The 57,671-nt window shown below is 35.0% G+C and carries 52 protein-coding genes, 6 tRNA genes and 1 pseudogene (2 of these 59 cut by a window edge); 29 read left to right on the top strand and 30 right to left on the bottom strand.

All coding sequences use genetic code 11. The annotated features are described in order from the left end of the window. The 3 genes from ONG75_RS06140 to def form a co-directional block, all read right to left on the bottom strand. On the bottom strand, nt 1-178 hold the 5' portion of the coding sequence (locus ONG75_RS06140; protein WP_007302313.1) for a demethoxyubiquinone hydroxylase family protein. The gene continues 350 nt to the left of window position 1, outside the view; only the first 178 of its 528 coding nucleotides appear in the window; the start codon lies at nt 176-178; its stop codon lies off the left edge, out of view. A 446-nt stretch (nt 179-624) separates the two neighbouring features. Then, nucleotides 625-1,398 (bottom strand): uracil-DNA glycosylase, encoded by a 774-nt coding sequence (locus ONG75_RS06135; protein WP_264376021.1) that lies wholly within the window; start codon nt 1,396-1,398, stop codon nt 625-627. Next, a complete protein-coding gene (gene def / locus ONG75_RS06130; RefSeq protein ID WP_010403849.1) occupies nt 1,388-1,927 on the bottom strand; it encodes a peptide deformylase in 540 nt (179 codons plus the stop codon). The genes ONG75_RS06135 and def overlap by 11 nt, the downstream gene beginning before the upstream one ends. Nucleotides 1,928-2,064: 137 nt before the next feature. Here def and ftsA point away from each other — a divergent pair, with 137 nt between their 5' ends. Further along, entirely contained in the window at nt 2,065-3,303 is a 1,239-nt protein-coding gene (gene ftsA, locus ONG75_RS06125) for a cell division protein FtsA (RefSeq protein WP_264376020.1), read from the top strand. 296 nt (nt 3,304-3,599) lie between these two features. Here the strand turns inward: ftsA and ONG75_RS06120 are convergent. From ONG75_RS06120 to ONG75_RS06105, 4 genes and pseudogenes are all read right to left on the bottom strand, one after another. Further along, a pseudogene (locus ONG75_RS06120) lies at nt 3,600-4,410 on the bottom strand (IS630 family transposase). Nucleotides 4,411-4,439: 29 nt separating this feature from the next. Further along, complete coding sequence (locus tag ONG75_RS06115; RefSeq protein ID WP_264376019.1) at nt 4,440-4,808, bottom strand: hypothetical protein; 369 nt, start codon at nt 4,806-4,808, stop codon at nt 4,440-4,442. Nucleotides 4,809-5,065: 257 nt separating this feature from the next. Continuing rightward, nucleotides 5,066-5,130 (bottom strand) — tRNA-Val (locus ONG75_RS06110). Between the two features lie 17 nt (nt 5,131-5,147). After that, nucleotides 5,148-5,223, bottom strand: a tRNA-Ala gene (locus ONG75_RS06105). Between the two features lie 299 nt (nt 5,224-5,522). Between ONG75_RS06105 and ONG75_RS06100 the strand changes: the two genes are divergently transcribed. Further along, nucleotides 5,523-5,595 (top strand) — tRNA-Lys (locus ONG75_RS06100). 17 nt (nt 5,596-5,612) lie between these two features. Further along, complete coding sequence (nuoF, locus tag ONG75_RS06095) at nt 5,613-6,866, top strand: NADH-quinone oxidoreductase subunit NuoF (RefSeq protein ID WP_064085745.1); 1,254 nt, start codon at nt 5,613-5,615, stop codon at nt 6,864-6,866. Between the two features lie 22 nt (nt 6,867-6,888). Here nuoF and infC read toward each other — a convergent pair whose 3' ends face one another. The 3 genes from infC to nuoI form a co-directional block, all read right to left on the bottom strand. Beyond that, entirely contained in the window at nt 6,889-7,407 is a 519-nt protein-coding gene (gene infC, locus ONG75_RS06090; RefSeq protein ID WP_010404127.1) for a translation initiation factor IF-3, read from the bottom strand. An 11-nt stretch (nt 7,408-7,418) separates the two neighbouring features. Next, nucleotides 7,419-9,320 (bottom strand): threonine--tRNA ligase, encoded by a 1,902-nt coding sequence (gene thrS / locus ONG75_RS06085; RefSeq protein ID WP_264376018.1) that lies wholly within the window; start codon nt 9,318-9,320, stop codon nt 7,419-7,421. A 185-nt stretch (nt 9,321-9,505) separates the two neighbouring features. Further along, entirely contained in the window at nt 9,506-9,988 is a 483-nt protein-coding gene (gene nuoI / locus ONG75_RS06080; protein WP_264376017.1) for an NADH-quinone oxidoreductase subunit NuoI, read from the bottom strand. A gap of 131 nt (nt 9,989-10,119) precedes the next feature. On the opposite strand from nuoI, the gene mnmE reads away from it, so the two are divergent. The 5 genes from mnmE to ltrA all read left to right on the top strand — a co-directional run bounded on the left by mnmE (nt 10,120) and on the right by ltrA (nt 14,756). Next, complete coding sequence (gene mnmE / locus ONG75_RS06075; RefSeq protein WP_264376016.1) at nt 10,120-11,448, top strand: tRNA uridine-5-carboxymethylaminomethyl(34) synthesis GTPase MnmE; 1,329 nt, start codon at nt 10,120-10,122, stop codon at nt 11,446-11,448. A 47-nt stretch (nt 11,449-11,495) separates the two neighbouring features. Further along, nucleotides 11,496-11,580 (top strand) — tRNA-Ser (locus ONG75_RS06070). Between the two features lie 170 nt (nt 11,581-11,750). After that, on the top strand, nt 11,751-12,755 hold the full coding sequence (locus ONG75_RS06065) for an NAD(P)/FAD-dependent oxidoreductase (RefSeq protein ID WP_264376015.1): 1,005 nt from the start codon (nt 11,751-11,753) through the stop codon (nt 12,753-12,755). Between the two features lie 560 nt (nt 12,756-13,315). Continuing rightward, nucleotides 13,316-13,465, top strand: coding sequence for a hypothetical protein (locus ONG75_RS06060; RefSeq protein WP_264336130.1), 150 nt, complete (start codon nt 13,316-13,318; stop codon nt 13,463-13,465). A gap of 43 nt (nt 13,466-13,508) precedes the next feature. Next, on the top strand, nt 13,509-14,756 hold the full coding sequence (gene ltrA / locus ONG75_RS06055; RefSeq protein ID WP_264336129.1) for a group II intron reverse transcriptase/maturase: 1,248 nt from the start codon (nt 13,509-13,511) through the stop codon (nt 14,754-14,756). A gap of 489 nt (nt 14,757-15,245) precedes the next feature. Here the strand turns inward: ltrA and ONG75_RS06050 are convergent, their stop codons facing one another. Further along, on the bottom strand, nt 15,246-15,614 hold the full coding sequence (locus ONG75_RS06050; protein WP_007302310.1) for a TrbC/VirB2 family protein: 369 nt from the start codon (nt 15,612-15,614) through the stop codon (nt 15,246-15,248). A gap of 128 nt (nt 15,615-15,742) precedes the next feature. Here ONG75_RS06050 and ONG75_RS06045 point away from each other — a divergent pair, with 128 nt between their 5' ends. The 4 genes from ONG75_RS06045 to ONG75_RS06030 all read left to right on the top strand — a co-directional run bounded on the left by ONG75_RS06045 (nt 15,743) and on the right by ONG75_RS06030 (nt 21,653). Then, entirely contained in the window at nt 15,743-16,558 is an 816-nt protein-coding gene (locus ONG75_RS06045) for a YihY/virulence factor BrkB family protein (RefSeq protein WP_264376014.1), read from the top strand. Next, nucleotides 16,545-17,309 (top strand): SDR family oxidoreductase, encoded by a 765-nt coding sequence (locus ONG75_RS06040; RefSeq protein WP_007302308.1) that lies wholly within the window; start codon nt 16,545-16,547, stop codon nt 17,307-17,309. Before ONG75_RS06045 ends, ONG75_RS06040 begins: the two co-directional genes overlap by 14 nt. A 437-nt stretch (nt 17,310-17,746) precedes the next feature. Next, nucleotides 17,747-21,034 carry a carbamoyl-phosphate synthase large subunit gene (gene carB / locus ONG75_RS06035; protein WP_264376013.1) on the top strand — a complete coding sequence of 1,096 codons (3,288 nt, stop codon included), beginning with the start codon at nt 17,747-17,749 and terminating at the stop codon, nt 21,032-21,034. A gap of 271 nt (nt 21,035-21,305) precedes the next feature. After that, complete coding sequence (locus tag ONG75_RS06030) at nt 21,306-21,653, top strand: diacylglycerol kinase (protein WP_064085518.1); 348 nt, start codon at nt 21,306-21,308, stop codon at nt 21,651-21,653. A 6-nt stretch (nt 21,654-21,659) separates the two neighbouring features. On the opposite strand, the gene ONG75_RS06025 is transcribed toward ONG75_RS06030, so the two are convergent. Genes ONG75_RS06025 through ONG75_RS06015 form a run of 3 tightly spaced genes read right to left on the bottom strand, consistent with a single transcriptional unit; the run spans nt 21,660 to nt 26,482 of the window. Beyond that, nucleotides 21,660-22,613, bottom strand: coding sequence for an RluA family pseudouridine synthase (locus ONG75_RS06025; RefSeq protein WP_405197663.1), 954 nt, complete (start codon nt 22,611-22,613; stop codon nt 21,660-21,662). Beyond that, nucleotides 22,613-24,412 (bottom strand): coiled-coil domain-containing protein, encoded by a 1,800-nt coding sequence (locus tag ONG75_RS06020; RefSeq protein ID WP_264730094.1) that lies wholly within the window; start codon nt 24,410-24,412, stop codon nt 22,613-22,615. The genes ONG75_RS06025 and ONG75_RS06020 overlap by 1 nt, the downstream gene beginning before the upstream one ends. A gap of 45 nt (nt 24,413-24,457) precedes the next feature. After that, the gene (locus ONG75_RS06015; RefSeq protein WP_264376011.1) at nt 24,458-26,482 is read right to left on the bottom strand and encodes a ComEC/Rec2 family competence protein; all 2,025 of its coding nucleotides are present in this window, start codon (nt 26,480-26,482) and stop codon (nt 24,458-24,460) included. A gap of 96 nt (nt 26,483-26,578) precedes the next feature. Between ONG75_RS06015 and ONG75_RS06010 the strand changes: the two genes are divergently transcribed. Further along, nucleotides 26,579-26,655: transfer RNA gene (locus ONG75_RS06010), tRNA-Met, on the top strand. Between the two features lie 364 nt (nt 26,656-27,019). Beyond that, on the top strand, nt 27,020-27,283 hold the full coding sequence (locus tag ONG75_RS06005) for a hypothetical protein (RefSeq protein ID WP_264375198.1): 264 nt from the start codon (nt 27,020-27,022) through the stop codon (nt 27,281-27,283). 426 nt (nt 27,284-27,709) lie between these two features. On the opposite strand, the gene tmk is transcribed toward ONG75_RS06005, so the two are convergent. Continuing rightward, on the bottom strand, nt 27,710-28,303 hold the full coding sequence (tmk, locus tag ONG75_RS06000; protein ID WP_010403811.1) for a dTMP kinase: 594 nt from the start codon (nt 28,301-28,303) through the stop codon (nt 27,710-27,712). A gap of 102 nt (nt 28,304-28,405) precedes the next feature. Here tmk and ONG75_RS05995 point away from each other — a divergent pair, with 102 nt between their 5' ends. From ONG75_RS05995 to ONG75_RS05985, 3 genes are all read left to right on the top strand, one after another. Next, the gene (locus ONG75_RS05995; RefSeq protein ID WP_064085908.1) at nt 28,406-28,978 is read left to right on the top strand and encodes a thioredoxin family protein; all 573 of its coding nucleotides are present in this window, start codon (nt 28,406-28,408) and stop codon (nt 28,976-28,978) included. A gap of 5 nt (nt 28,979-28,983) precedes the next feature. After that, a complete protein-coding gene (locus ONG75_RS05990; RefSeq protein ID WP_010403808.1) occupies nt 28,984-30,702 on the top strand; it encodes a monovalent cation:proton antiporter-2 (CPA2) family protein in 1,719 nt (572 codons plus the stop codon). 92 nt (nt 30,703-30,794) lie between these two features. Beyond that, entirely contained in the window at nt 30,795-31,955 is a 1,161-nt protein-coding gene (locus tag ONG75_RS05985) for an aspartate kinase (protein ID WP_264376010.1), read from the top strand. A gap of 15 nt (nt 31,956-31,970) precedes the next feature. On the opposite strand, the gene recF is transcribed toward ONG75_RS05985, so the two are convergent. Then, the gene (recF, locus tag ONG75_RS05980; protein WP_007302298.1) at nt 31,971-33,050 is read right to left on the bottom strand and encodes a DNA replication/repair protein RecF; all 1,080 of its coding nucleotides are present in this window, start codon (nt 33,048-33,050) and stop codon (nt 31,971-31,973) included. An 8-nt stretch (nt 33,051-33,058) separates the two neighbouring features. Continuing rightward, a complete protein-coding gene (gene bcp / locus ONG75_RS05975; protein WP_010403789.1) occupies nt 33,059-33,526 on the bottom strand; it encodes a thioredoxin-dependent thiol peroxidase in 468 nt (155 codons plus the stop codon). A gap of 63 nt (nt 33,527-33,589) precedes the next feature. Between bcp and gshB the strand changes: the two genes are divergently transcribed. Further along, complete coding sequence (gene gshB / locus ONG75_RS05970) at nt 33,590-34,516, top strand: glutathione synthase (RefSeq protein WP_007302296.1); 927 nt, start codon at nt 33,590-33,592, stop codon at nt 34,514-34,516. Here gshB and ONG75_RS05965 read toward each other — a convergent pair. After that, a complete protein-coding gene (locus ONG75_RS05965) occupies nt 34,501-35,523 on the bottom strand; it encodes a UDP-N-acetylglucosamine--N-acetylmuramyl-(pentapeptide) pyrophosphoryl-undecaprenol N-acetylglucosamine transferase (protein ID WP_010403780.1) in 1,023 nt (340 codons plus the stop codon). The two genes, gshB and ONG75_RS05965, sit on opposite strands and share 16 nt — an antisense overlap. 73 nt (nt 35,524-35,596) lie before the next feature. Here ONG75_RS05965 and ONG75_RS05960 point away from each other — a divergent pair, with 73 nt between their 5' ends. Then, nucleotides 35,597-35,956, top strand: a complete 360-nt coding sequence (locus ONG75_RS05960) for a hypothetical protein (RefSeq protein ID WP_264376009.1) — start codon at nt 35,597-35,599, stop codon at nt 35,954-35,956. A gap of 1 nt (nt 35,957) precedes the next feature. On the opposite strand, the gene lpdA is transcribed toward ONG75_RS05960, so the two are convergent. The 5 genes from lpdA to der all read right to left on the bottom strand — a co-directional run bounded on the left by lpdA (nt 35,958) and on the right by der (nt 41,906). Next, complete coding sequence (lpdA, locus tag ONG75_RS05955) at nt 35,958-37,343, bottom strand: dihydrolipoyl dehydrogenase (protein WP_264376008.1); 1,386 nt, start codon at nt 37,341-37,343, stop codon at nt 35,958-35,960. A gap of 612 nt (nt 37,344-37,955) precedes the next feature. After that, nucleotides 37,956-38,834, bottom strand: coding sequence for an aminoglycoside phosphotransferase family protein (locus ONG75_RS05950; RefSeq protein ID WP_264376007.1), 879 nt, complete (start codon nt 38,832-38,834; stop codon nt 37,956-37,958). Further along, complete coding sequence (locus ONG75_RS05945; RefSeq protein ID WP_264376006.1) at nt 38,822-39,313, bottom strand: disulfide bond formation protein B; 492 nt, start codon at nt 39,311-39,313, stop codon at nt 38,822-38,824. Before ONG75_RS05945 ends, ONG75_RS05950 begins: the two co-directional genes overlap by 13 nt. A gap of 79 nt (nt 39,314-39,392) precedes the next feature. Continuing rightward, nucleotides 39,393-40,448, bottom strand: coding sequence for a hypothetical protein (locus ONG75_RS05940; protein WP_264376005.1), 1,056 nt, complete (start codon nt 40,446-40,448; stop codon nt 39,393-39,395). A gap of 132 nt (nt 40,449-40,580) precedes the next feature. Continuing rightward, nucleotides 40,581-41,906 (bottom strand): ribosome biogenesis GTPase Der, encoded by a 1,326-nt coding sequence (gene der, locus ONG75_RS05935; protein ID WP_264376004.1) that lies wholly within the window; start codon nt 41,904-41,906, stop codon nt 40,581-40,583. A 135-nt stretch (nt 41,907-42,041) separates the two neighbouring features. Between der and ONG75_RS05930 the strand changes: the two genes are divergently transcribed. Together ONG75_RS05930 and ONG75_RS05925 are read left to right on the top strand one after the other, a co-directional pair. Next, nucleotides 42,042-42,866, top strand: coding sequence for a hypothetical protein (locus ONG75_RS05930; protein WP_264376003.1), 825 nt, complete (start codon nt 42,042-42,044; stop codon nt 42,864-42,866). Between the two features lie 124 nt (nt 42,867-42,990). Then, a complete protein-coding gene (locus tag ONG75_RS05925) occupies nt 42,991-44,517 on the top strand; it encodes an acyl-CoA carboxylase subunit beta (RefSeq protein ID WP_264376002.1) in 1,527 nt (508 codons plus the stop codon). Nucleotides 44,518-44,783: 266 nt separating this feature from the next. On the opposite strand, the gene tnpC (ONG75_RS05920) is transcribed toward ONG75_RS05925, so the two are convergent. Then, entirely contained in the window at nt 44,784-46,166 is a 1,383-nt protein-coding gene (tnpC, locus tag ONG75_RS05920) for an IS66 family transposase (RefSeq protein ID WP_264375454.1), read from the bottom strand. 516 nt (nt 46,167-46,682) lie between these two features. Here tnpC (ONG75_RS05920) and ONG75_RS05915 point away from each other — a divergent pair. From ONG75_RS05915 to ONG75_RS05905, 3 genes are all read left to right on the top strand, one after another. Continuing rightward, nucleotides 46,683-47,909, top strand: coding sequence for a M61 family metallopeptidase (locus tag ONG75_RS05915; protein WP_264376001.1), 1,227 nt, complete (start codon nt 46,683-46,685; stop codon nt 47,907-47,909). 65 nt (nt 47,910-47,974) lie between these two features. Continuing rightward, nucleotides 47,975-48,229, top strand: coding sequence for a hypothetical protein (locus tag ONG75_RS05910; protein WP_264376000.1), 255 nt, complete (start codon nt 47,975-47,977; stop codon nt 48,227-48,229). 223 nt (nt 48,230-48,452) lie between these two features. Beyond that, on the top strand, nt 48,453-48,626 hold the full coding sequence (locus tag ONG75_RS05905; RefSeq protein ID WP_179943622.1) for a hypothetical protein: 174 nt from the start codon (nt 48,453-48,455) through the stop codon (nt 48,624-48,626). A 141-nt stretch (nt 48,627-48,767) separates the two neighbouring features. On the opposite strand, the gene ONG75_RS05900 is transcribed toward ONG75_RS05905, so the two are convergent. Beyond that, nucleotides 48,768-48,840, bottom strand: a tRNA-Thr gene (locus ONG75_RS05900). Nucleotides 48,841-48,859: 19 nt separating this feature from the next. Between ONG75_RS05900 and ONG75_RS05895 the strand changes: the two genes are divergently transcribed. The 4 genes from ONG75_RS05895 to tnpC (ONG75_RS05880) all read left to right on the top strand — a co-directional run bounded on the left by ONG75_RS05895 (nt 48,860) and on the right by tnpC (ONG75_RS05880) (nt 51,937). Further along, the gene (locus ONG75_RS05895; RefSeq protein ID WP_164819321.1) at nt 48,860-49,003 is read left to right on the top strand and encodes a hypothetical protein; all 144 of its coding nucleotides are present in this window, start codon (nt 48,860-48,862) and stop codon (nt 49,001-49,003) included. After that, nucleotides 48,969-49,784, top strand: a complete 816-nt coding sequence (gene mutM / locus ONG75_RS05890) for a bifunctional DNA-formamidopyrimidine glycosylase/DNA-(apurinic or apyrimidinic site) lyase (protein WP_029237631.1) — start codon at nt 48,969-48,971, stop codon at nt 49,782-49,784. Before ONG75_RS05895 ends, mutM begins: the two co-directional genes overlap by 35 nt. Before the next feature lie 15 nt (nt 49,785-49,799). Further along, nucleotides 49,800-50,393 (top strand): pyridoxamine 5'-phosphate oxidase, encoded by a 594-nt coding sequence (gene pdxH, locus ONG75_RS05885; RefSeq protein WP_264375999.1) that lies wholly within the window; start codon nt 49,800-49,802, stop codon nt 50,391-50,393. Between the two features lie 161 nt (nt 50,394-50,554). After that, the gene (gene tnpC, locus ONG75_RS05880) at nt 50,555-51,937 is read left to right on the top strand and encodes an IS66 family transposase (protein ID WP_264375454.1); all 1,383 of its coding nucleotides are present in this window, start codon (nt 50,555-50,557) and stop codon (nt 51,935-51,937) included. A gap of 293 nt (nt 51,938-52,230) precedes the next feature. On the opposite strand, the gene tnpC (ONG75_RS05875) is transcribed toward tnpC (ONG75_RS05880), so the two are convergent. From tnpC (ONG75_RS05875) to trmD, 5 genes are all read right to left on the bottom strand, one after another. Further along, nucleotides 52,231-53,613, bottom strand: a complete 1,383-nt coding sequence (gene tnpC / locus ONG75_RS05875) for an IS66 family transposase (RefSeq protein ID WP_264375454.1) — start codon at nt 53,611-53,613, stop codon at nt 52,231-52,233. 125 nt (nt 53,614-53,738) lie between these two features. After that, nucleotides 53,739-54,536 (bottom strand): phosphoribosylformylglycinamidine synthase subunit PurQ, encoded by a 798-nt coding sequence (locus tag ONG75_RS05870; protein ID WP_064085770.1) that lies wholly within the window; start codon nt 54,534-54,536, stop codon nt 53,739-53,741. Beyond that, a complete protein-coding gene (locus ONG75_RS05865; RefSeq protein ID WP_264375998.1) occupies nt 54,533-55,786 on the bottom strand; it encodes a PstA family ABC transporter permease in 1,254 nt (417 codons plus the stop codon). Before ONG75_RS05865 ends, ONG75_RS05870 begins: the two co-directional genes overlap by 4 nt. Before the next feature lie 253 nt (nt 55,787-56,039). Further along, nucleotides 56,040-56,417 (bottom strand): 50S ribosomal protein L19, encoded by a 378-nt coding sequence (rplS, locus tag ONG75_RS05860; RefSeq protein ID WP_007302278.1) that lies wholly within the window; start codon nt 56,415-56,417, stop codon nt 56,040-56,042. Beyond that, complete coding sequence (gene trmD / locus ONG75_RS05855; protein WP_010403659.1) at nt 56,414-57,112, bottom strand: tRNA (guanosine(37)-N1)-methyltransferase TrmD; 699 nt, start codon at nt 57,110-57,112, stop codon at nt 56,414-56,416. Before trmD ends, rplS begins: the two co-directional genes overlap by 4 nt. A 74-nt stretch (nt 57,113-57,186) precedes the next feature. On the opposite strand from trmD, the gene purC reads away from it, so the two are divergent. Then, nucleotides 57,187-57,671, top strand: partial view of a phosphoribosylaminoimidazolesuccinocarboxamide synthase gene (gene purC, locus ONG75_RS05850; protein ID WP_010403657.1) — the 5' portion only. It continues 238 nt past the right edge of the window; only the first 485 of its 723 coding nucleotides appear in the window; the start codon lies at nt 57,187-57,189; its stop codon lies beyond the right edge, outside the window.

Raw genomic sequence — 57,671 nt, 5'->3', positions numbered from 1 at the left:
AGTGGAAATGTTTTTTTTCCTGCTCCTCCATTTCAATTATTTTGTCAATTATGGAAGATTTTTTAAGAATAAATTTTTGACCGGAATAAATGCAAATGGCTCCATATTCGCCAGCATGATTTACTCTAATTGCTTGTTCTAAAAAATTTCCTTTCAATTTTTTTATATTGCTTTCCAATGTCTCCTCCCTTTATTTCTGCATTAGTACTACTATAAACCAACATATTATAGAGTAAATAAAATTCCATGCGTGCATTGCACCAACATTGTGATTACAGGAACTCAAGCAGCTATAGCAACGGCAAGAGTTACTTGACGGACTCCGCCATTCTCCTTAAAATAAGGGTGAAGATATATTATTTATCTTCAGTCTGTGCAGATAAAACGACAAAAAGCTCAATATACTTGATGTTTAATTTTTTGCACTATGTGCACTCTATGTCTTTATAAAACTTTTACCCACATAAGCTAAAATGCGCTTATCAAAGCATTTAATACAATGAAAAACGCCAATTAAAAAAATAGGTAGTAGCTGATAGATTTTCTTGTGCCTTTTTCTCTGTTTAGTAAATTTTTCAATATTTAATGCAATTAGCCGGTACTAAGATGATAACGAGTAGTAAGCTAAACATCCGTGTGGTTATTAGTATTATCAAGATATTCTCTAATCTTCTTTAAATCTTCCCAAGCTAAGCGTTTTTGTGCTGGTTGACGAAGTAGATAGGCTGGATGAAATATAGCGGCTGTGGTAATTGCATGAGATAAATATTGGTTAGTATAAGTATGAAATTTGCCACGCAAGTTCGATATAGTCTTTGTGTTATCAAGAAGGCTATAACATGCAATTCCTCCAACTAAAATTAGAATCTGCGGTAAAACAAGAGCAATATGCTTCTCAACAAATGGTCTGCACATATCAAGCTCTAGATCAGTTGGTTTTCTATTACCTGGTGGACGCCAAAACACGGTGTTGCTTATATATACCTTAGTGCGGTCCAGATTAATTGCACCGAGCATCTTATCGAGCAGCATTCCGCTTGCACCACAAAATGGTATGCCTTTCAGGTCTTCATTTGCTCCTGGTGCTTCACCAATAAGCATGATTTTTGCATTCGGATTACCATCAGAAAAAACAGTATTAGTTGCAGTTTTTTTTATTTCACAACCCTCAAATGACTTAACTGCACTTCTTAGTTCATCTACACTACCACATTCACTTGCAAGCTTCCTTGCTTTAATGATCCAGTCACTTGGGAACATGGCTTTTTTCTGCTCGATGACAGAAGACTGTGCAGCTCTCTCATTTTCCACTTTTTTTTCCTCTTCACCTTCAGTTAGCGTGCAGTCAACACCCACTTCATGATAGAACTTCAACAATTCTAGATCTTCATTGTTCATAGTGCCTCTTAACCTTTTGAGCTTTTTTCATAGCCATATCGTACTTCAATTTAGACAAATGTCTAACGTATAATATACCATTTAAATGATCTAACTCATGCTGAATACACCTTGCAAGCCAACCACTAGCTTTTAGCGTCTGTTCTTCGTTATTTAAATTTTTATATTTCACAGTTAAATATTTTGGACGCTTAATTTCATGGCTTTGCTCTGGAATTGAAAGGCACCCTTCTTTGAGAATTACTTGTTCACCCGATAATTCTGTAATTTCAGGATTAATCATGCAAAATTTGCCAGTTGATTCATATCCTGCTGGCCCATCTTCAGCCTTCTCTGGCTGAACGTCCATGACAAAAACTCTCTTCATCACTCCAATTTGCACTGCAGCAAGGCCAAGACCATCTTCATGGTACATAGTTTCGAACATGTCGTTTACTAATTCTTTAATTTTATCGTTTATATCTGTTACTTCACTGGCACGTGTAGTTAACCTTTCATCAGGGGCAATTACAATTGGCAATTTAGACATAAAATTAAAATTTTATGTTTTATTTTTTCCTTTGTACAGTATTTTGGGTATATTAAAATGTTGCTGTATTTTTAATAGAAATATAAATTATTAAAGGAAGCTACAATTTGAATGGAATTGTGTCATAAGGTCAACTAATGTACTCTGCAGTAATAATAAAACCAAAGCGAAATGTTTTTGCCGTTTTAGACGTAGGTACAACAAAAATTATCTGTCTCATTGTTAAGATCAATAGCAATTTCAGCTATAAAATAATAGGAACGGGTTATAAAAGTGCAGAAGGTATAAGCGGTGGATCAATAACTGATGCAAAGCATGCAAGTTACTCTATTTCATCAACTATAGGTTTAGCTGAGCAAGTATCAGAAGAGACTATAGACCAGATATATGTGAATGTAGCCGGATGTGGAGTCTCATCTTTTAACGTATATAACGAAATTATTGCAGCTAATCACGAAATTTCAGACCGAGATATAAAACGTGTAGTCTTTCAGACGTTTGAGAAATATATCGAAGAAAATGTTATCATTCACAATATACCACTGAAATATCACTTGGATGACATGACTGATATAAAAGAGGTTGGTGGATTGTACGGAAAAAGACTATCTGCTGATGTTAATGTCGTCACTGCTTCGCGTCCAGCGCTTACCAACATTGAAAATTGTATAACTAATAATAGCGGGATAAGTATGGCTGGTTGTATTGCTTCCGCATATTCTTCAGGCCTTGCCTGTCTAAGTGAAGATGAAAAAGAGCTAGGAACTGCCATTGTTGACATAGGGGGTGGGTGTACTGCAATTGGAATTTTTAAGAGAGGAAAGCTTATATACACAAGCAGCATTCCAATTGGTGGCATTCACATCACTCGAGATATAGCTTATGGACTATGCACAAGTATAGAGCATGCTGAACGCATAAAAATACTATACGGTAGCACTGTCGTAACTTCAATAGATGAGAACGAATATATTACACTGCAAAACAGTGAAAATGATGAACCGACTCGAGTACCCAAGTCCGAACTTATTGACATCATAAGACCTAGAGTTGAGGAGATATTTGAACTGGTAAGAGAACAATTTCAAGAACAAAAAGATCCAATCAATAAAGTAGTGCTCACAGGTGGAACCAGTCAACTCACAAGCATGAAAGAGATTGCAAGCTATATATTCAACAAACAAGTCCGCATTGGATGCCCTGAGTCTCTCAGTGGCCTTGATGGCGAGTATGATAAAAATCCCGTATTTTCTGCTGCCATAGGCTCTATCAAGCTAATAGTTGACACTTTTTATAAAAATAACTCTGGAATGCTCGGTCAAGATGGTAAAATGAGTAAATTGTATAATTGGGTTAAATCGAAAGTCACGGTTTGATTTTACCAAATAAAGTTTTGATATCCGTCAAAGGAAGTATAAAGAAAATTATTTCAAGATTGATAAATTGATTCGTGATCATACACCTGAAATTATGCGCTCCCATGGAATGATTGTTTATGATATGGTAATGGAAAAAGATGAATATGCTGAACGTCTCATTCTATGATAAAAGATAAAACAGGCTGGATCCCAGTGGGCTTTGTTGCATCGCTCAAGTGAAAAGAACTGGCAGTTACTGACAAAATTCATTATAAATAGCCATTTATAGCTCTTTTCATAATAGTCCGAAAAGCTTATAGAAAAGCGGAATCAACAGCATGACGAAAAGATGTGAATAGAGGACTAGCTCTGTTTTTTATAGCAAACCAATGATGCTCAATTTTGTTAAAATCGGGAGAATAAGGCGGTAGATATAAAATTTCTGCGCCAACTCCTTTAGCAAATCTTATTAGACTTATGAAAAGTAGCATTATCAAGGATAACAGTTTGTCCAGGTTTCAAAATCGGTGTCAGAAACTGCTCAAACCATTTATTAAAGATATCCATATTACAGTGGCCTTCAAATGTTAACGGAACAACTATTTTTCTGCCGTTTAAGGCTGCAATCATACTGATTCGTTGAATTTTTTTACCAGATTTTAGAGCATAAAACCTCTGTCCCTTCTGGCAATATCCATAACTCGGTGTCCAGACTCATCTATATAAACTAAGTTTTGAGGTTCTTTTGTTGCTATAATTTTCAAAAATTCAGCGCGTTTTTCTTCGTTTCTTTCTTTGTATCCATATGTCTTTTTTTGCGTGTGAGTCCAATTTTTTTAAGAGCTCGATGGATCGTTGGGATACTAACATTGCTCCAAAGCTTAGCCATTTCCGATACCACCATATTTTTTAGCAAATTCAGTAAATTTATTCCAGTCAGTAATTTTGTGATTATAACCTCCATTTCCAAGTTTTTTTGACTGAAAATCTCCTGTTTCTTTTCTTCTTTGCTGCCACTCCCATAACGTAGTTCTTCCAATTTTAAATCTTGCTGCCACCGTTTCCCTGCTCTCTCCTTCTTCTAGTGCTTCCATTGCTTTTTTTATAACTATATGCTGCTGGCATCCTTACCTTCACTACTATAAAACCTTATTTTACCTCGTTTGGACTATTATGAAAAGAGCTATACTTTTAGAGTTTATTTCTTGCTCGTTTACAATATAATGAGTTCTTATAAAATCTATGCATGTTTGATACCCTGACCGAGCATTTCTTCCTTCGTCGCCATCTTTAGGAGCTTCTAATAGACAAAGCAAATTATTGAGTGGAAGTTCTAAAATAATATTCTCATCAATATCACTGCTTTCATAAGCTGAATTAAGACTTGCTCTAGGTTCTGGAAGATTTTGCAGTTCTGATGCTAGAGTTTTTGATGAGTATTTTTCTTGTGTAATCCCTGTCACTACTAGTACCTTAGTGTTATTACAGTATACTGTTAAAAAAAGATTTTTGCAACTTAGCACTAATTTTTCTCAATCTAAAATATTTTTCAAAACAAACCTCTCTCTACTGTCAAATTAAATTCTTTTATTGACTTGTTTACTCTATCTAAATTGTTGAAAAATACCCTATATTGTAGAGAAATAGAGAGTATTCTTAATAGATTATGTAAAATATAGAGTTTTTATGGGTAAATATTGACAGTGAGATACCGTGTTTATTTGATTAGTTTTTAGTGTATTTTTGTATTTTAAATTTTGGCTAAAAACTCTCCATTTAATGGGCGATGACAGTGCCGACCCCCTCGGTGTAAACGAGATGCTCTACCAACTGAGCTAACCGCCCTTTTCTTGTTTGTGGATTGGTGGAGGCAAGCGGGATCGAACCGCTGACCTTCTGCGTGCAAAACAGATGCTCTACCAGCTGAGCTATGCCCCCAACTTTTGCTTAAAGCATAAATCACTCAGGCTGAAATGCAAGAAATATTTATTTGTGAGGCTATTGCTAAATAGTGCACAAATTCTGCATTTATGTATAATTCTCTATCTTTTTAGAGTTGTACGTCAGCTTTACCAAATGAATCTTTGAATTAACAAGAAGTTTTCCTTCAAAAATTTTTAATTAAATTATCACTAATACAGTACATTATATAATTTATTTAACCACACATGAAAATTTTAGTTTGATTAAAATGGATAAAAACTATATTACTGTTTAGTATAGCTGAAAAATAAAATGATCCCGTAGCTCAGCCGGTAGAGCAACTGACTTTTAATCAGTGGGTCACGCGTTCGAATCGCGTCGGGATCACTTAGAATCTTAAAAGCATGCTAAAAGAACAGGACAAAATATTCACAAACTTAAATGGTAAAGAAACACCACTACTTGAGGGTGCAAAAAAACGTGGTAGTTGGCAAAAAACAAAGGAATTACTGGATTTAGGATCAGAAAAAATCATTGATGAAGTAAAGAAATCTGGCTTGAGAGGTCGAGGGGGTGCAGGATTTTCTACTGGCCTTAAGTGGAGCTTTATGCCTAAAAATCCTCCAAAAGCATATTTAGTAGTCAATGCAGATGAGTCAGAACCTGGTACATGTAAAGACAGAAACATATTACGATATGAGCCACACAAGCTACTTGAGGGAATTCTTCTGGCTGGCAGAGCGATCAGCGCATCAGCTGCGTATATTTATATCAGGGGTGAATTTTATAATGAACATTTAGTTCTAAAAAAAGCACTTGAGGAAGCCTATAAAGAAAACTTAATTGGAAAAAATGCCTGCAAGTCAGGTTATGATCTTGATGTGTTTATCCATAGGGGTGCAGGAGCTTACATATGTGGGGAAGAAACAGCTCAACTCGAATCCATTGAAGGAAAAAAGGGCTTTCCTCGCATGAAACCTCCATTTCCCGCAGGTGTTGGACTTTTTGGCTGCCCCACTACAATAAACAACGTTGAAACTATATCTATGGTTCCAGATATCCTAAATCGCGGAGGAGAGTGGTTTGCATCTCTTGGTAAACCAAATAATACTGGCACTAAGGTCTTTTGTATTTCAGGGCATGTAAATAATCCATGTAATGTTGAAGAAGAGCTAGGAATTTCACTACGTGAATTAATTGAAAAATATGCAGGTGGAGTGCGAGGAGGTTGGGATAACTTACTTGCTGTAATACCTGGTGGGTCTTCAGTACCATTAATTCCAAAATCTATATGCGATACTATTGAAATGGATTTTGATTCATTGAGAGCTGTACAATCAGGGCTTGGTACTGCTGCTGTGATAGTGATGGATAAATCAACTGACATAATAGCTGCAATAGAAAGATTATCACATTTCTATATGCATGAGTCCTGTGGGCAATGTACACCATGTCGTGAAGGTACTGGATGGATGTGGAGAATTATGAGAAGAATGGTAGCAGGAAATATTAAACCTGGTGAAGTAGATAAGCTACTTGACCTTACAACTCAAATAGAAGGACATACAATTTGTGCGCTTGGCGATGCTGCAGCTTGGCCAGTGCAAGGGCTAATCAGACATTTTCGTCATGTAATTGAAGATAGGGCAGTAACTTAACTTACACTTTTAAGTCGTTTTACTACTTAGCAACCAGAGTTAGAAAATATTGATTTCCTTCCCTTTTAGGCGCTAGCTCTACCTTTGCAATATCTTCAGTGTCTCGAATTAGCCGTTCTAATTTTTCCACTCCAACCTCAGTATTTATAAGCTCTCTACCTCTAAATTTCATTGTGCACTTGATTTTATGCCCAGATATAAGAAAATCTCTTGTTTGACGCAATTTTGTTTCATAGTCATGATTATCAATATTGGGGCCCAGCTTAATTTCCTTTATAGTTAATGCTCTTTGTTTCTTTTTTGCCTCGCTTGCCTTCTTTTTTGCATCATATTTTTGTTTACTGTAGTCGAGTATTTTACATACTGGAGGAGTTGAATCAGGTGCAATTTCTACCAAGTCTAAATTGACACCTTGTGCAACTTCCAAAGCTTGTCTTAATGGCACAATTCCAACCATTTCACCATTATGATCAACTAAGCGTACTTCCTTAGCTGTAATGAATTCATTAATTTTGTTTTTATTATTCTTTTGAACTTGCAAGTTTTTCTCCCTTAACTCAAATTAATACTTTTTAAAAGCAATTCAGTAGCCTTTTCCAAAGGAAAAGACTCTTGTTCTTCTGACCCTAAATTTCTCACTGACACAGTTCTATTGATGATCTCATTTTTACCTATAACCCATAATATAGGTACCTTATTTGAACTATGCAAGCGTATCTTATAACTAATTTTTTCATTGGTCAAATCGGTCTTAATTCTAACACCTTGTTCTTTTAAAATATTGCTGATTTCAGTAGCATAACCATCAGCTTCATTTATAATGGTCAGAATAGCAAGTTGCGTTGGAGCAAGCCAAATTGGAAATTTTCCTGCATAATTTTCTATCAAAATCCCAATAAAACGTTCAAAAGTTCCAAGAATTGCTCTATGTAGCATAACAGGGTGGTGCTTTTGTCCGTCTGCTCCTATATAAAAAGCTCCAAGCCGCTCCGGTAAAATAAAATCAACTTGCAACGTTCCACATTGCCAATTTCTACCTATTGCATCTTTCAAAACAAACTCTAACTTTGGACCATAAAATGCACCTTCACCAGGATTAAGTTCATAACTAAGCCCTGCTTCTTTAACTGCTTCAAGCAGTGCTCTTTCAGCTCTATCCCACACTTCATCATTACCTGATCTAGTATCTGGACGGTCTGAAAATTTCACAGAAATTTCATTGAACCCAAGTTCTGAATATACTTCTTTTAAGAGGTCACAAAACTTTACAGTTTCAGAATTCACTTGTTTTTCCATACAAAAAATATGTGCATCGTCTTGCGTAAAACCACGCACTCGCATCATTCCATGCAATGAGCCTGAGCTTTCATTTCTATGGCATGTGCCAAACTCTGCCATACGTATCGGTAAATCACGATAGCTTCTGGTGTGAGAATTAAAAATCTGCACATGACAAGGGCAATTCATGGGTTTTATTGCTAGCTTTTTACTTTCAGATTCATCAATAATGAACATATTTTCACGAAACTTATCCCAATGTCCCGATTTTTCCCACAGCTCTTTGCTTACTAAAATAGGTGTTTTTACCTCAAAGTAGCCATTGTTCATTAACTTTTTTCTGATGTAAGACTCAAGAACATTATATAAAGTATATCCCTGTTCATGCCAAAAAATCTGCCCAACAGCTTCCTCTTGAATGTGAAATAAGTCCATATCCTTAGCAATTTTGCGGTGGTCGCGTTTTTCTGCTTCCTCCAGACGTTTAAGATAAGTATTTAATTCATCCTTATTTCTCCACGCGGTGCCATATATTCTTTGCAACATTGGGCCCTTAGAATCGCCACGCCAGTATGCACCTGCTACTTTCATAAGTTTAAACGCTTTAACTCTGCCAGTTGATGGTGAGTGCGGACCACGACATAGGTCTACAAAGTTGCCTTGTTTATAAACAGTTAGGTTTTCGTTTTCTGGTATTGATGAAACAATATCAACCTTGTATCTTTCACCTATATCACTAAAGAAATCAATTGCCTGCTTACGAGTCCAAACTTCTCGGACGAATCTGTGGTTACTTTTTATAATTTCCTTCATTTTTTTTTCTATTGCAGTAAGATCGTCCGTGGTAAAGGCACGATCTGTAGCAAAATCATAGTAGAAACCATCTTGAATTGTTGGCCCGATAGTAATCTGAGTATTAGGAAAGAGCTCTTTTACTGCCTGCGCCATTATATGAGTAGCATCATGCCTTATTATATCTAAACCCGCTTCGTCACTCAGTTGTATTACCTCTATCTCTGTATCAGATTCAATTTCACGTGAGAGATCATACAACTCACCATTTACCTTAAAGGCAATTGCTTCTCTCAAAGCATCCGGTTGTAATATATCAAAGCCAGTGACTCTACCACTGTATTCTTTTACTTTTTGTTCGGATAAAAAGGTAACTTTTATCATTCATTAGACCTTTTGTCATCCCAGTGCTTGACACTGGGATCCATGTTTCTTTCTTTTCTAGATTCCAGCGTCACGCGCTGGAATGACACCAAAAGGTGAGCTACTGATCTTTCAGTTAAATAACAGTTGTACAAGAGATCTATTACATACTTGCTGTAAGAAATTTTAATTGTTGACATACCTAGTTAATAATACGGCCTGTTCTTTTTTAACCTGAGTGCAATTGCTTCTTCCCAAACTTCACCATTACGCAATAGCTTTTCTTTATTGTACATTAGCTCCTCTCTTGTTTCAGTAGCAAATTCAAAGTTAGGACCCTCCACAATTGCGTCAACTGGACATGCTTCTTGGCAAAGTCCGCAATATATGCATTTTGTCATGTCAATATCATAGCGTGTGGTGCGGCGACTACCGTCTTCTCTTTCCTCTGCTTCAATAACTATTGATTGAGCAGGGCAGATAACTTCGCATAACTTACAAGCTATGCATCGTTCTTCACCATTTGGATACCTACGCAACGCATGCTCACCACGAAACCTTGGACTTAAAGGGCCCTTCTCTATAGGATACCTCAAAGTAACCTTTGGCTTAAACATATATTTTAATGTAATAACAAACCCTTTAATTAACTCTACAAAAGACCAGTACCAAGCTAATTTCTTGAGCATAAAATATTTAAAACTTGTGTCAGTCATTATAAATCATATTATCAGTTTTCAAAATAAATATTTTCACCTGGGTGACTTTTTAGGTATTTTGGTTTCTTAAGTGTAATATTGCTAAGTAGTTTATATCAATAATGACAAACACAAATGAAACTATTTTCGCTTTATCGACCGTATTTGGTAAGTCAGGAGTTGCAGTAGTCAGAATTTCAGGCAACTACGCGCTTAAAGCTTTAAATCATTTTCATATTAAGAAAGAAATTAAACCAAGATTTGCTACTTTAGTTGATCTATATGATGATTCCAGTCAATTGATAGATAATGGAATAATCATCTATTTCCCTGCTCCAAACAGTTTCACTGGCGAGGATGTTATAGAGTTACAAGTGCATGGAAGCAAGGCCGTCATAAAAATCATCTTGGAGGAATTATCAAAAATTTTCGTTATGGCCAGGCCTGGAGAATTCTCACTTAGGGCTTTTCTAAATGGTAAATTTGACTTAACGCAAATAGAAGGGATTGCAGACTTAATTGATGCTGAGACGAAAATGCAAGCTAAACAAGCGATTAAGCAGATATCAGGAGAATTGGAGAGACTATACAGCAATTGGAGGCAAAGATTAATAACGATACAATCCAAAATCGAAGCATATATAGACTTTCCAGAGAACATTTGGGCAGAAAAAAGTGAATTGGAAAAAATTAATAATGAAGTGCAATCTCTCGTGCAGTTGATACAAGAGCATTTAAATGATAATAGACGGGGCGAAAGGTTGCGTGAGGGTTTACATATTGTAATAACTGGTGAACCAAATGTCGGTAAATCAACTCTGTTTAATTTCTTAGCCAAGCGTGATATTGCTATTGTTTCTGAATATGCAGGCACAACAAGAGATATACTTGAAGCTCATATTGACATTGGTGGATACCCAATCATTCTCTCTGATACTGCTGGAATTCGTGAGAGTTCAGATCCAATAGAATCAGAAGGTATAAGTCGAGCGAAAAAAAGGTCTTTTGAAGCTGATTTAAGAATAGAACTATTTCCTTTTGAACAGCGTCATAATATCAATTGCAACGTTGTAAATAGCGATACTATTTATGTATTGAGCAAAGCTGACGATGTTATCAATAATCACAATATAAAAATTAATGGCATAGATCTTTTACCCATTTCTATTCTAAAGGGAATAGGTACAAACAAATTGATCTCTCTCATAAAAGAGAAGGCAAAGGAAAAATTTGGGCATGATAGAGACACTCCTGTGATTACTCGGCAAAGACATAGGAATCACATGCAGAAAGCACTGGAACATTTACAGCGTTTTAATATCTATAATCCAATTGAGTTGATATCTGAAGACTTGAGGCTTGCTGCATTTGAACTTGGTGCAGTAATTGGAATTATTAATGTTGAGGAAATATTGGATAGTGTGTTTAGTAGCTTTTGTGTAGGCAAGTAAGATTTTTATAGATTGCTTGAAATTAAATATTGTGGTAAAAAAGAGGTGGACGGATGGCCGAGCGGTTTAAGGCACCAGTCTTGAAAACTGACGTACGGAAACGTACCATGGGTTCGAATCCCATTCCGTCCGCACTTACTTCTCAGATTTAAAATGTTAGTTAATTTTTAGAGCTTATTTAGATGGTTCGTAACGCTGTAAATCTTATCTAATCTAGCCACATCTTTTAAAAATAAATCCCTTTGTAAATTGACCTTGTTAGCAAAGAAAGCTAATATCTATAAATAGATCACCATCTGAATATGGAAACCGATATCGTAATAATAGGTGCAGGGCCTGTTGGAATATTTACTGCTTTTCAAGCGGGAATGCTTGATATGAGATGTCATGTAATAGATGTTTTGGATCAAGCAGGAGGACAATGCACAGCTCTTTACTCAGAAAAGCCAATATATGATATACCTGGTTATCCTGTAATTACTGCCCAAAAATTAATTGAGCGACTAATGGAGCAAGCTTCACCGTTTGAGCCTGTTTACCATTTAAGTCAAAAAGTGGAAAAGATTTCAAATAACGAAGGTGAAAACTTTACTATCATAACGAACATAGGTACAGAGGTAAAATGCAAAGCCGTTATCATTGCTGCAGGTAACGGAATGTTTGAACCTAACCGTCCACCCTTAAGTGGTATATTAGAATATGAAAATAAATCTGTATTTTATAATGTAAATAAAATTTCTGATTTTCAGGACAAAACTATAGTCATTGCAGGGGGGGGGGATTCTGCGGCTGATTGGACTGTAGAACTTTCTAAAGTTGCAAAGAAAATTTATGTGATACATAGGAGAAAGGAATTTCGCTGCACTCCTGAAACTAGAAATAAATTAGAATCACTTGAAAATAATGGAAAGATAGAACTGGTAGTGCCATATCAATTACACGAACTAGCAGGAGGTAATGGGCAGTTGAGCGCAGTGATAGTAAAAAACATTGCCTCTAAGGAAGAAAAAGAAATATCCGCTGATTTTCTGCTGCCATTTTTTGGATTGTCAATGAATCTTGGGCCAATAAACAGTTGGGGTATAGAGTTAGAACATGGCCGCATAACTGTCGACCCAGCTACACTTAGAACCAGTAGAGATAGAATATATGCAATCGGAGATATAGCTACTTATCCAGGCAAACTAAAATTGATACTAAATGGCTTTGCTGAGAGCGCCATGGCTTGTTATCACATATACAAAGTAATTCACAATTCTCCAGTTAATTTTCAATATTCAACTTCAAAGGGAATTCATCGAAATTAAAGAGTAAAGAGATCCATGAACCTGCATGCAGTTATCTCAAGCATAAGGGAATACAAACGAAAAAGATTACTTTATAAATTCCCCTAACTCCCTTGCCATGATAATAAGAGTATTTATCCTTATTTTTGACCTGCAGGCTCAATCAAAAAATCAGTAAAAAACTCAAATATTTATTGGCAAATTACATAAAAATTATAGCGGCTTTTTGTGTGCCGTAGAGACACAAGGAATGTTCAGGAAAGAGCAAACTAAGTGCGAAAGCTGCACAATAGATGAGGGTGGGCCCCTCGGAGCCGGTTTACAAGAGCAGGCTTCAAACAACCATAAGCTGCTTTGGTAAAGAGCCAAGGTAGTGAGCGTTATGGAAAAGGCGTAATTATGCGTCATGTGTGAAATAGAGAGATGAACGCAAGTGAACCACTGATTACACGTCGAAAGGTAATGCGATGATGTCAAAACCAGGGGAGAAAAAGTAACTTGGGATAAGCCTATCGGGAACTTGTCTACTGGGTAGGTGGCATCCGGCATATAGGTGGCATGAACCTATTTCAGGCTATTGTGTGGAACTATGGGAACCTGTCGTTTCGATGATAAGGGAGAAGTCCAAGGAGCTGAACTCTAAGGAAGAGAGTACTGATGCGAAAAACAGGGGCGGATTAGCTCGTAGTAGTGAAGAAGTTTTTGTAATGGAAATGGAGCGAAGGGGCTGAGTTATTTAGTTTTAATTATTTATCAACCGAAAGGGAAGAGTTAATGAATAAAACAAAATCTTTTGACATACCAAAGCAACTGATTTGGAAAGCTTATAAACAAGTATCCAAAAACAGAGGTGCGGCAGGTGTAGATGAGGTCTCGATAACAAAGTTTGAAGAAAATCTAAAAGATAATCTATACAAACTGTGGAATCGGATGTCATCCGGAAGTTATTTTCCAGAACCAGTAAAAGCTGTTGCGATACCAAAAGATACAGGAGGACAAAGAACTTTATGTGTTCCTTCAGTATTCGACAGGATAGGGCAAACAGCAGCTACTATGTATCTCGAACCGTTAGTAGAGCCGGAATTTCACGAAGATTCGTATGGTTATAGACCAAACAAGTCTGCACTGGATGCGGTAAGTACAGCGTGTAAGAGATGTTGGAGAAGTGATTGGACGATAGATCTTGATATTTCTGGATTTTTCGACAATCTGGATCATGTGTTAGCACTGCAAACTATCAAGAAGCATACAGATTGCAAGTGGGTCATACTGTACGTGGAAAGGTGGATGAAAGCCCCGATTCAACTAGCAGATGGCAGTAAGGTAGTTAGGAATAAGGGAGTTCCACAAGGAGGTTCTGTAAGCCCAATCATTTCTAACATATTTATGCATCATGCATTTGATATGTGGATGAGGCAAAACTACCCAACAATACCATTTGAGAGATATGTAGATGATGCAATGGTGCACTGTAAAACCCAGAAACAGGCAAAATTCATAAAAGACAAGATCGAAGAAAGATTGGCTGAGTTTAAGCTAAAATTACATCCTGAAAAGACACAAATAGTGTACTGTAAGGATGACAATAGGAGAGATGTGTTTCCAATACAGAGCTTTGACTTTCTGGGTTACACGTTCAGACCTAGACTGGCAAAGAACAATAAAATAGGAAACTATTTTGTCTCATTTCTACCTGCAATTAGCAACAAAGCCAAGAAGAAGATCAACCAAACCATAAGGTCATGGAAAATACGTAGGCAAACATATACAACACTAGAGAAAATATCAAAGAAAATAAATCCTATAGTCCGAGGCTGGTATCAGTACTATGGCAGGTTTTATAAATCAGAGATGTATCCATCTCTTAGAAATGTAGAGTGGCACCTAGTAGGATGGGTCAGAGCCAAATATAAGAAACTTCGAAATCATGGAAGACTAGCAAAGCAATTTCTAGCAAAAGTGAGAAAGAGGTCTCCAAATATTTTCTATCACTGGACACTAGGATTGGGATCAAAAGGCTGAATAACGGGAGCTGTATAAATTGAGAGGTTTACGTACAGTTCTGCGAGAGACTGGTGGGGAAGCTCCGCCGGTCTACTCTCCAAATTTTTTCTACATTAAGCCAAATCACGCTTGTTAGCACATTATCAATTTAAATTATTAAAACTCGTTACACGGGGACTTTTTTGCTTTTTTTTGCTTGGTAAATTTTTTAATATTTGTAGCTAAAGTAATTTTCGAGAGGTGTTATGTAAGTAGCTGACACACAGCTGTACGAGCATTCATTTTTGAAAGTAAATTGCGTAGCAAATGGTGTCATTCTAGCGCGTGACGCTGGAATCTAGACTTTAACTGATATGATTACAGAAAGAGAATTTATTAGGTAGTTATAGACAGTGAAAGTGGCCATTTTAGCCACTTTCAAGTGAAGGGAATCTCAACAAAGGTTTATGATATAATGTAAAAGTAGCGCCCCTCTTAAGCACTATTTTTACTATCTGTCTCAAATCATCAACTACATTGTCCTGATGCATTACGTCTTTTGTTTCCAGCACATTTTGCAACACATGTACCATTGATCATTTCCTGATTACTAGGGCAACTTATGCAAGCTTCTGCTACACCTGGTGCTATCACGCTCACAATTTTAGGTGCACCAAAAAACACAGCAGTAAATGCACCGAGTGCAAAAAGTGCTGGCCATGGCATTCTGCCAAATATTGCAAGCAAGGCTGCACCAATTATCACTACTGTAATCATCGGTCCACCTATGCTGTGAGTATAGTCTACTATCTTACATATTACTGCTGATGTTTCATCAGCGCTTGCATCAAACGCAAAAGAGAGAATTAAAGCTACAAGTAGAAGAAAATTTTTCATTATGCCTCCGTATTTAACGCTGGATTATCTATCATTTTGATTAAATTTAAGTAAACGGTGAGGATTTTTTACTTAAAAGTATGCTTTATTTCATTTAGAATACTTTTCTTAGTTTATTTATATTACAAGTGCTACAGAAATTTTATAGTATCGTTTATTGCCTTTATCGTGCTTTAATTGACACAATTTATAATGATGGAGTGGAGCATGCAGGGTATCTATCATTTTTAATCCTGTTATCAATATTTCCTTTTCTTATTGTTTTAATAGCCATGGCATCAACGTTCGCAAATTTCTTAGATCAATACAATGTCGGCTGGGCATTTATTATTGATAACATGCCACAGGATATTTTATCATCTTTGATGCCACGTATTAGGGAGATAATATCAGGCCCTCCGCAAAGCTTATTAACCTTGGCAATTGTAGGCGCTGTTTGGACTGCCTCATCGACAATTGAAGGATTTAGAACGATATTGAATAAGGCCTATAAAGTTCCGGTTTCATCGCCTTATATATGGAGAAGGGTGCTCAGTATATTACAATTTTTAGTAATTACGCTTGTTACAACTCTGACTATAGTATTTTTTACATTAGTGCCAATGTTAATTGATTTTTCTTACCAAGGGCTAAGTTATACTAGATATTTACTTATTGAGTTTGTGCTTTTTACTATAGTATCTTGGCTATATTTTACATTGCCAAACATAAAGCAAAACTTATCAGACGTATTTCCCGGATCTTGTGTGGCTGTTATTCTTTGGACGATCTCTGCTTCAGCTTTCAAGCAATATTTAAAAGCTTCCTTTGATCAACTGAATTTGATATATGGAAGTTTAGGTGGTGTGGTAGTATCGTTACTATTTTTTTATATGCTAAGTTTGATTTTTATATATGGAGCAAAATTTAATTTTCAGCTAAAATATTTCAATGGATCTTGCTAAGGAGAAAGAAATGGGTAAGTTAGAAGGTAAAGTAGCTTTAATTACCGGGGCTTCAGGTGGAATAGGCTCTGCTGTTGCAAAAAGGTTTGTAAGAGAAGGTGCATGTGTGATTCTGATTTCAAGGTTTATCGATCACCTCAAGCCACTGTATAATGAAATTGAAGAGCTTAAAGAAGGCTATGTGAAACTAATTCAGCTTGATCTTTTAGACTTTGAAAACGTAGAAAAACTGGCAAATATGATAGAAAGCCCAAAATTATCAGAATCTGGCACACTTGATATACTGATTACATGCACTGAAATTTTATGTAAGTTGAGCCCTGTTCACGATTGTGAGCTTGAAGATCTACAGAAGGTAATGAATACAAATTTTACTGCCAGTTGGTACTTGCTAAAAAATTTGGGTCCGATACTAAAAAAGTCTAATGCTGGAAGAGCGATATTCATGACCTCAAAGATAACACTTTCTCCTTCCTCTTATCCATATTGGATGCCATATGCTGCAAGTAAAGTTGCACTAGAAGCAATGGTCAAGATATATGCATCTGAGACAAAACATACGAATTTGTGCATAAATGCCGTGTATTCGGAAGAGCCTATCGATAGTGAAATGTATAAGCAAGCATTTCCGGGAAAAGATATATCTGAATTGGTGCCACCTGATAAACTGACAGACAAATTTGTGGAACTTGCTTCTGAAGATTGTAGCATATCAGGACAAATCTTACCACTTAGCAAATCTCCCGAGTAAATTACCATAGTATCTGCAAAGATACCGTTAAGCCCACAACTGTATGAACATTGTGATTTGAGTCCACTAGGAAGGATGTCATCCCAGTGCCTCTATGGTGTCATTCCAGTGTTTGACACTGGAATCTAGTCTTTATTGTGCGGCCACTTATTTAAAGTTAAGTTTTCTGGATCCCAGACTGGGATGACACCTCTGGGCACTGCCGTCATAAAGGAACCAGTGTCAGCTACTTGAATGACATCATTTGCTGTGCAATTTACCTTCAAAAATGAATGTTTGTACAGCTGTGTGTCAAGCACTGGAATCTGCCACGCAAATTGCAATGTTCGTACAGTTATGCGTCAAGCCTAAAAGTAGTTAGCTAATAGGTTTAATAAAAATTCACATATACAGGAAAGATTGGTAACATTACTTGAATAGAGATCGTTATTGTAATTATGCCAAAACGCACAGATATAGAATCTATATTAGTAATAGGAGCAGGCCCAATAGTTATAGGTCAGGCATGCGAGTTTGATTATTCTGGAACGCAAAGCTGTAAAGTATTAAAAAGTGAAGGTTATAAAGTCATTTTGGTTAACTCCAACCCCGCAACTATAATGACAGATCCTGAATTCTCTGATGCAACTTATATTGAGCCGGTACTACCTGAAATCATAGAAAAAATTATAATTAAGGAGAGGCCAGACGCAATATTACCAACAATGGGAGGGCAAACAGCACTTAATTGTGCAATAAAACTTGCAGATGATGGAGTGTTAGACAAATACAACGTAGAATTAATAGGGGTAAATAGAGAAGCAATAAAAAAAGCGGAAGATAGAGAATTATTTCGCCAATCCATGGATAAAATAGGGCTAAAATACCCCAAAAGTATCATTATAAAAAATCAAGAACAAATAAAAAAGGCTTTGGATTACATTGGATTACCAGCAATCATCCGTTCATCATTCACTCTTGGTGGCGCAGGTAGTGGCATAGCATACAATAAAGAGGAGTTTTTCAATATCACAGAAAGTGCTCTAAAAATTTCACCAATAAATGAAGTTCAGATAGATGAATCAATTATCGGCTGGAAGGAATATGAAATGGAAGTTATCCGTGACTGCAAGGATAACTGTATAATAGTGTGTTCAATAGAAAATGTTGATCCAATGGGAGTGCACACCGGAGATAGTATCACAGTTGCTCCTGCTTTGACTCTGCGTGATGCTGAATATCAACAAATGAGAAATGCATCTATAGCAGTGCTGAGGGAAATTGATGTTAGTGCCGGTGGTGCAAATGTTCAGTTTGCAGTGAATCCTAAAGAAGATGGAAGCCTCGTTGTAATTGAAATGAATCCAAGGGTTTCTCGCTCTTCTGCACTTGCCTCAAAAGCAACAGGCTATCCTATTGCAAAAGTTGTCACTAAACTTGCTATTGGCTATTCGCTCGATGAAATACGTAACGACTGTGCTCCAATAATACCAGCAGCATTCGAACCAGTGATTGATTATATCGTCACTAAAATTCCTCGATTTGAGTTTGAGAAATTTAAGGGGACAAATTGTGAATTATCAACCTCCATGAAATCAGTGGGAGAAGTGATGTCAATCGGCCGTACTTTTAATGAGTCACTGCAGAAAGCTTTTCGCTCACTTGAAACAGGGCTCACGGGACTTGATGAAGTGTTTTCTGAAGACACAGATATTAAATCTCAGTTAGCAAAATTGCTGCCAAACAGATTACTGATTGCTGCTGACGCAATGCGCCACGGAATTAGCATAGAAGAAATAAATTCGATTACAGGTTATGATTTATGGTTTTTGCAAAATATACAGCAAATTATATTAGCTGAACAAAAAATCAAGGAAAACGGCCTTCCTGAAACTGCATATGAAATATTAGAGCTGAAAAAAATGGGCTTCTCAGATGCAAGGCTCGCAAAGTTAAGTAATAGACCTACCTCTGTCATCCCAGCTGGGATCCAAGAAAAAAATAGGTGGATTCCAGTGTCACGCACTGGAATGACATCAGAGCAAATTGAAGCAATGAGGAAAAAATTTGGTGTTAATCCAGTTTATAAACGTGTAGATACCTGTGCAGCTGAATTTGAATCGAGCACTGCTTATATGTATGGATGTTATGAGGGAGACATTACAAACAGGGCAGAATGCGAAGCGGACATTTCTGACCGAGAAAAGGTTGTCATTTTAGGAAGTGGTCCAAATCGCATTGGTCAAGGTATTGAGTTTGATTATGCATGCGTTCATGCAGTTTCTGCCACCAAAGAAATGGGATACGAAACAATAATGATTAACTGCAATCCCGAAACCGTTTCAACTGATTATGATACCGCTGATCGTTTATATTTTGCACCACTCATTGCAGAGGATGTGCTTGAAATACTAAGTAAAGAGCAAGAAAATGGCACACTAGTTGGTGTAATAGTTCAAATAGGTGGTCAAACGCCTTTAAAATTAGCCAAAGTGCTGAACGAAAGAGGTTTTAATATCTTGGGTACATCTTTTGATTCTATTGACCTTGCAGAAGATCGCATGAGATTTAAAAATCTTGCTTTGCAACTTAATTTAAAACAACCTGAAAATTCTATCTGTCATTCAGTGGAAGAAGCGTTAATCAACGCAGAAAAGGTGGGGTTTCCATTAGTAGTGAGGCCATCCTATGTCCTTGGTGGTCAGTCTATGTCAATTTTGCATGATATTGATAGCTTCAAAGAGTACGTCCTGAATCACACTAAAATCTTTGAGCATGGTTCGCTGCTTCTTGATAAATTTTTAGTCAATGCAGTTGAGGTTGACGTTGATGCTGTATGTGATGGGGAAAGAGTTTTCATTGCAGCGGTTATGGAGCATATTGAAGAAGCTGGTATCCACTCTGGCGATTCAACATGTTCAATACCGACAAATACATTGAGTGACGAAGTAATAAAAGAGATCGAGCTCCAAACTGAGAGAATAGCATTAGCATTAAAAGTGAAAGGTCTGATAAACATTCAGTTTGCTGTTCAAGAGAGTGATGTATACATACTTGAAGTGAATTTAAGGGCTAGCCGTACAGTTCCTTTTATTTCCAAGGTAATCAATATTCCTATTGCAAAGCTTGCCACTCAGGTTATTTTGGGTAAAAAATTGAATCAGGAAAACAAGCCTTTCAATCATTTTGCAGTTAAAGCTGCTGTTTTTCCATTTACGCGTTTTTCGGGAATTGACACTTTACTTGGTCCTGAAATGAAATCAACAGGAGAAGTGATGGGAATTGACTTATCTTTCGGAGCTGCACTTGCAAAAGTGCACATGGCTGCGGGATACAAGTTACCAACAGAAGGAACAGCTCTGGTTTCAGTAAAAGATGATGATAAAGAGTATATATTGCCTGTTGTACGAATGTTGAAAGAACTGAGTTTTGAAATATATGCCACCAAAGGCACAGCTTTGCATCTGAACAATAACGGCATTGCTGCAAAAGCTGTAAATAAAGTGAGAGAAGGCAGACCCCACATAGTTGATATGCTCAAAGATGGAAAAATAAATCTAGTAATCAATACTTCAAAAGGTGTGAAATCAGTCTCAGATAGCAAAGATATCAGGAGAACTGCTATTTTGCAAAATATAGCTTATAGCACCACAGCTTCTGGGAGTAAAGCGTTAGCGCTTGCAATTCAATATGTAAAGAATAGCAAATTGGAAGTGAAATCATTACAGCAGATACAAAATATTTAAATATCAAGACTATAATAAATTATTACTTATTTCAAAATGAGGATCGTGTAAGCTAAGGAGAGAGAAATTTAATTAAAGGATTTTTGTGTCAGTATCAATATATAACTGCCTTGAGCGTTTGTTGAAAGGCTTTGTACTAATTTTCTTGATTCAAACAATATGCTAGACTTTAACTTAAAAATCTTTGTAAGTGATCACGACTGAAAGGTGTTTTCATGCATTTTTTACCTGAGTGCAATAAGTGTAATTCATTGAGTTTCCAAAATTGATAATGAAGAAAAGCATTACTCGTCTAATAAAAGCAATTCAATACTCCTGTGAAGGAATAAAATCAGCTTTTGTATCAGAAGTTGCGTTCAGACAGGAGTTACTGCTTTTTATAATATGTGTTTCAACTTTGTTTGTTTTAGATGTAAGTAATTTAGAACGTGCAGTAATGGTAAGTAGCCTATTTTTGGTGTTAATTGTAGAAATTATTAACACTGCTTTTGAAACAATAATTGAGCGTATTTCCAGTGAACAACATATACTTTCAAAAAAAGTGAAAGATCTAGGTAGTGCAGCAGTTTTTCTCTCATTAATTAACTTCTTGATAACATGGATGATAATATTGATATGAATGTTGTTAAGATATATTTTCAAATTCACCGATTAAGACTTGCATGTCTTGTGGTAAATCAGAAACAAATTCTATATATTCTTTACTTTTTGGATGATATAAGCCTAGCGTGTGAGCATGTAGTGCCTGTCTATTGAAATTACGGATAAAGTCAGAGTTTTTAGCATGTTTTTCACTTTTACTACTATTTTTTCCGTAAACTTGATCACCAACTACAGAATGTCCTATGTGGCTCATGTGTACTCGAATTTGGTGTGTTCTGCCTGTCTCTAAAGTACATTTAACCAGGCTTGCTTGCCCTATAATTTTCTTCACTGAATAATGAGTGATTGCTAATTTACCTGCTGTTTTTGTGACACACATCATTTCTTTATTACTGCGTTTTGGAGCAATATGGGTTTTTACTGTTCCTTGCAGATTAGGTAATGCTCCCCAAATTACTGCTAAGTATTCCCGTTTTATTTTACGATTTGATAGCAGTTCAGACAAGAAGCTGTGGGATTGTTCATTTTTTGCAATTACCATGAGTCCACTAGTATCTTTATCAAGCCTGTGAACAATTCCTGGTCTTGTATTTATATATGGAATTTTGCCAAGGTGAGCGATCACTGCATTCAGGAGTGTATTATTGTTTGTTCCAGCACCTGGGTGTACTGTTAATCTACTTTGTTTACTCAGAACTATAATGTCCCCATCTTCGTAGATGATATCAAGCTTTATATTATAGTTAGGTTCAATTGATGTGGATATGTCAGGTTGAACGAGATGTACTATATACTCTTCACCTGGTTTTACTATGTGGTCATTATTAATTATCGGCGTGCCAAGTAATGTTACCCGCTCATCTTGTATCAATCTTTGTGCTTTACTGCGTGATATGTTACACTTTTTAGCTATGTAAGTATCTAGCCTTAATTTTTTTTCGTCACTATTAACATTTAAGGTTATATCTATGGTCACTACCCTGCGCAAGCTACTTTGAATGCTGCATGAACATCTGGATTCACAAAATCAACTTTTGTACTAGGTTGAATTTGAAGGCCGTCTTGTTTTTTAATATGGCAAATTGTTTGAGAGCCATCTTTCCAGTAAATTATTATTTTATTATCAAAATCCCGTAGCGTTAACTCCCTCTTTTCTTCTTTTTCTTCTAGCTTAATAGACTCTAATAAATAATATAGAAAGTCACTTGCTTTACCGTTAACTTTTTTTCTCCATTCATCCATTTTTTCTTGTTCAGATAATTCTTTTTCCAATTTTGCATTTTCTTGCTCCAGCTCTTTCATCCTTTTTTTTGATTTTAATAATCTATGTTTTTCTATTGCTTTTTTCTCTTCATCTCGCTGTTTTTCAAGAGAAGTAGCAGTAATACTGCCTTCACTGCTATTAGGTTCATTTGATTGAGTCTGTTTATTCTTTAATTCTGCTAGCTCATCTTTTACTTTTTTTAGTTCTTCTTCTAATTCGTTCTTTATCTTTTCCGCTTCTTCTTTTTGTTTTTCCAATGTATCTATGAACTCACGATCATCGCTAATTGTTCTTTCTCCAGATTGAAAAAAGCCAACTAATCTGCTTGGTTCAAATCGCTCAACCTTATCTTCAGCGATTTTAATAGTATTCTCTAAACTAGAAAAAATGCTTTCAATTTTTAGTGAATTTGTTCTTTTTGCCAGCTCTTTAGCTTCGCTTAAAATGACCATCATTTCCTTACGCAACTTATCTAAATCTTTTTTGATGTCTCCTCTAATTCCTTGTAGATGAACAAGTGTTTCTTGAATTTCATCATTTGCAGGTTTTAGAAGTTTGCTATCAAGTAGATCTTTAGCTTCATCTAAGCGCTTATCAAATGAGTCAACAATTTTATCTGTAAAATTAGTCAAGTGCTTATCTAGTAATTTTATTAATCGAGATATTGGATCATTTTCTTCCTCATCTTTTGTCTTTTTTTCCATTACCGATACAAAACCACCTCTTCTGCATGGAAAGAGAATATCTAAATTATTAAATTTTTTAACAATATTATGATTATTGTTTATCTCATTGGTTTTTAGCTTGCTGAATGTTATACATATTCCAACGATAGCAATGATACTAGCCAGTACAACTGGAACCCATTCCAAAGCCTGAATATTGGCAAAGCTCAATCTATTTTGTATTAACGCACCAACTATAATTACAGCACTAATTACATATGGTATGGTAAGAAAAATGGCCTTATTTTTATTCTCTTGTATTTGATTATCTAATATTTTTTTCTGATTTTCAGAAATTGGCAAAACTATTGAAAAGTTTGCTTTTTTGGAATCTATAAGACTTAAATTTGGTTTTATCTCTATTTTCAGAGCATTTTCAGCGATTTCACTCATCTCGTTGTCTTTGCCACCTCTAATTTTATTATTTATTAATTCCTCTATCAACTTTTCTCCTTCTTTTATCTCCTGCTTATGCATATATCTCATAGCAGAAGAGGCTACAAAAGTTGTTAAAAGAATAATAGAAACCAAAGTGTAAATTGGCATGAATGTTGGGTTAAAAATATCTGTAATAAACCTTAGATCATTATGGGTTATTATTATTGCAGCTACATAAGCCAAAGAAAATTGAAGCCAAATATTTACAATCGCTATGGGTAGAGTGTTACTTACAGAATATTTCTTTGTTGCACGCCATAACCTAGGAAAAAAACCAATAGCATCATCTATTTTGGCAAAATTATGATCTACTTTAACATTGAAAGGATTTGTTGTATCTAAAGGCATAAATTTCCTTGCATCCTAATTAAGTAATTATATATAAATGATACTTTAAAAACAAGTTTTTGGCTTATGCCAAGGACGATTAGAACGGACTTTGCTAACCTTTATGCCACTATTTGCTAGCCAAACAGAGTGTGTGCCATATGCCTCTAAGTCAGAGTATTTGATGATTTTAGTATTGCAAGCTGGATAGTTAAACTTGCTTAACTGAATTACTAGATCGACATTGTTACAATTTTCTAAAATATCTTCTCTTTTATGAGCTAGCAACACTGACTTATTATTTCCTTTATTATATATACAGTCATAATCATTACATTTTAGCCTTTTGTTTGAATTACTGAATTTAGTATGATTCACAATTTGATTCTGCCCGTTTTGCTTTGCCCACGTTTTGACAACAAAATTTCTGTTTTTTCTAGTAAGGGAATATAGTAAATTGTCATCTTCTTTTACAGCAAGATTATCAGCACTGACTAGAATGTCAGGAGTTGTATACATAGCGCTAGAGAAAATACCTAGCACAATAAAGAAAATTCCAAAGAAACGCCAATTCCTTTCCCACAAGCATAACCATAATAGCCCAAGCGTTATTATAATAATTAATGAGGCAGGAAAAGTGCGAATAGGAATAACCAAATACTGAAGACTGGCAATTGCGTTTGTTATATATAAAACGCTGTCAATTGGGCGTTCCATGAGAGGCGTTATAATCCACTGAGTACCTAAAGGAATCAATAAAACATAGATTATTCCAAGTGGAATAATAATGAGTGTAACTATTGGTATAGCAATCAAATTTGTGATAATGCCACTGATTGAAAAATAGTTAAAATTGTATATTGTGTACGGAACAGTTGCTAAACTTGCTATTATTGAGCTGATCATTATCGACACAAAATATTTTATTATTTTTATTTTGAATAACTTATTAGCATTGATCTGATAGCTGGCAACTAGTGCCAAAACAGCAGAAAATGACATTTGAAAACCTGGCTTTAAGATTGCTTCTGGCTCCACTATGAGTATCACCGAAGCAGCAAACGCAATTGCTATTAATCCTCGATATTTCCTTTCTATGATTATTGCAACAAGTACCAAGATCACCATGATGTAGGCACGCTGAGCAGAAATTTGCATACCGGTAATCAACAAATAAAAGGTAGTTGGCAAGATAGTAAAGAATGCAGATATTTTTTTAGTGTTATATTTAAGAGTCAAAGTTTCAGATATTGCAAATAAATTACGGAATACTATAAAAAATAGACCAGCAACAAACGATAAATGTAAACCAGATATAGCGAATAAATGTGCTATACCTGAATCTCGTATCGCATTCATAGTTTTTTGATCTATCCCGTCTTTTTTGCCAATTAATAATGCAGAGATTATGTCCGCGTGTGGCTTTTTGGTATTTTGCTGTAGGTTTTCATAGATATATTGACGGAAAGATTCTATATACTCTTGAAATTTTCTTGCTTCAGCCTCTTTGTACAGGACTATTTTGCTTGTTGCAAAGCCTGTTGCACTTATTTTCTGATAATATGCTATTCTTGCAAAATCATATGCATATTCCGAAGGCGCAATTTTTGGAGGAAAGAGTTTTGCTGATAATTTTACTTGATCCCCTATTTTAATGCCTTCTTCCGCTTTGGTTTTAACTGATATTCTGATGTTATCCAGCTTGAACTTCGTGTTTTTTATTTCATAAAGCAAAAATTGTTTATATGAGCCCCTATCGTTAATATCCTTCACTGTAGCAACAATATCTTTCACATACCTTTCCTTATCAAGAATGTGAGTATTAACTGAATCTGTTCTGAATTTGCTGGCTGTAAATCCTATGAGCACTGCAATTAAAGAAATGCATAATATTGCGTATTTCCTGTATAATATTGCAATCAGAATTAGTATAGGTGAAAGCAAGAGAAAAATAGATATAGTGAAAGCACAGCTTGGTTCAAAATTTAATGAGAAATAGGTTAAAATTCCTGCACACTGAAAAACAGGGAACCACAATATCAAGTTATATTTTTCATTGCACAGATTGTTATGTATATAATTTACTATCATGTTAAGAAAGGTTAATAGATATATAAATATATGTAATAGTGTGATTTTATTCTTTTATTTATTATTATTACGCATATAATAATAAATAAGCAACGACGCGGGATGGAGCAGCTCGGTAGCTCGTCAGGCTCATAACCTGAAGGTCGTAGGTTCAAATCCTACTCCCGCAACCATCTTTCAATTGTACAAACATCGCGATTTCTCTTATTATAATAGCAATGGTATTTCTGACTCAAAGCTTGTTTCTGACCTGTAGGCTCAATCGCAACATTCAGTAAAAAACTTAAGGTATTTATTGGTGAATTACATTAAATTATAGTGGCTGCATGTCTTTTTTATTTTTTCTACATTTAGCCAAATCACGCTTGTTAGTACATTATCAATTTAAATTATTAAAACTCGCTATTCGGGACTTCTTTTGCCTTTTTTCTATTTGGTTGGATGATTTTATAAATTAATTAAAATATTCATAATATTGATTTCTTATCACAACAATGCTATTATTAAGCTAATATTACTTTTAGTGAGGTATGAGCAATGGTTGATGTGGCTTTTATTGGCGTAAATACGGTTATTGATAACGGATACAGAAGAAAAATAAAACTCGTTATGTCAGGGTTATTTTTAGCTGTATCAGCAGCAACTGCTATCTGGTTTATCTTTCCTGGATCGCAAAATGTACTTGCTCCATTCTTGCTTCCAGCTATATTCCTTCTCTTGACTCTGTCTATGGGATATTATACGTTTCTTTTTGGTTGTGAGAAAAAATCTGTAGTAGAAAATGTTCTAGGTATCTGCTGAGTCAGTTAAGAGAGTGAATTGCCAAGACGGAATCGGATTTTTGCTAGCAGAAACAAGAGATATTACAAAAAATAAGTTTTGTAAAGTACTTTTGTTTTGAGGATCGTAGCAAAGCGCACAAACTTGCTTTATATGTAAGAGAAATTGATAGCGTTGCATCCTCGATAAAAGACGAGGATCTTTTAAGTCACTTTGATCAATTTTTTACCATAACTGAAGTAAGCAATAAGAATAGTAGAAATGAGCTAATTAATCGCGCAAGAATATATAGAACAATAAGTGAAAAACCTAAAAATGAAATACAAAGTTTTTTAGCTAATCAAAAAGAGAGTCTTTCGTATGAAATAACGTCACCTAAAATTGATAATTTTTTACCACAGGTTAATGCAGTAACTGTTTAGGTTAGCAAAAGTTCAATACGTATAGCTAAGTCTTTGCAATATCAATAATTTCATTGTGTACATGATTATCACTTTTTTTTTCAATTCCAGTAATAACATTACATCTATTAGATTCTTTTATAGCTATTTCTTGAAATCCTTTTCGAATTTTATGATAGAAATCAATGCTCATTTCTTCATACTTATTTTTATCCTTTGCTCTGCTGAGTCCAACTTGAACATCAATATCTAAAATAAATGTGATATCTGGATATTTAATTTCCACTAATTTGTGTAAGTCTCTTATTAGACTCAAGTCAACACCTAGTCCATACCCTTGATACGCAATAGTTGAATCGATAAATCGATCACAAATAACTGTCTTTCCCTCTTTAAGAGCTGGCAATATTAATTTTTTCATATGTTCGTGCCTCATCGAGATAAGCAGCAAGAGTTCAGAAATAGGATCAATATTATCCTTAAGTAGTAATCCTCTTATTTTTTCTGCAAAATCAGTACCACCTGGTTCTCTAGTCAATACGACATTATTTTCACCGTGAATTTGCTTGAAATAATTTGCAAGTAACTCAGACTGTGTTGTTTTACCAGAACCATCTATTCCTTCGAAGGTTATGAACATAAATTTTATAATTACAATGCTAAATGCAAGCAGTGTACATAGAAACCATTTGACATTTAAGCAATAAGATCATAAATTATGGTATACAATTCTCTATGAGCTATGGTTACGCTAGACACTCCTAAGATAGATTTAGACTTTACTGCAAAGAATTTCAATCTTCTGGGAGTGGATAACAAATATTATACATTAAGTGACTGCTATGGGGAAAATGGTCTCATTGTAATGTTTATATGCAATCACTGTCCTTACGTTCAATCAATTATTAGCAATCTAGTAAGCGATGTTAATTTGTTGAAAAAAGATTATCAGGTAAACACCGTTGCAATCATGCCAAATGATGTAAATGAGTACCCAGAAGACTCCTTTGAAAACATGATTAATTTTGCCAAGGAAAATCAGTTTACATTTCCATATTTGATTGACAATAACCAAGAAGTAGCTAAAGAGTATGGTGCTGTTTGTACCCCTGATTTTTTTGGCTTTAATTCCAAACTAGCCCTCTGCTATCGCGGGCGTTTTAACAACACAAAAAAAGAGAAAGTTCAAAATTACGAAGTAGGAAGTAGTGATTTATTTCAAGCCATGAAATTTATTGCAGAAACTAGCAATCCTCCAGTTGACCAAAAATCAAGCATTGGTTGTTCAATAAAATGGTCTAATTCTACAGGTTAAATATTATGCACAGCGGCTCTCAGCATTTGTTTGATATTATAATTTTACTCTCTGCTGCTGTGTTTATAGTCATAGCGTTTTGGAAAATGAATATTAGCCCAGTACTTGGTTACTTTGTTGCAGGTGCATTGATTGGTTCTCATGGATTTAATCTGATACATTCAGTTGAAGTAATGGATAACTTTGCAGAGTTTGGCGTAGTTTTCCTATTGTTCATTATAGGTCTTGAATTGACATTTGAACGCCTTATCGCTATGCGTAGGCATGTGTTTGGGTTTGGTTCCCTTCAAGTTATAGTTACCATGATAGCAATATGGTGCATTGCTCTTGCCTTTGGAGTAAATACAAACATGGCAGCAGTTATTGGTGGTGGACTTGCACTATCCTCAACAGCAATAGTGTTGCAGGTTCTGCAAGAAAAGGGTTCTCAAGCAAGCCAAGTTGGTAGATTGTCAATAGCAGTGCTACTAATGCAGGACTTTGCAGTGGTACCTCTAATAGTACTAGTGCCCCTGCTTACTGGCAATTCTGAACACAGCTTAATAAGCTCGTTGGCAGGCTCATTAGTGCAAGCAGCTATTGCATTGGTGTTGATATTTGTAACTGGTAGGTTATTACTGAGGCCATTGTTTTCGGTTATTGCCAAAATGGAGAGTAATGAAATCTTTATATCAACAACACTTCTGATAATATTAGGATCAGCATTTATTACTGAACAATTTCATTTATCAATGGCATTAGGCGCATTTGTTGCTGGGTTACTAGTTGCAGAAACAGAACACAGGAATTCGGTAGAACATGCAGTATTGCCATTTAAAGACTTATTTCTTGGTTTATTCTTTATGACTGTTGGCATGTCTATTGATATTGACCTTTTACTCAATAAGTTACCACTCGTTACTTTATTATCAATTATCCTTATCGTTTTAAAGACGTCCATTATATATACATTGTGTAGATTTTTTGGATTTAGAAGTGCACCTGCAATACAAGCTGGATTACTGCTTGCACAAGGCGGTGAATTTGCATTTATTTTATTCCGTTTAGCAGATGAATTAGATGTACTATCAAGTGAAATCGCTCAAGTGCTTATGATGGTAACTACAGTAACTATGGCTTTTACTCCTCTTTTATCGGGAATTGGAGACTGGATAGCAAATTCATTTAGCACTGAAAAAATAATACTAGACGATGAAGCAATCGAAACAGACACACAAGACCTTTATAATCACGTAATAGTTGCTGGGTTTGGTAGAGTGGGATATATGGTAACAAAAATGCTTACTGCAGAGCATTTAAGTTATGTTGTTGTAGATATTCAATCAAAAATAGTAAAAGAAGGAAAAAATGACAGTTTTCCTATATATCTTGGAGATGCTACAAGATATGAAATTTTAAAATCAGTAGGAATAGAAAGAGCTCAAGCTCTTGTGGTTTCGATAAAGAACGAAGTTACTATAAAGAAAATAGTTTCTCTAGTTGCAGCAAATTTTCCGCATGTAAATATTATAATACGTTTGCCAGATTTGAATAATGTGGAGGTTTATAAAGATCTAGGGGCTAGTAAAATTATTCCCGAAACATCTGAAATTGGATTGCAGCTAGGTGGAGCAGCATTAAGTTTAAGTGGAATTAGCGAAAGTGGAGTTACATCTTTAAAAGGTAAATTTAGAAAAGGCAACTACAGTATGTTAAAAGAACTTGGTAATGATAAAGATGAATAGCCCTATATCACTTTAATTAGTGACCAGAAAAAACACATTTAATTAAGCAACTATACTCTCTAGAAAGGTGAAAAATTGACCTTATTGTAACTATGAACAAAATAATCATAAAAAAATTTGGTGGTACTTCACTAACTGACTTAAATCGAGTTGCAAACCTGATAAAAAATGATATTGAGAAAGGTTGTAATGTAATCGCTGTTGTATCTGCTGCTGCAGGATTCACTGACCAAATGGCTTTTCAAGCTAGGCAAATTTCAAATTTAAATTGTAGACAAGAGTTATCAGAGTATGATGTTCTCCTTTCAGCAGGAGAACAGATCTCTTGCGCATTATTAGCTATCACTCTTCAATCTATCGGAGTTAATGCTAAATCATGGCTCGCCTGGCAGTTACCAATTCTAACGGATAATTTTTATTCTGAGTCTAAAATAAAAAAGATAAAAATTGACCATGTAAAAAGATCTTTTGCTGAGGGTTATACTGCTGCAATCATTGCTGGTTTTCAGGGTATATACGATGATAGAATCACTACTTTTGGTAGAGGAGGATCTGATATCTCAGCAATTGCCTTTGCTGTAGTCTTTGGTATTAGGACTTGTGAAATTTTTACTGATATTGACGGAATATATACAGCAGACCCAAAAATTGTTCCAAGGGCACGCAAGCTTAAATCTATCTCTTACAATGAAATATTGGAGATGTCGTCATCTGGTGCTAAAATATTGCATAATCGTTCAGTACAACTTGCAATGAAGCATAATATTAAGGTGCAGGTGTTATCCACTTTTGAGGAAGTAGAAGGCACTACAGTACTACACAAAAAAGATGTACTGGAAAGATACTTAATTACTGGAATAACTTATAGCACTCACGAAGCTCTTGTAACTTTTACTAACTTTGCAAATACTCTGGATACTTTAAGAGATATAGCAGGAGCAAACGTTAAAATTGACATGATACATGGGTCAAGCTTTTTGATTTCTAAATTTGATGTTGATTTAATGAAAAAGTTATTGAACAAAAATGAAAATTATGTCGTAAACAATAATATAGCTAAAATTTCAATAATTGGTATTGGTGTTATGTCTAACACTGAAGTGATGTACCGCACACTCAAGGTTTTAAGCGAAAAAAAGATAGAAATACTTGCTGTCACAATGTCCGAAATCAAGATCAGTATAGTTGTTCAAAAAAAACACGCTGAGGCTTTAATTAGAGATTTACATACCGAATATGAGCTTGATGTATGACAGCACGCTTGAAATTTATTTACTTGATAATTCAAAAAACTTGAAAGAGCAAAGATAGTTATTGAAATTATCTTGATTTACATCGGTTATCCAAGTTTGACATTGAATGCTTAACACCTCCTCCATTAACACCTTTCTGTAATCTTTATCCAGATGCGACATTATATCGTCAAGCAGAAGAAGAGGTGCTTTATTGTAATGAATACACCTTGCTTTTACACTAGATAAGATGATAGAAAGCAGTAATAGCTTTTGCTCTCCAGTAGAACAAAGATTTATTGGCATGTCCCCTTTTTGGCAAAAAACCCAAAAATTATCATTATGTACAGAAAAGGTTACTCTACCAGTTAATGAGTCTTTTTCTCTGTTTTCCTTTAGACGATTCTGAAAATATTCTGCAGTATCGTTCAAAGTTAGCTGACTGCTAAATTTCAAACTTGCCTTTGGAAAAAACTCACAAGAATGGTTATCAATTGTGTCTTGTAATATCTTTAAAACAGATGATCGCATACGTAAAATATCAATTGCATTGGTAGCCATGACGTTTTCAAGACTAGAGAGCCAACTTTCGTCCAAAATATTCTCTCTAAGCAATTTACTTCGCTCATGCTTAGCTTTTCTATATTTCATGTAGCAATAGGTGTAATTTTCTTCAAATAGTGAAACTATACGGTCTAAAAATTTTAACCTGTCGCTTGGAGAATTAAGAAGAATATAGTCCATTTGTGGAATTAGCCATATTACATTAGATATTCTATACAAAGATGAGTAGCTTGACTGCGTTTTCCCATCAATTTGTATTAATTTCTTATTAAGATTCTTTCCTATACCAATTGAGTTAAGCTCTGCTCCATTGAAAAAATCATAATACACTACCCAACTTTCATTACTGCGCCTATTTTGCATCTCATTGATTTTTGCTTTTTTCATTCCGTTGCTTTTAGCAAGCAATGAGATTGCTTCAAGTATATTAGTTTTTCCAATACCATTTTTGCCAGTTACTACAACTGGTCTATCATCTAAATCCAGTTCAAAGTTTGAATGACTACGAAAGTTATATAATTTCAGTTTTTTTATATAGCAATGGGTAGTCATTCTTTAATTTATATTCTCCTTACTTCTTCTAGAACCTCATCAACATGTCCACTAACTTTTACGTTTTTCCAGATCTTCACTACTTTACCTTTTTTATCTATTAAAAAAGTAGTGCGCTCTATTCCCATATACTTTTTGCCAAACATGCTTTTTTCTACCCAAACACCATATTTTTCCAACATTTCAGCATTTTCATCAGAAACTAAAGAAAATGGCAAAGAATATTTTGCTTTGAAGTTAGCGTGGCACTTAACGCTATCTTTTGATACACCAATTATCACTGTGTCAAGAGAAGAGAAATTTTCTATTTTGTCTCTAAAGCCTTTTGCCTCCATTGTACAGCCCGGAGTATCGTCTTTAGGATAAAAATAAAGGACTACATTTTTTTTATCAAAAAATTCACTCAGCGATAAAATTTCGCCAGAATCTGTTGGCAAACTAAAATCAGGTGCATTATTTCCTACTGTTAATTCCATACTTTGCTCCATTATTAACACTTTTATGGTACTATAGTATATTGTAATAGGAAGGGAGGATAAATGAAAGTAGCTTTTCAAATGGATGAAAATATAAATTTTGAAACTGATACTACATTTGCATTAATAAAAGAAGCGCAGAGGAGAAAGCACGAAATTTTTGTCTATGTTCCTAATAATCTAGCACTCAAGTTAAATCAGTCAATTGCTCTTGCTCAGAAAGTCAGCGTTGATGATTTTGGTTTTACTTCTAAAGAAGATGTAACTATAGATTTGAATGAAATGGATATCATACTTATCAGGCAGGACCCACCTTTTGATATGCGGTACATTACAACAACCTATATCTTAGAAAAGACTACTGCGTTAGTAATAAATAATCCAACAGAAATAAGAAACTGTCCTGAAAAATTAATTACTTCACTATTTCTAGAGCTAATTCCTCCAACTTTGATCACTGAAAATATATCGATGATTAGAAATTTTTGTCACGACTATCAAGATATCATCTTGAAACCACTATATAGCTATGGAGGAAATGACGTAATAAGAATACAAGACCAAAATAGCATTCAAGTGGTAGTCGATCTCATGATTGCAAAATATGAATGTCCTGTAATTGCACAAGCATTTTGTAAAAAGATAAATACAGATAAAAGAATACTGCTACTGGATGGAAAGCCAATAGGAGTAATGAAGCGAGTTCCAAAGTCTAGCGGAGAAATCAGAACAAATATGAGGCTTGGAGCAAGTTTTGAATCTATTGAAATGAATGATAGAGACACTGAAATATGTAATAAAATCGGTCCTGAGCTAAAGAAAAGAGGGCTAATATTTGTTGGTATTGATATTATAGATGACTTCCTTCTTGAAATTAACACAACTTCGCCTACGGGAGTAGTTTATATCAATAAGTTGTATAGTAAATCACTAGAAAAAGAACTATGGGATGCATTTGAAGAAAAAGCAATTCGTCAACTAAGTTCTTGAGCTATTGCCTTAATAAATTCAGTAACTCCATTCCTTATTCTTGTTTTCTTAGTATTATTAGCCATATCACGCAATTTTTGACAATTTTGCAATAAATCAACTAGCAACTCTCCTAGATTCTTTTTCGCGTTACTATTTTGCTCAACCATTACAGCTGCTCCCGAATCTTCAATATGTTTTGCATTATAAAATTGATGGTTATCTTTTGAGTGAGGATAAGGAATATATACAGCAGGACGCTCAGCAAGAGTAATCTCTGCTATTGAAGTTGCCCCCGCTCTGCTAATTACCAAATGAGCATTGGCCAGTTTATTTTCCATATCATCGAAAAACTCACTTAACTCACAATCAATTCCTTCACTTTTGTATAGACTCTTGACCTTGTTTATATTTTTCTTCGTACATTGCTGCGTTACTCTAATCCTCTCTTTTACTTCAACAGGTAGATCACAAATTACGCTGCTCACTACATCATCAAAAAAATTTGCACCCTGACTGCCTGCTATTATTAACACGTTTAAAACTGTTTCAGCTCTAGAATAGCCTTGTGCTTCTATATCGACAAAATTTCCTGTAAAAACGCATTTACTACCTTCTGCATACTTAGTCTCTGGAAAGCTAGTTGCAATTAATTTTGCACTCTTGAAAAAGAATCTATTTACTCTCCCTAAAACTGTGTTTTGTTCATGTAAAACTATAGGTATAGAAAGAATCTTTGCTGCAAGAAGAGTTGGAAAAGAAGCGTAGCTACCAAAACCAATGATTAGCTTTGGTTTTAATTTTCTCGTTTGATACAGTGCTAATACACAACTATACATTAACAAAAAGAGAAACTTCAATTTGTTGCCACTTGGCTTGCACAATGGTAAAATATAACTTTCTATATTGATGGTTTTTTGATCATTGAATAATATACAATTGTGCCCTTGTACCTTTAGTGCTTTTGCTAAGGTTATAGCTGGAAAAACATGCCCACCTGTACCGCCTGTTGCTAGAATAATAGTCATCTGTAAGTAGTAATTTGATAATAGATTGTTAATTATTTTTTAATACTTTGCATGTAAAATTTTATCAAGCTTTATGATAGTTGAGTTAAAAATGCCTAAAAATAGTGACAGTAAAAAAGAATCTAACGTAAAAAATAAGCCTCAAGAGCAAAGCAGAAGCGGAGGTTTATTAAAAAACATAATAAAAGCTCTTTTTAACTCAGTTGTTGATCTACCTCAGCAAGAACAACTCAATAAAAATATTGATAGACAACAAGGTTTAGACAGTAAAAGAAAAAGCCCAGAGGATCTTAATCAGGAAAAAAAGCTTGAAGTGAAAGAAGCAGCTGAAGGGTTAAAAGAAAAGTTAGAAAAATCTGATATTGGTAATCAATCTATTAGAATTGAATCGCCTAATCAGGATAATTGTAGCTCTAAAACAATGGATCGTTAGCTTAACTATTTAACGATTCATCATCTGCAGCAAGTACTGATTCGTGTATAATTTCCGAAATAGTTGGATGAGGAAAAATCGTAGATTTTATGTCGCAGTCTGTTCCCTCTAGTTGCTTTGCAAGAGCGAAATTGCTAATTAACTCTGTTACTTCCGCTCCTATCATGTGAGCTCCAAGAAGTTCGCCTGTTTTTTTGTCTATAATTGTTTTCACTAAACCTTCAGTTTCACTTAGTGCAATAGATTTACCATTAAAGTTGGAGTGAAATTTTCCTACTTTTATATCGTATCCACTTTTTATTGCCTGTTCCTCAGTAAGGCCAACGCTTGCTACTTGCGGATGAGAGTAAGTGCAATTTGGTATGCACTCTTTTTTTAACTTATGAGCATTTTTACCGGCAATTTTCTCAACACAGATTACAGCTTCATGACTTGCTTTATGCGCTAAACATGGGGGACCAGCTACATCACCTATTGCATACACACTTGATTCACTTGTTTCATACCACTCATTCGTTTCAATGAAACCAGAAGGACTCAACTTAATTTTTGTATTTTCTAAACCTATATTTTCAGTGTTTGCTTGCACGCCAACTGCAACAATCACCCTATCAAATTCTTTGCTCTCACCACTACTTAGTAACACTTGAGCAAAGTCTTTATTTTTAGTCAAAGCTTTTACGCTACTGTTTGTATATATTTTTATCCTTTGTTTTGTGAATATTTCTTGTGCTAAATTTGAAATATCTTTATCTTCCAGCGGCAAAATAGTGTCTTTTACTTCTATAATTGTTACATCAACTCCCAAAGTACTATAAAAACTTGCAAACTCTATTCCTATCGCACCAGAACCTATGATTAGTAGAGATTTTGGTAACTTCTTTGGAGTCATAGCGTGCTGCGCATTCCATATTAAATCTCCATCTACTTCGATTCCAGGAAGATTTCTTGCCCTTACACCTGTTGCTAAAATGATATGCTTGGAAGAAATTTCCTCCTCCTTTTTGTCATTAAGAATTTTTATAGTACGATTACCTGCAAGTTTACCGAAGCCTTGATGGACTTTGATGTTATTTTTTTTCATCAAATACTCAACACCACTTGATAGCTTGCCAACAACGTTCCTTGAATATTTCACCATTGATTGTATATCAAAACTTGCATCCTTTACTTTTATGCCAAATTCTTCTGATCTTCTTATTAATCTATAAATTTCAGATGCTCTAAGTAGCGATTTTGTTGGTATACATCCCCAATTTAAGCATATACCACCCAAATTTTCCTCCTTTTCAACAATTGCAGTTTTAAGTCCAAGCTGCGCCGCTCTAATTGCTGCTATATAACCACCAGGACCGCTGCCTATAACTGTAATATCATACTCATTCATCAGTTTTCTTCGTATGCAAAAGACTATATATAACAGATGGAACCCGTATGATCAATGCTCAGGTGCATAGAAGCGGCTTGACAAACCTTCCCACTTTTCTTCTTATATCAATAAGAGTATTTATCCTTGTTTTTAATCTCTGCAGATTTAACAACAAAATTCAGTAAAAAACTCAGATATTTATTGGCAAATTACATAAAATTATAGCGGCTGCATGTTTTTTAAATTTTTTCTACTTCAGCCAAAACACGCTTGTTAGCACATTATCAATTTACATTATTAAAACTCACTACTGGGGGATTCTTTTGCCTTTTTTCTATTTGGTAAATTTCTTAATATTTGTAGCTAAAATTTCAGGATGTCATTCCAGCACTTCTTATTACCTGTTCTGGATCCCAGTATCTGGGCACTGGGATGACAAAAACATAAGATGACACCGAAGGGGCTACTCGCATCTTTTTAGCCCAAATCACAATGTTCGTACAGCTGTGACTAGTATGATACCTTCCTTATACAAAAAATTTTTTGATAAAAAAACTGGATTTCAATACTGAGATTACATCCTTTCTAGTGGAGATTGCTCTCAAATCACAATGTTCATACAAATATACTTTATGAATTGCGTTTATAATCTCTAAACACTTCATTAATAGTGTGCCAAGCTTCGACAGCGTTCGTGTTTGTGGTAATATCAGCAAGAGCCTTCCATAAAGCCCAGGCACGGCCACGAGTCCAAGTGCTAGCATCCAACGGAAGCATTGCACGGAAGATTTTTCGGCTTTCTCCTCTAAGCAGCGTCCAAGCAATCATTAGATCGCAAGCGGGATCGCCGATCCCCAATCCTCCAAAATCAATGACGGCACTCAATTTTCCTTCTTGCACCAATAGGTTGCCAGCGCTAACGTCACCATGGACCCACACTGGCAAACCTTTCCAAGCGCTTGCTAGCGCTGCTTCCCAGAGCTCGATTGCAGCATTGGCATCTATTCTATCTTTTAGAACGGCAATTGCTTGCTTTGTCTCAGCATTATAGGTTGTTAGTACCCCTCCACGATAGAAATTATGTGGTCCGGGAAGAGGCCCATCTGTAGTATCTATGCGTTGTAAAGCAGCGAGAAATTGAGCAAGGCTGGTTGCAAAGTCATTCAGATCTGCTATGTGCACAGATGCAGCGGTGTTGCCATCAATCCATTGGTAAATAGACCATTGCCACGGGTAACCCTCACACGACTCTCCCATTGCCAAAGGCTTTGGAATTGAAAGTGGCAGTAAAGGTGCCAACCTGGGTAACCACTTTTGTTCCTTTTCCACCTGCATTGCATACTTTGCAGCGCTTGGCATACGCACAAGCATGTGATCACCCAGACGAAATGTTCTATTGTCCCATCCACCGGGCACGATTTGGCAGATAGATAGATCTTTAAATTGCGGAAACTGGGTGACAACTAAGCGGTGTACAAATGCAGCATCTACTCTTGCTACTTTTTGCACCAATTGTGCCTTAAATTTCTTTCTTTACAATATATCCTACCTGATACAAACAGGGCTACTATAAGATAAATAAGATTCCATGTTGCTAACGAAACACCAAAAATATAATGAGGTCTGTCACAAGACGGAGAGTAGTTAGGGTTTAATAGATTATTTCTTAGCTCTTCTATGCTAACGTTACCACTTGCTTGCTCTGTACAGCCTAAAACATCATGAAATAAGTGGAGTTCAAGACCTACATGATAAAAAGATATTATTGCACCAATGAGATAGCTGCAAAACATCGCATAGATTAGGATTTTGTTGTCTTTGAACATATACGCAACTGCAAGTAGCCCTGTAACATAGTAAACTACTCGCTCGTATATGCATAACTTGCATGGTAGCATATTGAAGAAATACTCTAGCACATATGCAAAAATCAGAGCAGCGGCACTTGACAGCAAAAAGATTATAGAACTGTTATTTACATCTGACATAGTTAATGAATTACTACAATATCTGTGAAGAGTCAACTCTTGTTTGACAACGTTTCATGTAACGATAGAACACTAAGTACTATGTTACTACTTTTACACCTCTATACATATGCTCGCCGTTGTATATTGGTTCAGTAATCAGCCCTTTCATATCAGTTGCAACTCTAGTATCACTATCTATTTTTGCAATTTCTTCTTTGGTATACAATTCATCCTTGTTTTTCGTCCAGCTATTGTCATATTGAATATCAACTTCTCCTCCATTGGTTTTAAACCCAAATGTTTCTTGCATAAGCAATCTTGCTTCTTCCAAACGTCTATTGTAACGTTTGTTAGAATCTTGATAGCTAGATATAAGAAGAAGAACGTCATTAGAAAGAGTGAAATATACTATCTCTTCCATAATTTTGTAAATCTCATGTTCTGATAACTTAAACAAAGGATAATCTTTTTGAAACTTATTCTTTACTTCATTGTAAATTTCCATAATTTTTACTCTACCAGCATCGCTTAGAGCAATGATAGCATTTTCAATACTTGCTATACCATCATAGTCATAACCTTTTCTGTCATTTTCAGCAACCAAAAAGCCATGCACAGCCTGAATCTCACCAACTTTCTTATCTTCTTTAGGTAAGATATCAAAATCAAAATAGATCATAGGAGACTTCAGTGCTAACAACATAAATATACGCATACTGTCTATCTCAACACCAAAAGATAATCTTTTACTTTCTGGAATAGAGTATAGATCTTTGAAATATTGAGATACAGTGTATAAAGGACATTTAGATAGTTCTGTTTTCTTATCTGTTTGTAAGTGAAAGCTGAATTCATACTCTCCTAAATCCAGCTCATTAAAGTCTATAAGCTCTATGTTTTTGTTTGGGTTAAACTCTCTGTTTGATATTTTATTCTCCAACTCTTTACGTTGCGTAGGAGTAAAACCAGATCCATTTATTACTAACTTCACTACACGCGTATCTTCTCTTTTTGCCCATTCGCTCAATCTCTCCAAATATTTTTCTGGAATCAGGTATCCATATTGCCTTGGAAGCCACTGAAATACTAAAGGTGTATCAACCGTGAAAGTATGTGGAGATCCAGGCCTTAAATCTTGTCCTTTATAATTCATAGCAAAAGTACTAAACAAGTTAATACTTTACTATATAATATTAATTTATCAACTACTTATTTAAGTAATATTATTTACTTATTAAGAATATTAATAAGATAAAAAACTATATTATTAATAAAACAAGATTACCTACTTTACATAGGGATTCTTATTCTTTTTCAAAAGCAATCTGACTGGTACGCCTTCAACAAAGAAGTTTTTTCTAAGACCATTAGTCAAATAACGTTTATAACTCTCATCAACACTTTCCGGGACGTTGCATACCAAAGAAAAAGCTGGAGGTTTGGTGCCAATTTGAGCAATATACTTCATTTTAATCTCTCTACCTTTTATAAGTGGGTGAGAATGTTTTTCCACAGCATCTATTAGCCAATTATTCAGTTTTGCAGTGCTGATCTTCTTGTTTAAGGATTCACTCACTTCAAGACACTTATCTATCACATCACCACAGCGCATACCTTTCAATGCAGAAATTGTTACAGTTGGCACTTCCAAAAATAACCGAGTCACTTCCTGTTGTTTGACAAATTTTATTAACTTACTTCTGTCATCCTTACCTATTAAATCCCACTTATTTAAAACAATGATAATTCCCTTCCCCCCTTTAATTGCAGCTTCAGCAATTGATAAATCCTGCTGCTCAACGCCAAGCAAGGAATCTAGCATTAAAATCACTACATGAGAGCGCTTTATTGACTCTATACTTTTTTCAACAAATCTTGATTCTAAGTTATCAACAACATTTGCCTTTCTGCGGATTCCCGCAGTATCGATGAGAGTGATTAATTTCCCATTATGGTCGTATGAAATATCCACAGAGTCACGCGTGGTACCAGGTTTTGAGCTTACTATTAGTCTATTTTCTGCAAGTAAACTGTTTAAAAAAGTTGATTTTCCAACGTTTGGGCGACCGATGATTGCAATCCTCAGTCTAATGGACTCACTTTCAGGCAGCTCAGTTTTTTTGTTAAAATCTTCAATAACACCAGCTAATACATCATAAAGATCAATCATACCAAGATTATGTTCGGCTGAGATATACACCGGACCTATGAAGTTGAAGAACTGCAAATAATCAACATTTTCCGATTTATGACTTTCGCATTTGTTTGCTATTAGTATTACAGGTTTGTTCGTTTTTCTCTTCAGCCACTTTGCAAACTCTTTGTTCTGCTCGTTTTGCACTTTTGCATCAACAAGAAAAAAAATTACATCTGCGCTTAATAAAGAAAACTCTATTTGTTCAATAACTTGTAGTGAAAAACTGGTTTGGTCATTCCATCCTCCTGTATCTATAACTTTAAACTCTAAATCACTAATTCTTCCAATTCCTTCACGCCTATCTCTCGTTACTCCTGGAATGTCACTAACTACCGCTGCTTTTCTTCTTACTAGCCTATTAAATAGAGTTGACTTGCCTGCATTTGGAAGGCCTATTATTACTATTTTCAGCATAGTTTAAGAGCGTATTTTATACATAGTAAATTATAATCAAAATTTTTTAGTTTAACTATTGACTTGATAGATTATATACCTATCCTAAAATTAGGATATTTTATCTTAAGTTTATTATGTAAAATTGGAGGCGCTATGCATAATGCAAATGAAACTTTAATAATGAATTTCGATCAAGTTACTCAATTAACTCCTCAAATTTATAAATTAGGGACACCTTATAACAACAGGACACGTATATATAACTATATAACTTTAGCTAAAGCATTGGAGAATCTCAATGATCCATCCCGGTCACATGCAAATAAGGAGCTTTTTTTGAGTGACAATGATGAAGAAACTAAGAAATTTCTGAGTGTAATTCGAAAAGGAATTGCTGAATATACAGGTAATGATTCTGTAGATGTGAGGTTGAGAGGAAAAGAAGATAAATCATTTACTGCATGGGTATCGTTAAAAGAAGGCAGAGGTGAGTTAAAATTTGATAACTCATTTCCTGGTAAAGTCTTAAAGGATAGTAATCCAAAAATTGGAGCTTTTACATTGGTATCTCCAGAAGATAAAAGGTTGGTGCGTGTTTCACAAAGTGATGATGGTGTAAGGCTTTATCAAATACTAAATGAGTCTTGTATAATTAAATTTAACTGGAAAGTGGGTGATAGAGATTGCAGTATTGCTTTAAATATTAGTGAAAATGGTAACGTATTTTGTACTGATTTAAGTGATAATATAAGTCCTGAGGACTTCGAGGAAAACAAAGCTGTAAAAATAAAAATTGGCTATTATGAGAATAAGAAGATGGATAAATATAATGACATGACTCTAGCAAAATTGGTCTCATTGGCTTCAAACTTACAAGGAATTGAAAGAGAAGTTATAACAATTAATCCATCAACAGGTGTAACAAGTGCAAGTGCACAGAATGTTAGTGAGTCTCAGCATTCTCAAAATATTAAATAGAAATTGCTAGCGCATTAATTATCGTACACATACACCGTTGCATGCAGCAACGGTGTATGTGTATAATCAATAGGATTTGTAAGCTCAATAAAGTTTACAACCAATTTGAAAGTTATTTTACTACATGCAAGACTCTGAAATACTAGAAACTCTAAAGATCAAAATATTAGAAGCCGAAAAAGGAGGAGGTCCTGATAGAGTTAACAAGCAACATGAAAAAGGAAAGCTAACCGCTAGAGAAAGGCTGAGTATATTGCTCGATGAAAATTCATTTCAAGAGTATGATAAGTTTGTGAAGCATCACGCAACTGATTTTGGCATGCAAAATGCTGATTTTTTAGGTGATGGAGTTGTAATTGGCCATGGTACTATTTATGGCAGAAAAGTTTTTGTTTATTCTCAGGATTTCACTGTCTTTGGTGGATCACTTGGTGCATCACATGCAAAAAAAATATGCAAAATTATGGATATGGCAATTAATGCCAGAATTCCAATTATCGGACTAAACGATTCTGGTGGAGCCAGAATCCAAGAAGGAGTAAATTCCCTTGCTGGTTACGGAGAAATTTTTCAAAGGAATGTAAATGCATCAGGCGTTATACCACAAATCTCTCTAATCATGGGACCATGTGCTGGCGGTGCAGTTTACTCTCCAGCGCTAACCGATTTTATTTTCATGGTAAAAAATAGCTCATACATGTTTATAACCGGACCAGATGTAGTGAAAAAAGTTACATACGAGAACGTAAGCCACGAAGATCTCGGTGGAGCAAAAATTCATACGAGCAAAACAGGAGTAGCAGATTTTGCATTCAATAATGAAGTTGAAATGCTACTAGAAATGCGAAAATTCTTCACCTTTTTGCCAGCAAATAATCAAGAGTTGCCAAAAACTGTACCAATCTGCGACTTAATTGATGATGTTGATGAATCTTTGAACACTCTAGTTCCTAGTAATCCTAATACTCCTTATGATATGTATGAACTCATTGAAAAGGTGTGTGATGAAAGGAAATTTTTTGAACTAAAACCCGATTTTGCTCGTAACATCATAATTGGCTTTGGCAGAATTGGAGGAAATACTATTGGTGTTGTTGCAAATCAACCTATGCACCTTGCAGGATGCTTGGATATTGACTCTTCAAGAAAAGCTGCAAGGTTTGTAAGATTTTGTGACGCATTTAACATTCCCATCATCACACTTATTGATGTTCCAGGGTTTTTACCTGGCACGAATCAAGAATACAATAATATAATACAACACGGAGCGAAACTGCTTTACGCTTACGCTGAAGCGACCGTGCCGAAAATTAGCCTTATCACTAGAAAAGCGTATGGTGGTGCATATATTGTTATGAACTCAAAGCATTTAAAAGGTGATATAAATTATGCTTGGCCAACCGCTGAGATAGCTGTAATGGGCCCTGAAAGTGCAGTTGAAATTATATTTAGGCATGAAAAAGAACAGCAAACGTTAATCAAAGAATATAAAGAGAAATTTGCTAATCCATTTTTTGCTGCATCACATGGATACATTGATGACATTATAGTGCCAAGTAAAACAAGGCATCACTTTCACAAAGCACTAGAGCTACTTAAAAACAAGAAAGTAGAAAGAATATGGAAGAAGCATGATAATCTTCCTTTGTAACTTTCCTCTCAGTCTTTATTGTAAGGTCTACAGTGCCGTTACACCAAGTTGGATTACCAATAACGCTAACTTTTGGGTTCCTCCTTTTTTCTATAATATATTCTTATAGCTAAAAAATTACTTCCGCATATTCTAAATCTGATTATAATGACAATTAGAGATACTTTTAGAGCTCAAAAATTTATCTTTGTCTGCAGACTTTTTTTTATTAAACAATCAAACTCATAAAAAAATGTAGCGTATCCGTATCCGTTCAGGAGAGTGGTTTAAGAAACAATAGATAAGAGGTTTTGGAAAGGATTGAGACCCCTTTGTTTCCATGTTAAGTATAACGAAATTATCCGTTCAAGGAATGCATTTCCCCGCTTTGATTGTGTAAAATACGAATTTTTGCGGTAAACGACATAATGCCGTATCTGCTGTTCAGCATGGTTGTTTGTCAGCGGAATGTTTTTTGGGTCATCTAAAAAATTCCACATCATTCTTTCAGATTTCAAAATATTTTTCGCAACTCGAGAGGCTCCAATTGCTTCAGGTAAGTAGGATATTTCCTTCAAGTAATACCTTGTACGTTTTCGCAACTTTCTGGCACGTCTGGCAAATCTAAAAACATCTATCTCATTTTTTAGCAAAGCCTTTTTTAGTGCAAATAATTCAGTAGCTACATTTCTTAAGTAACAGCCAAGAACTTTGACTTCAATATTCCAACTATGCGCTAATCTTTCAAAATCCCTTGCTAAGTGTGCCCAGCAGATTTGCCTTTTTTCATCAGCAAAGTAATTGTATACTGCGTACCTGTCGGTTACCACTAAGCTATTATGATTGCAGCATGCGTTATTTTTTAAAACTTTCATTCCTCTTGACTCTGTCAACTTCACAAAACTTGCCGTATTGCTTGCAAACATCCAACACCAAGCGAGTTTACCTTTGTTATAATGGCTCGTTTCATCAATATGTAGAACTTTACTCCTACTTATCTCTTGTTCGATCTGCTCATACATTTTTTTGCATTTTGAAGCAACTCTATGTTCACTATTTGATATGCTAACGACGCTTATGTTCAAATTGAAGATATCATTTACGACACTCGCTATTTCGCGTTTTGAATTTTTGTAGAATCCGCTGAACGCTGCAATTATTGACTTAACCCTTGGACCAAATGTATCTGACGTAACACCTTCTGGTAACTTACTGCTTCTTCTTTTTCCGCATCTCCGGCAACGACCATGCTCCATCTGATATTCCACTACATAAGGCCTAATTTCCGGAAGATCAACTTTTTGATGAATGTACGGTCCATTGCATATTGCAATCCCTCCTCCGCATTCACAAGTAGATGACAACTTTACTTTTATCACCTCATCTGCATCCATTTTGGCGCGAAAACTTCCTTTATGACCAACCTGACCACCAACGTTTCTGTCGCTCTTTGGCTTGTCCTTTTTTATTTTGTACAACTCTCTAGAGCTTGGTAGAGATGAATTTTTCGAGTTTAAACCAAGCCTTTCCTTTAATTCAGCGTTCTCTATCTTTAAAGCCTTGTTCTCTGCTTTTAAACTTTCATTCTCCCTTTCCAGCTTTTCTATTTTTGCTTCTAACTTTTCTATTTTTTGCTGTAAATTTTTGCAAAGCTCTAAAAGGTTTACCACATTACCTCACTTTTGCTCTATGATTATCTTTTTAGATCACCTTGTCTACCTTATTCTGCCACTCCGCTGAACGGATACGCGTATCCTCTTCAGCGTATGTGGGTGCATACACACATACTTAATTTCTGTCGTATGTGCATTGCATTTTTTTCTAATCTTTTTTTTCAAAGGAGGATTTTATGTCCAGAATTCCAGATATTTGACGTTTACTTTAGCTAATAAAAACCAACTGGTACCTGCGGTTTTTATAGCCTCAAAATTTCAATCAAAATTCAACTATCATTCAAAGAAACTTATAGTTATTCTTAGTGTTATTACTGTAGTAACAGCGCTATGATGATAAGAATATACAATCCTTTGTAACTTTCTTCTCAGTCTTTATTATAAGGTGTTCAATAATATGGGAAGAGTAAAGTTTTAAAGAGATAATTAAAATTATCCTTATCACCTACTTAGCAATAAATTATATTTGCTTAATCGTAATTACTTACACTTCTTCAATGTCCTGTTTTATTTATGGCAAACATTAAGCTTAAAAATGTACACAGTCTATTAAATTATATTATTTGTTTTTTCCTTATATACATTCAGTATATGCATTCTGCTATTGCTTTAGATAACTCTTCATCACATTTAAAAAACTTACCTGATTTTTTACCTTTTAGAAAACCTTTTGATAATATAGAAAAAATTATTAGAACTGACAATTTTAGAAGTTTTGATCTTGATAAAAGAAATAAGCTTTATACCAATGCTCATAATAGTATCAGTTTTGTAAATATTATTAATAAAATTATCTTAGCTCAAGATAACTTATTCATACTAGAAAGTAAGCCGTATAATATAGTACTTGTTGATAATCCCAATCTTATTAGAACTACAGGTGCTGCAGGAAAGGACTATGTAATTATTGAGGGAAGCTTAAAAAAAAATATCAAAGATTATACTAGAGTGATATCACATGAATTAATTCATAGATACATAGGGCGTATAATAGAGCAAGATGAGGATGAGGAAAATGAAGTAAAATATAAGTGGTTTTTTGAAGGATTTACGGAATTTTATGGAGTGAAAACCTTACTTGACACGAAATTTATTAATAAAGATGAATATTTAGAAATAATTAATACTATTTTAAAAGAATATTTTAGCTCCTTAGTACTTGATATTAATTTTGAAAAGATAGGCAAAAAACATTTACTTGATCAAAACATAAGCATGTTGAGTTATAACAAAGGTTTTATCCTTGCAACAATAATTGATGAGAAATTAAATGAGGTTAGTAATGGAAGGTATAACTTATTGACTACTATAAATAGTATAATAAGTGAAATAACTTCAAAGAAAGTTAATTTTAATGTTGACTTATTTGCAAGTCATTTAAAACATTACTTACCAGAGTACCTTATAAAAGACATCATAGCCTCTATAAGAGATTCTAGCATACTTCTCAAATTACTACCCAGCAGATTACTAAATAAAAATTTAACTTTCCAAGATACTGATAAGTATAGTGATATATGCTTTAACTTAACCAGAAGTCTAGAGCTACAAAAGATACGTGGGGTTAAATTAGGTGGTGATTGCCATAATATGGGACTCAAGGATGGTCAAGAACTAAAGTGTTATAGTATTGACTTTAATAGTGGTAATATTAAGTTAAAAGTCCTTGAAAACAAGATACCGAAAGTTATACATTTGAAAGCCAACAAAATAACGAGTAGCATTCCAATATATAAATAGCTCAGATAAATGCTTGACAAAAGCTATAGTAAACCTAGACTTTGCTATTTTAAGGCAAAATAATTATGGTAAACAATAAAGAAAAACAAGTGGATTTATTATTAGAGCTTCTTAGCGCTAATATCGGTCAAGTTAGTAGTAGTATCATACTTAAAAGAATAGAAAAGCTTTCAGATAATTTTCATGGTAGAAATAATCACAATAGCCATTGTCAGTTTGATAGAGATGGTGGAGGGCATGGTAATATATGCTGGGCAGATAAGATAAAAGAAGACCTGACTGAGAACTATCACAAAAAGGATAGAGAAATTTCTATATAACTTTTCATTAGAGCTATTTTACGGTAATTATTCAAGAGTTGAAGGATTTGGCAAAAGAAGTCCTTTTGTATTACCGTTAATATGTGTTTCCAATAATGGTGATCTCGGTCCACTAGATGATTTGAGAACATGTGTCCCTCATAAGTTTGTTGAATATAACATCAGCAATACTAGTTGGGCTAAGTTCTTATCAGATAAATTTTTTAATAACTTTTTGAGTGATATGGAAAACAGGCCTGATGATTGTAAGCAGTGTTGTTATGAAAATATTTGTGGTGGGGGAAGTTATGGTAACAGGTTTAACCCTGCCAACGTAAGTTTTAATAATCCTTCAGTATATTGTGAGGGATTTTTGGCAAAGGATTATACAATTTCTTTTAATGCATGGATTTTCTAAAGAAAAATTACGGCAGGTATTATTGAATAGTGATACTGAAAAAGCAGCTTAATGGTAGTGTATAAAAGGTATTTACTAGACGTTTTTCTATAATCTAATTAGCATCTAGAGGATTGACTTTATGAATATCGTCCTCTAAACTGCCGTTACCAAGATTCGAACTTGGGACCTCGTCATTACCAATGACGTACTCTACCACCTGAGCTACAACGGCAAGTTCACGTATTATGATAATGAATAACATGAAAAAAAATAAGGAAAAAGAAGAAGAGAGAAAAAGATTGGCAAAAGCTTTAAAGCAAAATATTCTAAAAAGAAAAAAACAGCAACAGAGTAGACAAGATGCCAGAACTCCCAGAAGTGGAAGTAATCTCTAACTTCTTATTTGATAAAATCAAAAATAAGAAAATAAGCAATGTGACAGTCAATAATTGTAATTTGCGTGTACCAATAACGAAGAATATTGATGATTTGCTAAAGGGCAAAGTTATAAATGATATCAAGCGTAGAGGTAAATATATAATCTCGAATATAGATGCTAGTATGGCTGTAATCATACACCTTGGCATGAGCGGAAAGCTTATATATGCTGAAGACAATCAAGCACAGAACAAACATGATCATGTGATATTCTTATTTTCTGACAACACTTCACTAATCTTTAATGACCCAAGAAGGTTTGGATTAGTGATTGTTTTAAACAGAGAGCAAGAACTAAATTTTTTTAATAACCTAGGAATAGAACCCCTCACAGATGAATTTGACGGACATTATTTACAGAAGTTGCTAAAGAACAGAAAAGCAAATATCAAATCAGTATTAATGAATAATAAGCTAATAGTTGGCGTAGGTAACATATATGCTTCTGAGAGCTTATTTAGAGCTCGCATATCACCACTTAGGCTAGCACAAGATTTAACATATATAGAGTGCGAAAAACTTGCTATCGAAATAAAAAATACTCTGAGTGATGCAATTGCTGCTGGTGGTTCAACACTGAAAGATTATGCACAGCCATCTGGATCTGCTGGATACTTTCAAAATAACTTTTACGTATATGGTAAAGTGCAAAAACCTTGCAGAATCTGCAACAATATCATAACACTTATACGACAAAATGGTCGTAGCACTTATTTTTGCAATGCATGTCAGAATTAAATTTTATTTTTGCATATGACACTCTTACCTGAAAAAGATCCTTTTGATTTGTTCTCAAAGTGGTATCAAGAAGTACTTAATTTTCCGTGTAAAGAGTCAACTGCAATGACGCTAGCAACGTGTAGCAAAGACTGCATTCCATCTGCAAGAGTGGTATTACTAAAGGAATATAGTAAAGAAGGTTTTGTGTTCTTTACTAACGTAAACAGTAGAAAAGGAAAAGAATTGACTGAGAATCCCAAAGCTGCACTCGTATTTCATTGGACAGAATTTTCTAGACAAGTACGAATTGAAGGAGAAGTTAGGCTTCTAAGCGGCAAAAAGGCTGACGAATATTTCTCCTCTCGAGCACGTGATAGTCAAATTAGCGCGTGGTGCTCAAAACAATCAAGAGTTCTGAAAAATTGGCAAGATTTTGAGCAGGCTATAGAATTGAAAGAGAAAGAATTTCACAATATACAAGTTTCTCGTCCTGACTTTTGGGTGGGATTTTGCGTAATCCCAAAGGTAATTGAATTTTGGCAAGAAGGTGAATATAGGAGACACACTAGATTTAGATATACTCTTGTTGAGAAAAGCAATTGGAAAGTGGAACAATTATATCCCTAACGTTAGAGAAAGCTACTCTGCAGATCAAAAATAAGGATTTATTGTCATAACAAGGAAAGTAACTTTTTATGGCTTAAAAACTTGTATCCGTTCAGCGGAGTGGCAGAATAAGGTAGACAAGGTGATCTAAAAAGATAATCATAGAGCAAAAGTGAGGTAATGTGGTAAACCTTTTAGAGCTTTGCAAAAATTTACAGCAAAAAATAGAAAAGTTAGAAGCAAAAATAGAAAAGCTGGAAAGGGAGAATGAAAGTTTAAAAGCAGAGAACAAGGCTTTAAAGATAGAGAACGCTGAATTAAAGGAAAGGCTTGGTTTAAACTCGAAAAATTCATCTCTACCAAGCTCTAGAGAGTTGTACAAAATAAAAAAGGACAAGCCAAAGAGCGACAGAAACGTTGGTGGTCAGGTTGGTCATAAAGGAAGTTTTCGCGCCAAAATGGATGCAGATGAGGTGATAAAAGTAAAGTTGTCATCTACTTGTGAATGCGGAGGAGGGATTGCAATATGCAATGGACCGTACATTCATCAAAAAGTTGATCTTCCGGAAATTAGGCCTTATGTAGTGGAATATCAGATGGAGCATGGTCGTTGCCGGAGATGCGGAAAAAGAAGAAGCAGTAAGTTACCAGAAGGTGTTACGTCAGATACATTTGGTCCAAGGGTTAAGTCAATAATTGCAGCGTTCAGCGGATTCTACAAAAATTCAAAACGCGAAATAGCGAGTGTCGTAAATGATATCTTCAATTTGAACATAAGCGTCGTTAGCATATCAAATAGTGAACATAGAGTTGCTTCAAAATGCAAAAAAATGTATGAGCAGATCGAACAAGAGATAAGTAGGAGTAAAGTTCTACATATTGATGAAACGAGCCATTATAACAAAGGTAAACTCGCTTGGTGTTGGATGTTTGCAAGCAATACGGCAAGTTTTGTGAAGTTGACAGAGTCAAGAGGAATGAAAGTTTTAAAAAATAACGCATGCTGCAATCATAATAGCTTAGTGGTAACCGACAGGTACGCAGTATACAATTACTTTGCTGATGAAAAAAGGCAAATCTGCTGGGCACACTTAGCAAGGGATTTTGAAAGATTAGCGCATAGTTGGAATATTGAAGTCAAAGTTCTTGGCTGTTACTTAAGAAATGTAGCTACTGAATTATTTGCACTAAAAAAGGCTTTGCTAAAAAATGAGATAGATGTTTTTAGATTTGCCAGACGTGCCAGAAAGTTGCGAAAACGTACAAGGTATTACTTGAAGGAAATATCCTACTTACCTGAAGCAATTGGAGCCTCTCGAGTTGCGAAAAATATTTTGAAATCTGAAAGAATGATGTGGAATTTTTTAGATGACCCAAAAAACATTCCGCTGACAAACAACCATGCTGAACAGCAGATACGGCATTATGTCGTTTACCGCAAAAATTCGTATTTTACACAATCAAAGCGGGGAAATGCATTCCTTGAACGGATAATTTCGTTATACTTAACATGGAAACAAAGGGGTCTCAATCCTTTCCAAAACCTCTTATCTATTGTTTCTTAAACCACTCTCCTGAAGTATCCGTTCAGGGGAGTGGTTTAAGAAATGATAGATAGGAGATTATGAAAAGGGTTTTAGCCGTATGGAAGTGGGATGAAAAGAAGCACTGGTTTCACATGCGTCTGAACAGACACCATTTTACAGCATTTTAAATTTGTCCTGTGCAATGTTTGTACAGTTGCGATAAAAATTACTTGACAAATTTTGACAGCTTTGTTATTTTGATAGTGAAGATATTCTAGAGCTCGAAATCTATCTTCGTCTGCAGACTTTTCGTATCCGTTCAGGAGAGTGGTTTAAGAAACAATAGATAAGAGGTTTTGGAAAGGATTGAGACCCCTTTGTTTCCATGTTAAGTATAACGAAATTATCCGTTCAAGGAATGCATTTCCCCGCTTTGATTGTGTAAAATACGAATTTTTGCGGTAAACGACATAATGCCGTATCTGCTGTTCAGCATGGTTGTTTGTCAGCGGAATGTTTTTTGGGTCATCTAAAAAATTCCACATCATTCTTTCAGATTTCAAAATATTTTTCGCAACTCGAGAGGCTCCAATTGCTTCAGGTAAGTAGGATATTTCCTTCAAGTAATACCTTGTACGTTTTCGCAACTTTCTGGCACGTCTGGCAAATCTAAAAACATCTATCTCATTTTTTAGCAAAGCCTTTTTTAGTGCAAATAATTCAGTAGCTACATTTCTTAAGTAACAGCCAAGAACTTTGACTTCAATATTCCAACTATGCGCTAATCTTTCAAAATCCCTTGCTAAGTGTGCCCAGCAGATTTGCCTTTTTTCATCAGCAAAGTAATTGTATACTGCGTACCTGTCGGTTACCACTAAGCTATTATGATTGCAGCATGCGTTATTTTTTAAAACTTTCATTCCTCTTGACTCTGTCAACTTCACAAAACTTGCCGTATTGCTTGCAAACATCCAACACCAAGCGAGTTTACCTTTGTTATAATGGCTCGTTTCATCAATATGTAGAACTTTACTCCTACTTATCTCTTGTTCGATCTGCTCATACATTTTTTTGCATTTTGAAGCAACTCTATGTTCACTATTTGATATGCTAACGACGCTTATGTTCAAATTGAAGATATCATTTACGACACTCGCTATTTCGCGTTTTGAATTTTTGTAGAATCCGCTGAACGCTGCAATTATTGACTTAACCCTTGGACCAAATGTATCTGACGTAACACCTTCTGGTAACTTACTGCTTCTTCTTTTTCCGCATCTCCGGCAACGACCATGCTCCATCTGATATTCCACTACATAAGGCCTAATTTCCGGAAGATCAACTTTTTGATGAATGTACGGTCCATTGCATATTGCAATCCCTCCTCCGCATTCACAAGTAGATGACAACTTTACTTTTATCACCTCATCTGCATCCATTTTGGCGCGAAAACTTCCTTTATGACCAACCTGACCACCAACGTTTCTGTCGCTCTTTGGCTTGTCCTTTTTTATTTTGTACAACTCTCTAGAGCTTGGTAGAGATGAATTTTTCGAGTTTAAACCAAGCCTTTCCTTTAATTCAGCGTTCTCTATCTTTAAAGCCTTGTTCTCTGCTTTTAAACTTTCATTCTCCCTTTCCAGCTTTTCTATTTTTGCTTCTAACTTTTCTATTTTTTGCTGTAAATTTTTGCAAAGCTCTAAAAGGTTTACCACATTACCTCACTTTTGCTCTATGATTATCTTTTTAGATCACCTTGTCTACCTTATTCTGCCACTCCGCTGAACGGATACCTCCTGAACGGATACAAAAACTTGTTGTATGTAACGTATTGTAATACTTACGCAAAATATTTTAGTGCATTCTCAAATATGAGCATTCCATCACCATATTTTGGCATAGCCACTCCTGAACGTTTACATTTTTCTTTTTCAAGAGGCCAGTTGTCCTGCTGAGTAAAAAATATTCCTCTCTCTGGGTGAGGCATTAAAGCTAAAACTCTACCACTTTTGTCTGACAAAGCTGCCAGGTCGTATATAGATCCGTTTGGATTGTAAGGAAATTGTAAATTTGCATAGTCACCATTTTCATCAACGTAACGCAGTGCAACGGAATTATTTTCAATCAATTGATTTAAAATATCTTGATCCATAAAAAACCTGCCTTCTCCATGAGCAACAGGAAGATATAGCTCACTCAGGCCCCGTAGCCAAACAGAACTACTCTGCGGATTAACTCTCACTCTAATCCAACGACATTGGTAATTACCTATATCATTAGAGGTTAAAGCTAGATTAGAGAATTCTGGAACTAATTTTACTAATATCTGGCAACCATTACATATCCCTATAATAAGCTTATCCTGAGATAAGAAATTTTGAAATTCGTCTAACAAGTTGTTTTTTATACGTAAAGCAAATGCATTACCAGCACCAGTATCATCACCATAGGAAAAACCTCCTGGAATTGCAAGTATATTGCTTAATTTCAGTTCACTTGGATTATCTATAATATCATTAATGTGAACGATTTTTACTTCAATATTATTAATACCAAGCTTTCTGCTGCATTCCATAAATGCAAATGCAGTTTCTTTTTCGCAATTTAAGCCATAACCAGATAGGATTGTAATTTTCATGAATCAAAAAACTCGAACTTTCTTTTTACAAAATTTGCTATTAAATTCAAAGCAAATAGCATTAACAATAAAGCTATAATTGCAATGGCAGCAAGCTCAATAAATGCAATTTCAGGACTACTTGACCATATGTATATTTGTACAGGTAAAACAGTTGCCGGATCGAAGAAGGATGTAGGTGTATCAGCAATAAATGCTACCATGCCTATCATAAGTAAAGGGGAAGATTCGCCTAAAATCCTTGCAATTGCAAGCACTGCACCATGTATTATCCGTGGCAACGCAATCGGTAAAGAGTGATCCAATATCACCTTGATGTGAGGTGCACCTAGCGCAAACGCTGCATCTTTTATTGCAATAGGAACGTTTGTAAAGGCATTTTTTGTTGCAATAATAATATTAGGCAGCATCATAAATGAAAGAGTCATCCCGCCAACAAGCGGTGAAGAACGGGGTAAACCAAATATGCCCAAGTAGAGAGTCAGTCCTACCACACCAAATATTATCGAAGGCACTGCAGCAAGGTTATTCATGCTAATTTCTACAATACTGGTTATTAGCCTATTTCTAAGCATAAATTCATAAAGACAGATACCTGACATAATTCCTATTGGCAATGCCAACGCTAAGCATACTATAATTGTCATTAATGAACCGATAAATGCCCCTAAAATCCCTGCATTCTCAGGCTCACAAGAATCAGACTTAAGAAACAGAGACTTATTAAAAAATTTTCTTACTCTTCCCTTCTCTTTTAACCAATCAAGTAATTTAGCATAATGATCATTCAAACATTTATTTTTATATAGTGAATTGATCACACTCGATGCGGTAAACCAAATCTCATATTCACCACTATCTTTTACTTTCTTACGAAAAAATTTCTCTAGTTCTTTGTAAGAATTACGACTTAAAATTTCGTCACTGTCTTTAAAGTCAATTCCTTCAAACACTTTATGTAAAGAGTTATTGAGTAGTCTAATGGACTTATATCGTAAATCACCAGGATTATTAGTTAAAATAAGATCAGCATTTATTTCAACTGGCAATAAAATTTTCGTTACTGTTAAAGCACTGTAAGAGTTAACTAATATACTTAGTAATATACATATAGGACACCCAATTGAGACAATCAGTGCTGTAAAAGAGCAAAAGCATAAAATGCTGTTCTTTTTATTTTTTCTTTTTACACGAGCATGTACGCGCTTAGATTGAAGTAACTTAAGGAAGTTTTTCTTTATTATACCCATTTACTTTTCTTTACATGAGGATTTGAAAAGACTTTCCCCTTTTTCCAGTGCTTGACACTGAGATCTAACAGGCTTTGCCTGCAAATAATTTTTATATTTTCCATGAAAGCACAAACCAAAAGGAGAATCTGGATCCCAGTGTCAAACATTGGGATGACACCACAGCAGGAGGCAAAGTACAGTTGTGCGCCACACACTGGGATAATAAGAGAGAGTTTTGAGATGATACAATTGACATCACTCCCTATTGTATCTACTTAGATTTTTTTTTAACATAAGTAGTACGTTCTTTGATCCTTGCAGCTTTCCCAAATAGCTTGCACAGATAATATAATTTTGCTCTACGGACCTTTCCCTTTCTCATCACTTGTACTGAAATTAATGCAGGAGAGTAAACAAAAAATTGTGATACTATACTTTCTCCATGACTTACCTTTCTAACTGAAAAAGAAGAGTGTAATCCACGATTTCTTTTTGATATACATACGCCCTCAAATATCTGTATACGCTCACCCGTACTATCAACTACCTTAAAAGTGACCTTCAAATCATCGCCAGGACAAAAAGCTGGCATCTCTTTGGCTAACCTTTGTATTTGTTGTTCGTTAAATTTTTCAAGTAAGTTTGTCATTTATCATCTCCATTCAACAATTCAGGTCGACGTTCCTTTGTTCTAACATATGACTGTTCCCTTCTCCAATCACTTATTTTTCTGTGATTGCCAGACAACAGAACCTTAGGAACTTTGTACCTACTCCACTGCTCAGGCCTAGTATATTGAGGATATTCAAGCATACCACCACTATAACTAAAACTTTCTTCAGCAACGCTATCGAAATTATTTACTACACCTGGAAGAAGCCTAATACATGCATCAAGAACCACCATTGCAGCTGGCTCACCTCCCGAAAGTATATAATCTCCAATACTTAACTCATAAGGAGTATACACATCAATTACTCTTTGGTCAACACCTTCAAATCGACCACACAATATTGTTACATGAGGAATTTCTGTTAGCTCCTTTGCAATGCTCTGATTAAATTTTGTACCAGATGGAGTCATATAAATAAATCTAGTATTTTTATGAGCAGAAAGCACATTATCAACTGCATTACCAATCACATCTGGGCGCATAACCATCCCTGCTCCACCTCCATATGGAACATCATCTATAGTTGAATGTTTATCTTTAGCAAAAGAACGAATATTTACTATTTCAAGATTCCATATTTTTTTTTCCAACGCTCTTCCAGCAAGAGAATAGTTCAAAAATCCGGGGAACATTTCTGGAAATATGGTTAATATTGTAACATTGAACGCCATTAAGGTTTATTTTAAGTTATTTGGGGCTATACTCTAAGAACAGTAAATTGATATGATACATAGTTAAATTAAATATGTCACTGAATAAAACGATATACGAAGGTAAAGCCAAAGTCATTATTGAAACTGAAGACTCATCAACTGTTATACAGTACTTTAAAGATGATGTTACAGCGTTCAACAAGAAAAAATATGAAATTATTGAGGGCAAAGGAATAATTAATAATCATGTTAGTGCTTTTATCATGGAAAAGCTTGAAGAAGCAGGAATTAGCACGCACTTTATAAACACTCTAAACGAAAGAGAACAGCTAGTCAAAAAACTCAAGATAATACCTCTTGAGATAGTGGTTAGAAACATTGCAGCTGGCAGCTTTTGCAAACGTTTTAATATCAAAGAAGGTGAGACACTTACATCTCCTATAATCGAGTTTTTTTACAAAAATGATGACCTAGCCGACCCAATGGTGAATGAAAATCACATACTATATTTTGGTTGGTTATCCCATAAAGAAATGGAAGAAGTTAAAACTACAACTTTAAAGATCAACAAAATCTT

Source organism: Wolbachia endosymbiont (group B) of Sphaerophoria taeniata, assembly GCF_947179355.1.
In the GTDB taxonomy this organism is placed as follows: Bacteria; Pseudomonadota; Alphaproteobacteria; order Rickettsiales; family Anaplasmataceae; genus Wolbachia.
This window is presented reverse-complemented; position numbering and strand designations above follow the sequence as displayed.

Excerpts from the sequence above, each read along its gene's own strand:
- def (WP_010403849.1), bottom strand. The coding sequence starts at position 1,927 with ATGTCTAAATTGCCAATTGTAATTGCCCCTGATGAAAGGTTAACTACA.
- ONG75_RS05925 (WP_264376002.1), top strand. The coding sequence starts at position 42,991 with ATGCAAGACTCTGAAATACTAGAAACTCTAAAGATCAAAATATTAGAA.
- ONG75_RS06015 (WP_264376011.1), bottom strand. The coding sequence starts at position 26,482 with ATGATAGTAAATTATATACATAACAATCTGTGCAATGAAAAATATAAC.
- ONG75_RS06135 (WP_264376021.1), bottom strand. The coding sequence starts at position 1,398 with ATGAACAATGAAGATCTAGAATTGTTGAAGTTCTATCATGAAGTGGGT.
- mutM (WP_029237631.1), top strand. The coding sequence starts at position 48,969 with ATGCCAGAACTCCCAGAAGTGGAAGTAATCTCTAACTTCTTATTTGAT.
- ONG75_RS06005 (WP_264375198.1), top strand. The coding sequence starts at position 27,020 with ATGGTTGATGTGGCTTTTATTGGCGTAAATACGGTTATTGATAACGGA.
- ONG75_RS05930 (WP_264376003.1), top strand. The coding sequence starts at position 42,042 with ATGCATAATGCAAATGAAACTTTAATAATGAATTTCGATCAAGTTACT.
- ONG75_RS05960 (WP_264376009.1), top strand. The coding sequence starts at position 35,597 with ATGATAGTTGAGTTAAAAATGCCTAAAAATAGTGACAGTAAAAAAGAA.
- ONG75_RS06040 (WP_007302308.1), top strand. The coding sequence starts at position 16,545 with ATGGATCTTGCTAAGGAGAAAGAAATGGGTAAGTTAGAAGGTAAAGTA.
- ONG75_RS05910 (WP_264376000.1), top strand. The coding sequence starts at position 47,975 with ATGGTAAACAATAAAGAAAAACAAGTGGATTTATTATTAGAGCTTCTT.
- ONG75_RS05940 (WP_264376005.1), bottom strand. The coding sequence starts at position 40,448 with ATGAATTATAAAGGACAAGATTTAAGGCCTGGATCTCCACATACTTTC.
- thrS (WP_264376018.1), bottom strand. The coding sequence starts at position 9,320 with ATGATAAAAGTTACCTTTTTATCCGAACAAAAAGTAAAAGAATACAGT.
- ONG75_RS05870 (WP_064085770.1), bottom strand. The coding sequence starts at position 54,536 with ATGAAAATTACAATCCTATCTGGTTATGGCTTAAATTGCGAAAAAGAA.
- trmD (WP_010403659.1), bottom strand. The coding sequence starts at position 57,112 with ATGGCGTTCAATGTTACAATATTAACCATATTTCCAGAAATGTTCCCC.
- ONG75_RS05865 (WP_264375998.1), bottom strand. The coding sequence starts at position 55,786 with ATGGGTATAATAAAGAAAAACTTCCTTAAGTTACTTCAATCTAAGCGC.
- der (WP_264376004.1), bottom strand. The coding sequence starts at position 41,906 with ATGCTGAAAATAGTAATAATAGGCCTTCCAAATGCAGGCAAGTCAACT.
- recF (WP_007302298.1), bottom strand. The coding sequence starts at position 33,050 with ATGACTACCCATTGCTATATAAAAAAACTGAAATTATATAACTTTCGT.
- lpdA (WP_264376008.1), bottom strand. The coding sequence starts at position 37,343 with ATGAATGAGTATGATATTACAGTTATAGGCAGCGGTCCTGGTGGTTAT.
- ONG75_RS05945 (WP_264376006.1), bottom strand. The coding sequence starts at position 39,313 with ATGTCAGATGTAAATAACAGTTCTATAATCTTTTTGCTGTCAAGTGCC.
- carB (WP_264376013.1), top strand. The coding sequence starts at position 17,747 with ATGCCAAAACGCACAGATATAGAATCTATATTAGTAATAGGAGCAGGC.
- ONG75_RS05995 (WP_064085908.1), top strand. The coding sequence starts at position 28,406 with ATGGTTACGCTAGACACTCCTAAGATAGATTTAGACTTTACTGCAAAG.
- ONG75_RS05985 (WP_264376010.1), top strand. The coding sequence starts at position 30,795 with ATGAACAAAATAATCATAAAAAAATTTGGTGGTACTTCACTAACTGAC.
- ONG75_RS06020 (WP_264730094.1), bottom strand. The coding sequence starts at position 24,412 with ATGCCTTTAGATACAACAAATCCTTTCAATGTTAAAGTAGATCATAAT.
- tmk (WP_010403811.1), bottom strand. The coding sequence starts at position 28,303 with ATGTTCATAACCTTCGAAGGAATAGATGGTTCTGGTAAAACAACACAG.
- ONG75_RS05965 (WP_010403780.1), bottom strand. The coding sequence starts at position 35,523 with ATGACTATTATTCTAGCAACAGGCGGTACAGGTGGGCATGTTTTTCCA.
- pdxH (WP_264375999.1), top strand. The coding sequence starts at position 49,800 with ATGACACTCTTACCTGAAAAAGATCCTTTTGATTTGTTCTCAAAGTGG.
- bcp (WP_010403789.1), bottom strand. The coding sequence starts at position 33,526 with ATGGAATTAACAGTAGGAAATAATGCACCTGATTTTAGTTTGCCAACA.
- ONG75_RS06030 (WP_064085518.1), top strand. The coding sequence starts at position 21,306 with ATGAAGAAAAGCATTACTCGTCTAATAAAAGCAATTCAATACTCCTGT.
- ONG75_RS05915 (WP_264376001.1), top strand. The coding sequence starts at position 46,683 with ATGGCAAACATTAAGCTTAAAAATGTACACAGTCTATTAAATTATATT.
- mnmE (WP_264376016.1), top strand. The coding sequence starts at position 10,120 with ATGACAAACACAAATGAAACTATTTTCGCTTTATCGACCGTATTTGGT.
- ftsA (WP_264376020.1), top strand. The coding sequence starts at position 2,065 with ATGTACTCTGCAGTAATAATAAAACCAAAGCGAAATGTTTTTGCCGTT.
- ONG75_RS05905 (WP_179943622.1), top strand. The coding sequence starts at position 48,453 with ATGGAAAACAGGCCTGATGATTGTAAGCAGTGTTGTTATGAAAATATT.
- gshB (WP_007302296.1), top strand. The coding sequence starts at position 33,590 with ATGAAAGTAGCTTTTCAAATGGATGAAAATATAAATTTTGAAACTGAT.
- ONG75_RS06050 (WP_007302310.1), bottom strand. The coding sequence starts at position 15,614 with ATGAAAAATTTTCTTCTACTTGTAGCTTTAATTCTCTCTTTTGCGTTT.
- ONG75_RS06065 (WP_264376015.1), top strand. The coding sequence starts at position 11,751 with ATGGAAACCGATATCGTAATAATAGGTGCAGGGCCTGTTGGAATATTT.
- ONG75_RS05990 (WP_010403808.1), top strand. The coding sequence starts at position 28,984 with ATGCACAGCGGCTCTCAGCATTTGTTTGATATTATAATTTTACTCTCT.
- nuoF (WP_064085745.1), top strand. The coding sequence starts at position 5,613 with ATGCTAAAAGAACAGGACAAAATATTCACAAACTTAAATGGTAAAGAA.
- ltrA (WP_264336129.1), top strand. The coding sequence starts at position 13,509 with ATGAATAAAACAAAATCTTTTGACATACCAAAGCAACTGATTTGGAAA.
- nuoI (WP_264376017.1), bottom strand. The coding sequence starts at position 9,988 with ATGCTCAAGAAATTAGCTTGGTACTGGTCTTTTGTAGAGTTAATTAAA.
- rplS (WP_007302278.1), bottom strand. The coding sequence starts at position 56,417 with ATGACAAACTTACTTGAAAAATTTAACGAACAACAAATACAAAGGTTA.
- ONG75_RS05895 (WP_164819321.1), top strand. The coding sequence starts at position 48,860 with ATGAATAACATGAAAAAAAATAAGGAAAAAGAAGAAGAGAGAAAAAGA.